This is a genomic window from Leifsonia sp. NPDC058194, assembly GCF_042883605.1.
In the GTDB taxonomy this organism is placed as follows: domain Bacteria; phylum Actinomycetota; class Actinomycetes; order Actinomycetales; family Microbacteriaceae; genus Leifsonia.
In genome coordinates this window covers 329981-384788 of sequence record NZ_JBHVVL010000003.1, presented here as the reverse complement: position 1 = coordinate 384788, position 54808 = coordinate 329981, and the positions used below count along the sequence as shown (strand labels likewise).

The window sequence follows — 54808 nt, the reverse complement described above, 5'->3', positions numbered from 1 at the left end:
AGGGGACGACGCGGGCGTGCGTACGCCTGACGGCGCAGGAGGTGGAAGTACGACGCCGGGGTCGACGGGCGTGCGACGGTCATGTTGTTCTCGGCGCACATCTGCAGGTAGCGCTCGATGCGGGCGCTGGAGTGGTCCGGTCCCTGACCCTCGTAGCCGTGGGGGAGGAGCAGGACGAGCGACGACCGCTGGCCCCACTTCTGCTCGGCCGAGGAGATGAACTCGTCGATGATGATCTGGGCGCCGTTGGCGAAGTCGCCGAACTGCGCCTCCCACAGCACCAGGGCGTCCGGCCGCTCCACCGAGTAGCCGTACTCGAAGCCCATGGCCGCGTACTCGCTCAGGAGCGAGTCGTAGATCCAGAACTTCGCCTGGTTGTCGCTCAGGTTCGCCAGCGGCAGCCATTCCTGGCCGTTCACGCGGTCGTGGAGCACGGCGTGGCGCTGCACGAACGTCCCACGGCGCGCATCCTGGCCCGCGAGGCGAACCGGGGTGCCCTCGAGGAGCACGGTGCCGAGGGCGAGCAGTTCGCCGAAGCCCCAGTCGATGTTGCCGTTGCGGCTCATGTCGCTGCGCTTGTTGAGGAGCTGCTGCAGCTTCGGGTGCACGGTGAAGCCCGCGGGCGGGTTGTTGAACGCGTCGCCGATGAGCTGGATGACCTGCTCGGTGACGGCCGTCGTCTCGGGCTCGCCGACGTTGTCGTCGCTCTGCTGAGCGGCCGGCTGCTCGAGGCCGGCGGCGACGCCGTCGGCGGTCACGATCGGAGTCGAGTTGGTCTGCGCCGCGTGGGTCTCCATGAAGGCGCGCTCCAGGCGCTCCTGGAAGTCGCGGTGAGCCTGCTCGTACTCCTCCTCGGTGATGTCGCCGCGGCCGACGAGGGCCTCGGTGTAGAGGCGCCGCACCGAGCGCTTCGCCTCGATCAGGTTGTACATGAGCGGCTGCGTCATCGACGGGTCGTCGCCCTCGTTGTGACCGCGGCGGCGGTAGCAGATGAGGTCGATGACGACGTCGCGCTTGAACTCCTGGCGGTACTCGAAGGCGACCTGCGCGACGCGCACCACGGCCTCCGGGTCGTCGCCGTTCACGTGGAAGATCGGCGCCTGGATCGTCTTCGCGACATCGGTCGAGTAGACCGACGTGCGGCCCTCGCCGGGGGGCGTGGTGAAGCCGACCTGGTTGTTGATGTTGACGTGGATGGTGCCGCCGGTGCGGTAGGCCCGCAGCTGCGACATCTGCATCTGCTCGACGACGATGCCCTGGCCGGCCATCGCGGCGTCGCCGTGGATGAGGATCGGCAGGGTGAGGAACGTGCCGGCGGGGCGGCGGTCCTGCTTGGCGCGGACGATGCCCTCGAGCACGCCGTCCGCGGCCTCCAGGTGCGACGGGTTCGCCGCGAGGTAGACGGGGATCTCCTCGCCGGCGGCGCCCTTGAACGTGCCCTCGGTGCCGAGGTGGTACTTCACGTCGCCCGAGCCCTGGACCGTGCGCGGGTCCTGGGTGCCCTCGAACTCGCGGAAGATCTGGCCGTAGGTCTTGCCCGCGATGTTGGTCAGCACGTTGAGGCGGCCGCGGTGGGCCATCCCGATGGCGGCCTCGTCGAGCTGGGCCTCGGCCGCGCCCTGGAGGATGGTGTCGAGCAGAGCGATCGTCGACTCGCCGCCCTCGAGACTGAAGCGTTTCTGTCCGACGTACTTGGTCTGCAGGAAGGTCTCGAACGCCTCGGCCTCGTTGAGCTTGCCGAGGATGCGCAGCTGCTCGTCGTGGGTCGGCTTCTCGTACGCGCGCTCCAGCTTGTCCTGGAACCACTTGCGCTGCGCCGGGTCCTGGATGTGCATGTACTCGATGCCGACGGTGCGGCAGTACGAGTCACGAAGCACCCCGAGGATGTCGCGCAGCTTCATCGTGCGCTTGTCGCCGCCGAACTGGCCGGTGACGAACTCGCGGTCGAGGTCCCAGAAGGTGAGGCCGTGGGTCTCGATCTCGAGGTCGGGGTGCGACCGCTGCTTGTACTCGAGCGGGTCGATGTCGGCCATCAGGTGGCCCCGCACGCGGAACGAGTTGATGAGCTCCTGCACGCGGGCGGTCTTGTCGACGGCGCTGGCCAGGTCGACGCTGATGTCCGGGTTCCAGTGGATCGGGTCGTAGGGGATGCGCAGCTCGGAGAAGATGTCCTCGTAGAACGTCCGCTTGCCGATCAGCAGCTCGTGCACGATCTTCAGGAACTCGCCCGAGCCGGCGCCCTGGATGACGCGGTGGTCGTAGGTGCTGGTGAGCGTGATCGTCTTGCCGATCGCGAGGCCGGCGAGGGTCTTCTCGCTCGAGCCCTGGAACTCGGCCGGGTACTCGAGGGCGCCCGCGCCGATGATCGCGCCCTGCCCCTTCATCAGGCGGGGCACCGAGTGCACGGTGCCGATGCCGCCGGGATTCGTGAGGGAGATGGTGGTGCCGGCGAAGTCGCCAGCGGTCAGCTTGTTGGCGCGGGCCTTCTGCACCAGCTCCTCGTACGCGGCGAGGTAGTCGCCGAAGCGCATGGTGTCGGCGCGCTTGATGCTCGGGACGAGGAGGGCGCGGCTGCCGTCCGGCTTGGGGATGTCGATCGCGATGCCGAGGTTGATGTGCGCCGGCGCGACGACGGAGGGCTTGCCGTCGACCTCGTCGTAGAACACGTTCTGGCTCGGGAACTCCTTGAGCGCCTTGATCAGCGCCCAGCCGATGAGGTGCGTGAACGAGACCTTGCCGCCGCGGGCGCGCTTGAGGTGGTTGTTGATGACGATGCGATTGTCGATCATCAGCTTGGCCGGGATGGTGCGCACGCTCGTCGCGGTGGGGACCGTGAGCGAGGCGTCCATGTTCGTGGCCAGGGACTTGGCCATGCCGCGCAGCGGGGTGACCTTGTCCTCGGACTCGTCGCCGTCACCGACGACGGAGTTGGGGGAGGTGACGGGGGCGTCGGCGGGCACGGGGGCCGGCTTCGGCGCGACCGACGTGGTGCGCGCGACGGGCTGGTTGCCGATCACGGGGATCGGCGTGGTCACCGGGTGGGCGTCCGACGGCGTCGTCGGCTCCGCGGGGGCGGGGACCGTCGGCTCCGCCGGGGCGGGGACGGTCGGCTCGGCGGGCGTCGGCACCACGGGCTCGGACGGCGTGGGCGCCGGGCTCTCGTCGGGCGAGGGGAGGGAGGCTCCCGGCTCACCCTCCTTGACCGTGGGACGGTAGCTCTCGAGGATCGGCCACCAGGACTTGTCGACCGAGTTCCTGTCCTTGACGAACTGCTCGTACAGCTCGTCCACGAGCCATTCGTTGGCTCCGAACTCGCCCGACGATCCGTCGTCGGTTCCCACTCCGGTCAATTGGCTCGACACAGCCGATCGCCCACTCTCTCCGTTGATTTCGTCCGATCGGGCGGCTTGTGGCCACCCGCTTCCATCCGATCATCAAGCCTAATCCCATCGGCGCACCCGTGCAGTCGCCCAGTCGGGGGCGATACCGTTATTCCCATGCAGTTCTATGGAACGACGCCACGGCACGACCTCACCTACTCGGACGTCTTCCTCGTCCCCTCGCGATCGGATGTGACGAGCCGTCTCGACGTCTCGCTCGCTCCCGGCGACGGGACGGGCGCGACCATCCCCATCGTGTCGGCGAACATGAACTCGGTGACGGGCAAGCGCCTCGCGGCCACCCTCGCCCGTCGCGGCGGCCTGGGCGTGCTCCCGCAGGACATGCACCTGCAGGACCTCGACGAGGCGATCCGCTGGGTGAAGGCCCAGCCCGTCGCGTTCGACACCCCGTACCCGGCCACCCCGGAGGAGACGGTGGCGGACGTGCTGCGCCGCATCCCCGCCGTCGAGGGCCACGGCATCGTCGTGCACGACGCCTCGGGCGCCTTCCTCGGCTGCCTCGCCGCCGTGCAGCTCGGGTCGGCGCTGCCCGATGCGCGCATCGGCGACCTCCTGCACGGGACGCTGACCTCGCTCGACGCGGAGGACCTCGCCGACGGCCGCTCCGCGTTCGAGGTGATGGACGCGGCCGGGCTGGAGTTCGCCCCCGTGCTCGACCATGGCCGGCTCGTCGGCACCCTGAGCAAGAAGAGCGCGCTGCGGTCCACCATCTACACGCCCGCGGTCGACGCCTCCGGCCGGCTGCGCGTCGCTGCCGCCATCGGCATCAACGGCGATGTGGCGGGCAAGGCGAAGGCGCTCGCCGCGGCCGGCGTCGACGTGCTCGTCATCGACACCGCCCACGGCGACCAGGACGGCATGCGCCGCGCCATCCGGACCGTGAAGGACCTCGGCCTCGGCCTCCCGATCGTCGCGGGGAACGTCGTCACCGAGCAGGCCGTGCGCGATCTGGTCGCCGCGGGCGCCGACATCCTGAAGGTGGGCGTCGGGCCGGGCGCGATGTGCACCACGCGGATGATGACCGCGGTCGGCCGCCCGCAGTTCTCGGCGGTGCTCGAGACCAGCGAGACCGCCCGCGAGCTCGGCGCGCACGTGTGGGCCGACGGCGGTGTGCGCTACCCCCGCGACGTCGCGCTCGCCCTCGCGGCCGGCGGTGCCTCCGTCATGATCGGCTCCTGGTTCGCCGGGACGATCGAGGCTCCCGGCACGCTCGACCGCGACGAGCGCGGCGCGCTGTACAAGGAGAGCTGGGGCATGGCGAGCACCAAGGCCGTCAACGGCCGCTTCGAACGCCTCGACGCCTACGAGCTGGCCCGCAAGACGCTCTTCGCCGAGGGGATCTCCAGCTCGCGCATCTACCTCGACCCTCTGCGCCCCTCCGTCGAGGATCTGCTCGACATGATCACGACCGGCGTCCGCAGCTCCTTCACCTACGCCGGCGCGCGCAGCGTCGCCGAGTTCCACGAGCGCGCCCTCGTCGGCATCCAGTCCGCCGCAGGCTACGAGGAGGGCAAGGCGCTGCCGGTCAGCTGGTAGGTGTCGTCGCCCGCCGTCGACCACTCGACGCGACCATGTGGACCTATCGAAGGGCGTGACCCGGCGTGAAGATCGAGGACAACGATTGGCGTACGACCGATTGGCACGATGAGGGCCACTTCCGGATCATCCTGTTCGACGGCCCGGCGGGAGCGGGCCTTCCGGAATGGGCCGTCTTCCTGCCGACGGCCGACGTGCTGAGCGCCTTCGCTGCCCTCCGAGAAGAGGACCTCGTCCCCAGCGGATACAACACGGAGATCGTCGATGTGCTGGACGCCGACTTCGTCGACGTCCATGAGCTCGCGAGCAGGTTGGCAGGCCAGTCGAAGTACTTCGCGATCACTCTCGTCGTGCCCGAGTCCGCCGGCGGCCCCGGCGAGATCTGGCTCACGGGCACGGACCTCAATCGGGCCGGTCCCGACAACGCGACCCAGGCGCGCCAGCGCGAGATCATGCTCTCCCGTCCACGACGCGCCGACGAGGAGGCTGAACGAGCACTGGAATGGCTTCGAGACCAGCCGTAGCTGGTGAGGGCGCCCCCTGCTTCTACTTCAGCGCCTGCCGGATCGCCTTGGCGTCGGACGCCGCCTTCTTCGCCGCGGTGCGGGCGGCGGCGAGCTCGGACTTCGCCGACGACAGGGCCGAGTGGTTCGAGTCGTATGCGCTGGGCGTGACGTCGAGGGCCGCCTGGGCGACGCCGCCGGCATCGTGCGAGGCCGTCGAGATCTGCTTGCCCATGTCCGACAGATCCGCCTGGAGCGCCGAGGTCGACTTCGCCTTGTCCTTGCCGGAGAGCTCGGCGGACAGTGCCGACTGCTCCTTCGTCAGGGCGGGCAGTCGTGCACCGGTGATGCGGTCGGCGCCGGCAGCGAGCCGGGCCTGGGGGAGGGCGACGGCATCCACCCGGTACTTCTCGAAGACGGTCTTCAGGTCCGCCGCCGCCTGGGTCGTGGTCGTGTCCGCGGCGATCGCGCCCGCCTGGGACTTCATCGCGGCGAGGTCGGCGTCGAGCGTGCCGAGGATGGTGCTGCGGTCGTTCGAGGTGAGGCTCTTGTCTGCCGTGATCTTCGTGATCGCGGCCGTCAGCTTCGTCTCCCGGTCGCTCGTCGCCTTGGCTCCTGCCGCCTGGATCTGGGCGAGCGTCTTCGGAGCGTGTGTCGAGGTGGACGCCGGGGTCGGGCTGGACGTGGCGGGCGGTGTGGTGGCGGCAAAAGCCGGGCCGGCGACGAGTGCGAGGCACGCGGCTCCGGCGGAAGCGGCGGCGATGAGGCCGGCGGATCGTTTCGACATGATTCTCCTTCACGGGTGGCGGCCGGAGGATGCTCCGACCTGGATCCAGCGTGGGCGATCGATGTTCGGGGACCGTAAAGGCCGTGTTCGGGGCTCGCGAGACGACAGCGGCTCCGGCTGAGAAGCGTCTGTGAGCGGGTCGCCGGTGGAAATGCGAAACTCTGGCGAACGGGTTGCCCGTAATGACCCCACCCCTGTCGGAGCGTCGCTCCACGTCGAAATGAGGCCCACCGTGACCCCATCCCCGTCCACTCCGAACCGCAAGCAGCGCCAGGCCGAGGCCCGGGCGGCGAAGCTCGAGCAGTTCAAGAAGGAGCAGGCGCGGCGCAAGCGCAACCGCTGGATCGGGATCGGGGCGGCCATCGCCGGCGTCGTCGCCGTCGTGGCACTGGTGGCCACCATCATCGTGACCGCCCCGAAGGCCGCGACGTACGAGGCGGGCGGCAAGAGCATCTCCATCGAGGGCGTGAAGACGTTCGACAATACCGCCGGCCACGTGACCGGCTCCGTCACCTACAAGCAGACCCCGCCCGCCGGCGGCGAGCACAACCCGATGTGGCTGAACTGCGGCGTGTACGACCAGCCGGTGCCGAACGAGAACGCGGTCCACTCGCTGGAGCACGGTGCAGTCTGGGTGACGTACTCGCCCGACCTGTCCGCCGAGCAGCTCGACCTGCTGAAGACCAAGATCCCGCGCACGTACGCCGTGCTGTCGCCCTACGACGACCTCCCGGCCCCGATCGTGCTCAGCGGCTGGAACGTGCAGCTGCAGGTGCAGAAGGCGGACGACCCGCGCATCGCGAAGTTCTTCGAGGCGTACTGGCAGAGCTCGTCCGTGCCGGAGCCGGGCGCGTCCTGCACGGGCGCGTTCGACGCTCCCGGCAAGGTCTCCTGACCGATGGGCCGCGCGCCGGGACGGGCGTGGCCGCTCGTGCTCGCCGGACTGGTGGTCCTCGTGGTCACCGGAGTCCTCGCCTTCTCGGCGGGCCGGCTGAGCGTGGGCGCGCCCAGCACGCCGGGGACGACGAGCGCCGAGGCCGGGTTCGCCCGGGACATGCAGGAGCACCATCAGCAGGGCGTCGAGCTCGCCCTGATCGTGCGCGATCTCACCGACGATCCGGAGACGCGCCTCCTCGCCTACGACATCGCCACCACCCAGGGCCAGCAGTCCGGCCAGCTCTACGGCTGGCTGACCGGCTGGGGGCTCCCGCAGGCGGCGGCCGAGCCGTCGATGACGTGGATGACGCGGCCGGCCACCGTCGGAACGGCGGCCGGCTCGCACGATCACGGGGCGGGCGGCGACCACCGCCCCGGGGAGCCCATGCCGGGTCTCGCGACGCCGGAGCAGATCGCGCAGCTGCGCGCCACCTCGGGCGTCGAGGCCGAGCGGATGTTCCTCACGCTGATGATCGCCCATCATCGCGGGGCCGTCGAGATGGCCGACGCCGTGCTGGCGCGCAGTGAGAACCGGACGGTGCGCACCTTCGCCGACGGCGTGATCGCGAGTCAGAACTCCGAGATCCAACTGATGGAGTCGATGCTCGCCGCGCGCTCTTAGGAGCCGCCGCCCTGCTGGGTCATGCCACCCGTGCCGCCGCCCTGCTGGGTCGAGCCGCCGCTGCCGCCGGTACCCCCGCCGAACTGGCGCGGGTCGAAGTTCTGGTTGGTGCCGAATCCGCCGCGCTGCCCGCCGTCGGTCGCGTGACCGGTGAAGAAGCCGGCGAAGAAGACGATCGCGAGCACGGCGACCGCCCCGACGACGATGGCGGTGTTCTGCGCCCAGACCGGCCAGCGGCGCAGGATGCTCCCGCCGGCGGCCGGCCTCGGAGCGTTCGGCTGCTGCCAGGGCTGTTGCGGGGCGTAGTGCGGCGCCTGCTGCTGCGGCGGCTGCTGTTGCGGCGGTACGGGCTGCTGCGGCCAGGCGGCGGGGACGTCCTGGTTCGGGTCTGCGGTGGTCATGACGGGTCCTCTCGGTGGATGCTGACGTCACTGTCCGCACCAGCCCTGCGCGCCGACTATGGCGGGTCGATGGGAACGCTGGGAATCCGCCCCGGATCCACTGCGATCCCTCGCAGGCCGCGCCGCTATACTGACCGGGAAATGGACGACCCTCCTTCTTGTAGCCCATTCCAGCTCCCGAGTCCGCCGTGCCGGCGCGAGCGGGGTGACCACCGTGCTCACTGAGTGGCTCCTGCTCGGCGTCGGATTGCTGTTGACCATCGGCACCGGCCTGTTCGTGGCGAGCGAGTTCGCGCTCGTCAACCTCGACCGCGGAGACCTCGAAGCGCGGCGCGCCCGCGGCGAGTCCCGCCTCGGCATGACGATCGCGGCGCTGAAGATCACCTCGACGCACCTCTCCAGTGCGCAGCTGGGCATCACGCTCACCACGCTGCTCACCGGTTACACGATGGAGCCGGCGATCAGCTCCCTCCTGCGTGGACCGCTCCTCTCGATCGGCCTGCCCGACGGAGCCGTGACGCCGATCGCGACGATCGTGGCCATCCTGGTCGCGACGCTGCTGTCGATGATCCTCGGCGAGCTCGTGCCGAAGAACTTCGCACTGGCGCTCCCGCTCGCGACGGCCAAGCTGGTCATCCCCTTCCAGACGGTGTTCACGGCGGTGTTCCGGCCGTTCATCGCCGTCCTGAACGGCACCGCGAACGGGTTCCTGCGACTGCTCGGCATCGAGCCGAAGGAGGAGCTCTCCGGTGCGCGCACGGCCGAAGAGCTCTCCTCCCTCGTCCGTCGCTCCGCGAGTGCCGGCGTGCTGGAGGCGGACACCGCCACGCTGCTCAGCCGCACCCTCGCCTTCTCCACCCGCACCGCCTCCGACGTGATGACGCCGCGCCCGCGGATCGAGACGATCCGCCGCACCGACCCGGCGCAGGCCGTGATCGGCCTGGCCCGTACGTCGGGCTTCTCCCGCTTCCCCGTCGTGGACGAGGATGTGGACGACGTCGTCGGGTTCGTTCACGTCAAGCAGGCGGTCGCCGTGCCGCGCGAGCGCCGGGCCAAGGTGCCGGTCTCCGCACTGCAGACCGACGCGCTGCGCGTGCCCGAGACCATGAACCTCGAGACCCTGCTCGGCGAACTGCGCGGCCGCGGCTACCAGATGGCCGTCGTCGTCGACGAGTACGGCGGCACCTCCGGCATCGCGACCCTCGAGGACCTCGTCGAGGAGATCGTCGGCGAGGTCGCCGACGAGCACGACCGCACCCGTGCGGGCGTGGTCCGCGGCCGCGACTCGATCACCTTCCCCGGCATCCTCCGACCCGACGAGCTCGTGGAGCGCGCCGGCGTGACCGTTCCGGAGGAGGGTCCGTACGAGACCGTCGCCGGGTTCGTCATGAACGAGCTGGGGCGCCTCCCGAAGGTGGGCGACGAAGTCGCGATCGAGGGCGGGACGCTGCGCGTCGAACGCCTGGAGGGGCGGCGCGTCGACCGCATCCGGTACACGCCTGACCCGGTGACGGACCCGACCGCGGAGGGGGTGCGCCATGAGTGACTGGATCGGAATCCTCTGGCTGGTCATCCTCCTGATGATCAACGCCTTCTTCGTCGGCGCCGAGTTCGCCGTCATCTCCGCCCGCCGCTCCCAGATCGAACCGCTGGCGGAGCGCGGCAAGCGCAGCGCCAAGACCGCGCTCTACGCGATGGAGCACGCCACGCTCATGCTGGCGACGACGCAGCTCGGTATCACCGTCTGCTCGCTGCTCATCCTGAACGTCTCCGAGCCGGCCATCCACCACCTGCTCGAAGTGCCCCTCCACGCGACCGGATGGTCGGAAGAGGTCATCGGCACCGTCGCGTTCATCGTGACGCTGGTGCTGGTCTCGTTCCTGCACGTCGTCTTCGGCGAGATGGTCCCGAAGAACATCTCGTTCTCGATGCCCGACCGCGCGGCGTTGCTGCTCGCACCCCCGTTGGTGGCAGTCGGCCGCGCGGTGCGGCCCATCATCGTCGCGCTCAACGCGACGGCGAACGGCGTGCTGCGCCTCTTCGGCGTCGAGCCGAAGGACGAGGCGGCGAGCACCTTCACGCTCGACGAGGTCGCCACGATCGTGAGCCAGTCGACGCGCGAAGGCGTGCTGATGGATCGCAACGGCGCCCTCACCGCGGCGTTCGAGTTCACCGAGAAGAAGGTGCGCGACGTCATGGTGCTGCCCGAGACGCTCGTCTCGCTCCCGTCGTCGCCGACCCCGGCGGACGTCGAGCGGGCCGTCTCGAAGCACGGCTTCTCGCGCTACGTGGTGCCGGACGCCGACGGCGAGCCCACCGGCTACCTGCACCTCAAGGACGTCCTCGACCTCGAGGAGACCGGCTTCGAGCTCCCCGTCCCGGCCAAGCGCGTGCGCCGGCTGGTGACGGTCTTCGTCGACAGCGACCTCGAGGACGCCCTGGCGACCATGCGCCGCTCGGGCAGCCACCTGGCGCGCGTGGTCGACGCGGAAGGCGAGACGGCCGGCGTGCTGTTCCTCGAAGACATCATCGAGGAGCTCGTGGGCGAAGTGCAGGACGCGACCCGGCGCACCTGAGCGCCGGGCCGCGTCAGCGGTCTAGGACCGCGTTCTCACCGCCGCTGCGTTCTCACCGCCACTGGGCCCGCAGGTACTGCGGCGGCCAGTAGTCGACGGTCACGCCGAGTTCGTGCGCGGCGCGGAGGGGGAAGTGCGGGTCGCGCAGGATCTCGCGGGCCAGCATCACCGCGTCCGCGGCTCCGCTCTCCACGATGTCCGCGGCCTGCTGCGGCGTGGTGATGAGTCCGACCGCGCTGACCGGCACCTCCGCCGAGGCGCGCACGTGCTCGGCGAACGGGACCTGGTAGCCCGGTCCGATCGGGATGCGGATCCCGGTCTGGATGCCGCCGCTGGACACGTCGAAGAAGTCGGCACCGGCCTCCTGTGCCCATCCGGCGACGGTCGCGGTCTGCTGCTCGTCCCAGCCTCCCGGAGTCCAGTCGCTGCCGGAGAAGCGGACGAAGAGCGGCACGTCGTCACCCACCTCTTCGCGGATCTCGGCGACGATGCGCAGGAGCAGACGCGCGCGGTTCTCGAGAGACCCGCCGTACTCGTCCTCGCGGTGGTTGGCGAGCGGCGAGAGGAACTGGTGCAGCAGGTACCCGTGCGCTGCGTGCAGCTCCAGGATGCGGAAGCCCGCATCCACGGCGCGGCGCGCTCCGGCGCGGAAATCGGCGACGATCTTCTCGATGCCGGCGGGACCGAGCGCGAGCGGCGCGTCCATGTCGCCGAACGCCTCCGCGGAGGGAGCGACCGTGGTCCAGCCTCCCTCGTCCGCCGGGACGGAACCGGTGCGGTCCTCGTAGCCCCACGCCGGCCAGCTCGACGCCTTGCGGCCGGCGTGGGCGAGCTGGATGCCCGGAATCGCGCCCTGCGACGCGATGAACGCGGCGATCGGACGCCACGCGTCGGCCTGCTCGTCGGTCCAGATGCCCGTGTCCTGCGGCGAGATGCGACCTTCGGGGCTGACCGAGGTCGCCTCGGTGAACACGATGCCGCTGCCGCCGGCGGCGATCGAGCCGAGGTGCACCAGCTGCCACGCCTGCGGCACTCCCGAACGGTCGAGGACCGAGTACTGGCACATCGGGGAGGTCCAGAGGCGGTTGCGCGCCGTCACGCCGCGCACGGTGAAGGAATCGAAGAGAGTAGTCATCGTCAGTACTAAGCCGCGAGGCCCTCGAGATATGCCCGGAGGTCCACGGCCGTCGTGAAGACGTGCCCGGAGATCCCCAGCGATTCGGCGCCGCGCACGTTCTCCTCCTTGTTGTCGATGAAGACCGTCTGGGCGGGGGTGACGTCGAGCGCGTCCAGCACGTGCTCGAAGATCGCCGCGTCCGGCTTGATCGTGCCGAGCTCACCGCTCACGAAGACCTGCTCGAACAGATCGCCGAGCGTGCCGTGCCGGAAGTACGAGCCGAAGTCGCGCCCGGCGTTCGAGAGCAGGGCGAGGCGGGTGCCGCCGGCGCGGAGGTCGAGCAGCACGTCGAGGGTGCCGGGGTCGATCGTGAGCCAGCTGCGGAAGTCGGCGAGCCACAGCCGGTGGATCCTCGCGTCGTCCCACTGCTCGCCGAGCTCGCGCTCGATCCCGCGCCAGTACTGCTGGATGCCGAGGGTGCCCTGGTCCAGATCGTGGCGGTGCCGCCAGTAGGCGGGCCAGAACACGTCGTGATCGCCTCCCGCCAACTCCACCAGAGCCGCGCGGTCCGCCTCGGACGGGGTGACGGAGATGACCTCGCCGTAGTCGAAGACGATGACCCGGCCGGGGATGTCGATTCCCATGCCCTCAACCTATCGCGGGCGGTGAGCGTGTCGCGGGCGGACGACCTATCGTGGGGGAAGGAGGCACGATGAACGACGCGCAGGGGACCCGGGTCCGCGAATGGGGAGAGGCCGACGCCGCAGACCGGATCGCGGTGCCGACCGAGTCCAGCGACAAGTACTCGCGGGGAGTGCTCGGCGTGGTGACCGGATCGGACCGCTACCCCGGGGCCGCCGTGCTCGGTGTGGAGGCCGCTGCACGCACGGGAGTCGGCATGATCCGCTACCTCGGCGCACCGCGCCCGGCGGAGGAGGTGCTCCGCCGCCGTCCCGAGGCCGTCTCCGCGGGCGGCCGCGTGCAGGCGTGGCTCATCGGCTCCGGGATGGACGCGAGCGCCCGGCCGTCCGACGACCTGCTCCGGCTCCGCGCCGCGCTCGCCGACGGGACGCCGCTGGTGGTCGATGCCGGAGCGCTCGACCTCGTCCGCTCGGCCGCCGGACCGGTCGTGGTGACCCCGCATTACCGGGAGCTCGCCGGCATGCTGGCCGCCCGGGCGGACGACGACTCCGACGCCGTCACGGCTGCCGAGATCGCGGCGGATCCCGCAGCCTGGGCCGCTCGCGCCGCACGCAGCCTCGGCGTCACCGTGCTGCTGAAGGGGCACACCACGCACATCGCAGTGCCCGCCGGTGCCCGGTTCACCGTCACCGCCGGCCCGGCCTGGCTCGCCACCGCAGGCAGCGGCGACGTGCTCGGCGGCATCCTGGGGGCGCTCCTCGCCACCCACGCCGACGAGATCGCCGCGCACGGGCACGAGGCGCTCGCCGCGCTCGCCGCGACGGCCGCCTGGGTGCACGGCCGGGCGGGGGAGCGGGCCTCCGACGGCGGCCCGATCGTCGCCCTCGACATCGCCGAGGCGGTGCCCGGCGTGATCCGCGATCTTCTCAGACAGCGGGGCGGCGCTCCCAGGGGAGAGGCCTGAGCCATCCCCTAGGATGAGGCGCATGGGGATGGACGCAGCGCCGATATCGGCGTCGGCCACTCCGGCGGCGGGTCCGGGGGCGCTGCGCCGGGTGCTCGCACATCCCCTTTCGCTGTGGATCGGCTTCCTCCTCGTCCACCTGGTCATCGGTGCGCTCGCGCTGCACGAGGGCAAGGGTCTCGGCGACGTCTACTTCGTCTACAAGCCGTGGGCGCAGATGGCGGCGCAGGGCACCGAGATCGTCGGTGTGAACGCGGACTGGGTGTACCCGTTCGGCGCGCTGGTGCCGGTCATGCTGCCGTTGCTGTTCGGGGTCGACAACTACGTCGGCGGCTGGCTCACCCTGGTGCTCCTGCTGGACGCGGCGGCATTCGCGACCCTCGTCGTCGGGCGCGACCCGCGGCGCCTCACGGCCGCCTGGTGGTGGCTCGGATTCCTCCTGCTGCTCGGGCCGATCGCGGTCGGCCGGCTCGACTCGGTCGCCGCGGCCCTGGCGATCGTGGGGCTGCTCTGGCTCGCCGTCCACGAGCGGGCGGCCGTCGTCGTGCTCACCGTCGCGACCTGGATCAAGGTCTGGCCGGCCGCGATCCTGGTCGCCGCCGTGGTCGCACTGCGCTCGCGCCGGCACGTCGTGGTCGTCGCCGCCGTCACGACGGCCGTGATCGTGGCCGTGCCGCTGATCTTCGGCGCCGGGATGCACCTGCTCAGCTTCATCACCATGCAGACCGGTCGCGGCGTCCAGATCGAAGCCCCGGTGAGCACGTTCTGGATGTGGCAGGCCGCCTTCCACGTGCCGGGAGCGGCCGTCTACTACGACTCCCAGCTGATCACCTTCCAGGTGAGCGGCGCGGGCACCGAGCTCGCCGGCTCCCTGATGAACCCGCTCCTCGCGATCACCTGCCTGATCGTCGCGCTGCTCGGGATCCGCGCGCTGCATCGCGGGACCCCGTACACGCGCATCCTCCCGGAGCTCTCGCTCGCGATCGTGACGGCGCTCATCGCATTCAACAAGGTCGGCTCTCCGCAGTACGTCACGTGGCTCGCAGCGCCGGTGGTGATCGGGCTGGTCTACCAGGGGCGCGGATTCCGCACCCCGGCGATCCTCGTCCTTGTCACCGCGGGCCTCACCCAGGTCTTCTATCCGTTCCTGTACGACTACCTGCTGGTGCCCGACCCGGGAATGGTCGCCGTGCTGACCGTCCGCAACCTGATGTACTTCGTCATCCTCGGCTGGGCCATCGGTGCGCTCTGGCGTCACCGGCACGCCGATGACGCCGTCTTCGATACCGTGCCCAGCAGGGTCTGGCCGTTCCGGGCGCCCGTCGCCGCACCGGCCGCGGCCCCGAACGGTTTCGCAACACGAGAGGAAACACCATGATCGTCGCCTTCTCCGTCGCCCCGAGCGGCGGCACCGACGGCTCCGACTCTGTCCACGACGCGGTCGCCGCAGCGGTCCGCATCGTCCGCGAGTCGGGTCTGCCGAACCGCACCTCGTCGATGTTCACCGAGATCGAGGGGGAGTGGGACGAGGTCTTCGACGTCGTCCGCCGCGCCACCGAGGCCGTCGCCGCGTACGGCACCCGCGTCTCGCTCGTGCTCAAGGCGGACATCCGCCCCGGGCACACCGGCGAGATCGACGGCAAGCTGGAGCGCCTGGAGGCCGCGCTCGACGCTCAGCAGTAGGACGGCCTGCGGCGCGAATTCATGTGATCGTTACACGGGAGGTCGCCTCCGGGCGTCGGGTCGAAACGATTCGATATAGGCTGTGCGAGTGAATCCCGTCATCGACGGGCCGACGCAGCTGTCGTCGGCCCGTACTCGTCTTGCCCTGCTCGCCCTCGCCCTCGGCGGGTTCGGCATCGGCTCCACCGAGTTCGTCGCGATGGGGCTGCTGCCCAACATCGCCCACGACCTCCTGCCTCAGGTCTACGCCGCGTCGTCGACCGATGCGATCGCGCAGGCCGGGTGGATCATCTCGGCCTACGCCCTCGGCGTCGTCGTGGGCGCGCCCACGATCGCCGCCGTCGCGGCACGTCTGCCGCGCAAGAAGCTGCTGCTCTGGCTGCTGGTCGCCTTCACCGTCGGAACGATCGCCTCGGCGCTCGCCCCCACCTTCGGCCTGGTGCTCGTCGCGCGATTCATCTCGGCTCTTCCGCACGGCGCCTACTTCGGGATCGCGTCGCTGGTCGCGGCCTCCCTGATGGGCCCGGGCAAGCGCGGGCAGGGCGTGGCCTTCGTGCTCTCCGGCCTCACCATCGCCAACGTCATCGGCGTGCCGTTCATCACCTGGGTGGGCCAGACGACGAACTGGCGCATCGCGTACCTCGTCGTCGCCGCGATCTTCGCGCTCACGTTCGTCGCGATCGCCTTCCTCGTGCCGTGGCAGGCGGGCGACCCGAAGGCGACGCTCCGCAACGAGCTGCGGGCGTTCGGCCGCCTCCAGGTGTGGCTGGCGCTGCTGATCGGAGCCATCGGCTTCGGCGGCTTCTTCGCGGTCTACACCTACATCTCCCCGATGGTGACGACCGTCACCGGGCTCCCGGAGTCGGCGGTCCCGCTGGTGCTCATCCTGATCGGCATCGGCATGACCGTGGGCAACATCCTGGGCGGCTGGATGGCGGACCGCAGCGTCGAACGCAGCATGATGCTCTTCTTCGCGGTGCTGCTGGTGGGCCTGGCCGTGCTGTTCTTCACGGCGGCGACCCTGGCCGGCCTGCTCATCTCGGTGTTCGTCATCGCCGGTGCGGCCTCGGCGCTCTCGCCCACGATCCAGACCCGGTTGATGGATGTGGCGCACGACAGCCAGTCCATCGCGGCCGCCCTCAACCACTCCGCCCTCAACATCGCGAACGCGTCCGGAGCCTTCCTGGGCGGCCTGACGATCGCGGCCGGGTTCGGCTACGTCTCGCCGGTCGCAGTGGGCGCGGTGCTCTGCGTCGCCGGCATCGTGCTTGCGCTGGTCTCGTTCGGGATCGACCGCTCGCGCATCCACCGCGGCGTCGACACCGGCGTCGTGCACGCTCAGCGCCCGAAGGTGCCGATCGACTGACGGACGCGCGGGGCGTCAGTCGTTCTGGAGCAGGATGCCGTCCTGAATGGCGCGCTTGCGCAGAGCGACCTTGGTGCCGACGTCGTAGCCGGCGACCCGGTACTTCTCGCGGATGCGCTTGAGGTAGCTCTTGGCGGTCTCGTCGGAGATGCCGAGCTGGAAGGCGACGGCCTTCACCGGCTCTCCCGCGCCGTAGAGCGCCATCACGCGGCGTTCCTGCGCGCTGAGCTTCGGGGCGCCGCCGACCTCGCCGGCGTTGAGAGCGAGGTCGAGCTCGGCCGAGATGAACGACTCGCCCTTGCTCGCCGCACGGATCGCCTCGACGATCATCTCGGCGTCCTCGCTCTTCACGAGGTAGCCGAGCGCGCCGGCGGCCAGGGCCTCGCGCACGACGGCCGGCTCGGAGTACGTGCTCATCAGGACGGTGCGCACACCGGTCGTCTTGAGCGTCGACAGCTTGAGCGAGACGGGGATGTTGTCTTTGAGATCGAGGTCGAGCAGCACCACGTTGACCGGGAACTCCGGGTGGGTGAGCAGTTCGGGCCAGCTGGCGACGGCGGCGACCATGTTGATGTCGTCCGCAGCGTTGCGGATCCATTCGGTCAGTGCACCGAGCAGCATCTTGTGATCGTCCACGATGGCGATTCTGATGGGGGGAGCCTCGCTCACGAGCAGCCTCTCTTCGGTTCTGGTGCGGTCGGCCGTCAGGTCGGGTCGGCCGTGGTGTCGCTGACAGTGGTGATGTCGATCCGGAGCGTCGAGCCCGAGAACGACTCGACGAATCGACCCACTTTACGGATAGCTTGCCACGCCGCAGGGTCTACCCCGTTTCGCGGCACACCGGTAGTCACGATAGCGATGCCCATGGTGGTGCCGGAGACGGGGGAGCCCGCCGGCTCCGCGACGGGACGCGCGATGTCGAGGGTGAGGCTGCGCGGCTGCCCGGCACCGGCACGGACGGGGTCGCTGATCAGCAGCCAGACCGCCGTGAGCAGTCCGTCCCGCTGATCCCGCTTCAGCCCCGCGGCGAGGCCCTCGGGGTCGGCCAGGGTGACGGTCGGCCCGAGCAGGGCGCTCTCGGTGACGGCGTGGTACAGCCAGGTCTCCTTGCGGCCCTGGATGAGGTGGAGGCGCAGCTCGGTGGCGATGCTCGCCGCGGCGTCCGCCGTGGCCTCATCGAGGGGGAGCGGGGTGCGTCCCGTGGCGACACCGTCGAGCAGGCGCTCCGCCGCGAGGTCGAGGCGGGCGAGCTCCTCCGACGCCATCATGCCGACGGCGTAGCCGGGCGAGGACACCGTGCTCTGCACCTGGACGAGGTCGAGCTCCAGCTGGACGAGTGTGCGCAGCGAGCGGATGATCTGCATGCTGATGAGGGGAGGCCCGACCGCGATCGCGATCGTCACCACTCCCGGCCCGAGCATCCGGATGTCGCCCTCCGATCGCAGCACGAGCACGATCGCGAGCACCACGCCGAGGACGGCGGAGACGATCGCGATGTCGCGCGGCGGGCGGACGGGCACGCAGAGCAGGAGGGCGGGCCCCACGGCGGCCGCGGCGGTGAGCGGAACCCAATCGGGAGAGGACGTCCCGGCGATGTCGAGGCCGACCGCGGCGGCCCACAGCACCAGCGCACTGACGAACAGCCAGAGCGGAAGCTCGTCCGGAAGGCGGAACCGCAGGACGAGGGCGGCCACCAGCGTCGCGGCGAGGAGCGCCCAGGCGGAGATGCCGAGCGGCAGCACCGGGTAGGAGCCGACGTTGAGCAGGAACAGCACGAGGAGGAAGGCGATCAGCGCCAGGGACGCGATGTTGAAGCCGAGGTCGAGGCGCGCGCGGCCGAGGGCGTCGCGTTCCTCCCCGACGGGACGGGCGAGGGGCGAGTGCGGGATGGTCGCTTCGTCCGCGCGTCTCATTTCGGCACCTCCAGCACCACGGTCGTCCCGCTGCCGGGAGAGGAGAAGAGCCGCGCGTTGCCCCCGACGTCGCGCAATCGGGCGACGATCGACTCGGTGTAGCCCAGTCGGCCCTCCTCGATGGTCGCGACATCGAAGCCCTTGCCCGCGTCGGTGACCATCGCGCGCACGGTGGTCTCGTCGTCGGTGATGGTGACATGGGCCTCGTTCACGCCCGAGTGCCGCCGGACGTTCTCCAGGCACTCGCCCAGGGCGAGCAGGAAGGAGTCGAGCACGTCGCTCGGGAGCAGGACTTGGCCCGAGCCGTGCCAGTTGACCTCCAGGCCCATGCGCCGGAAGCGCTGCTTGACCGACTCGAGGGTGTTGCCGAGCGTGGACTCCTCCACCGGCTTCAACCGGTAGTCGCCGGACCGGGTGGGGTCGGGGGTGAACCCGAGACGCAGCTGGCGCAGGAGCGCCGCATCCTCGGCCGCCTGTTCCCGCAGGGCGCCGACGCCGACGCCGACGCCCGAGTGCGCCAGCAGGGTGAGGGTGGCAAGCACGGTGTCGTGCAGCAGACGGGCGCCCTGCCGGCGGCGCGCCTCCGTCTCGCTCGCCTGGCGTTCGACGCGGTAGGCGCGGCTCATCGTCGAGATGCGCTTCAACGTGCGCGGCACGGTGCGCGCGAGCCAGACGCCCGTCGCCGTCAGCGCGACCCAGCCCGCGACGATGAGCAGCAGCGGCTCGGCGAGCCGGGACTGCGTCAGGGTCAGCGTCGCGACGGTCGCCGCCAGGGTGACGACGGCCTCCACGATCAGCAGCACCAGGCGGCTGCGAGAGGTCACCGAGAGCACCGACACGCACGCGATGCCGACGGCGCCGACGACGCCGACCGCACTGAGCGCCGAGGGGCCCAGGGGCTCCATCGGCAGCAGGTTGAGCAGGATGATCGACGCGCCCGCGACGACGATCACGCCCATCCAGAGCGTCGGCCGCGACAGCGACGTCAGCTGGAACTGGGCGAACGCCAAGCAGGCGAGGAGCACGAGGGACGCGAGATAGAGGGGAAGCGGCAGCGTTCCGGGGATGCTCAGGCAGACGAGGGCGGTCGCGCTCGCGGTGAGCCCGACGGTCCGGGCGGTCGCTGCGAGGAGCCGATCACGCTCCTTCTGGATGCGCGACATCCTCCTCCGTTCCGCTCAGGCCGCGAACAGGCGCCTCAGGTGCTCGCTGACGGCGTCGTCTTCGATCAGGAACCCGTCGTGACCGAAGTCCGACCGGATCACCACAGGAACTCTACCGTCGATCGTGTCGGGCAGGTGGGAGGCGATGACCTCCTGTCCCTCGACCGGGAACAGGCGGTCGCTGTCGATCCCGAGCACCAGCGTGCGGGCGGTGACGCGGGCGAGCGCCGCAGCGACGCCTCCGCGGTCGCGCCCGACGTCGTGGGAGTTCATCGCCTGCACGAGGGTGATGTAGCTGTTCGCGTCGAAGCGCCGGGTGAACTTGTTGCCGTGGAAGTCGAGGTACGACTCGACGGCGAAGCGGCCGCCGCCGCCGAGCGGGCTGATGCCGCTCTGCCAGGTGCGTTCGAAGCGGGCGTTGAGCTCCGAGGGGCTGCGGTAGTTGAGAAGTGCCATGCGCCGGGCGAGGGCGAGTCCGCGGTGCGGTCCGTCGCCGTCGCCGGCGTCGTAGTAGACGCCTCCGCGGTGCAGCGGGTCGGTGCGCACGGCCTCGATCTGCACCGAGTTGAGGGCGACCTGGTCGGCGGTCGAGAACGGAGGGGCCGCGAGCACGGCGAGCCGCTCGACCCGCTCGGGGAACGACACGGCCCACTCGAGTGCCTGCATCCCGCCCATGGACCCGCCGACGACGGCGGCCCAGCGCTCGATGCCGAGCGCGTCCGTGAAGGCGGCCTGGGCGTTCACCTGGTCGCGGATGGTCGTGAACGGGAACCGGGGGCCCCACTCCGCCCCGTCCGGAGCGATCGAGGCGGGACCTGTCGTCCCCTGGCACCCGCCGAGCATGTTCGGGGCGACGACGAACCAGCGGTCGGTGTCGATCGCCTTGCCCGGCCCGATGATCCCCGACCACCAACCGGCGGTGGGCTGGCCCGGACCGGACGGGCCGACGGCGTGTGCGTCGCCGGTGAGCGCGTGGAGGACGAGGACCGCGTTGTCGCCACTGGGGGAGAGCTCGCCCCAGGTCTCGTAGGCGATGCGGACGTACGGGAGGGACTCGCCGCTCTCGAACGAGAACGCCCCGATGCCGGCGAACCGGCGGCCGGCCTCCGGGTCGGTCTCCTTCCAGGCGCCGCTCGCCGGGGGCTTGCCGAGCAGCGAGCGGGCCTGGGCCTCCGTGATGAAACTCGACGGGGCCGTATCGGCGGATGTCTGCCACTCCATGGCCCCATTCTCTCGGAGTCGGAGGCGCGCCCGCGCTCTGTTACGGCCGCGCCCGTGCTGTAGGCTTCCTGGGATTCGGCTTTCAGTGCGATGAAAGTCTCTACATGTGGTGCGGGGTGGGCAGATCATGATCGTCTTCCTGATCATCGGCGGCGTCGGCCTGGCGCTTCTCCTGATCTCGATGCTGTTCGGCGAGCTCGTCGACCTGCTCGACGGGGCCCTCTCGGGCACCGGTCTCGGGGCGGGTCTCACGATCTTCGGCGCGTCCGGGCTCCTCGTGCTCGCGAACGACTGGCCCATCGGCTTCGCCTACGTGATCGCCGCGGCCGCGGGACTCGTGACGCTCGTCGGCGTGCAACTGCTCGTGCGCCGCTTCCAGAGCAGCGAAGACGGCGTGCCGTCGAACCCCGCCGACCTCACCGGCGTCGCGCGCACGCGGATCACGCCCAACGGCGGCGAGGTCAGCCTCGACGGTCCGCACGAGCTGGAGTCCCGGTTGGCCTACTCCGACGACGAGATCCCCGCCGGGACGGTCATCCGCGTCGTCGAGACGCACGGCTCGCGCGTCAAGGTCTCGCGCCTCGCCGCCGCCTCCATCCCCGGACCCACCGACCCTGAGAAGGACTGAGAAATGGACACTCCCTCCTCCATCGCCGGCATCATCGCCGTCGTCGGCATCATCGTCGCCGTACTCGCGGTGTTCCTCTTCATCGCCAGCCGCATCCGTCGCGTCGCACCCAACGAGGCGCTCGTCATCGTCGGCCGCGGCGCCGGCCGCCCGTCCGCGGCCGCCACCGCCTCCGGCGAGCACGACGGCGGCCAGCGGGTCGTGATCGGAGGCCGTGTCTTCATCTGGCCGATCCTGCAGCAGGGCTTCGCCATCTCGCTCGAGCAGCGCCAGATCGGCATCGTCGTCGAAGGCGTCGACAGCAACTTCATCAAGCTGGCGATCCAGGCGAGCGTGAACTTCAAGGTCTCCGGGACCCCCGAGGGCGTGCGGCGCGCGGCCCAGCGCTTCCTGTCGCAGCAGAACTCCCTGACGGAGATCATCCAGCAGTCCCTCGAGGGCTCGCTCCGGTCGATCATCGGCAACATGCCGGTGAAGGACATCATCTCGAACCGCAACGCGCTGTCGGAGGCCGTGGTCGAGGCGACCAAGGTCGACCTCGCCGAGCAGGGACTCCAGGTCGACCTGCTCAACATCTCCGACATCTCGACGCCCGGCACGAACTACCTCGCCGACCTCGGTCGCGCGGAGGCCGCCCTCGCCAAGCAGAACGCCGAGATCCGCGAGGTCGAGACCGCCCGTGCCAGTGAGTTCGCCCGCATCGACGCGGCCGAGCAGATCGCCGAACGCCAGAAGGCGCTGAGCCTCAAGCAGGCGAGCATCAAGGCCGAGACCGATCGCGCCAACGCCGAGGCGGAGGCCGCCGGCCAGCTCGCCCAGGCCGAGCAGGAGAAGCTCGTCGCCACGCAGGAGCGCGACGCCCTCGCCGAGAAGGCGAAGGTGGAGCAGGAGCGCCTCGACATCGAGGTCCGCAAGCCGGCAGAGGCCGACGCGTACGCCACCGTCCAGCGGGCGCAGGCCGAGCGCGACGCGGCGAACGCGGCGACCGAGGCCGACGCGTACAAGCGCCGCACGATCGCCGAGGCCAACAAGGTCGCCGCCGTGCAGGACGCCCAGGCCGCGGCTGAGTCCGTCCGGCTGGCCGGTGACGCGGAGCGCGACCGGCAGATCGCCCTCGCAGACGGTGTGCGGGCCGACGGTGCGGCGCGAGCCGCCGCGATCGAGGCCGAGGGACTCGCCGAGGCGCGGGCGACCGACGCCAAGGCGGATGCGCTGCGCAAGTTCGGCGAGGCCGGGCTGGCCTCCGAGATCATCGGCCGCCTGCCCGAGATCACCCGCGCCGTCGCCGAGCCCCTCTCGAACATCGACAACCTCACGGTCATCAGCACCGACGGCGCGTCCGCGGTCACGAAGACGGTCGGTCAGGTCGTGAGCGAGGTGCCCAAGGTCGTGAAGGACCTCACCGGGCTCGACCTGGGTGCGATCCTCGGTTCGCTCGCGGGCGGAGCGCTGGGCACGAGCGCACTGAGCGCCGCCGCACCGGGCACCGCGACCCGCGTCGACCGCGGCACGACGAAGGCCGCGGCGGCCGGCGAGTAGCTACTCCTCGCGCTTCGGCGGAATGGGGTCGTCGTCCCGCGGCAGGCGCAGCTCGCGACCGGAATCGGCCGGGGGCCGGTTGCGCAGGTGCTGCGTGCGCTCGTTCAGGTACGAGACGATCGTCGCGCTGGCGGTTCCGACGATGGCGATGCCGCCCATCATCAGCACGACCGCGAGCACCCGGCCGGTGACCGTCACGGGATAGTAGTCGCCGTAGCCGACCGTGGCCATCGTCACACAGGCCCACCAGACGGCGTCGCCGAAGCTGTGGATGTTGCCGCCGGGGGCATAGCGCTCCTGCCGGTACACGGCGAGAGCGATCGTGTAGATGAACATCACGACGAACGCCGCCGCGATGATGATCACCCGCCGGCGCAGATGCGCGGCGGTGTCCCCGCGGAACGCGCGGATCCGGCTGATCCCCGTCAGCAGGCGGAAGGGGCGCGCCATCGGGAGGAAGACGGAGAGCAGGTCCACCTTGTTGCGCCGCACGAAGCGCGCCTTGTCCTGCGCGAGCACCAGCCGGACGACGTAGTCGACCAGGAAGAACAGCCACACCGCCAGCAGCACGACGACGAGCAGTACGTGGAGCCAGGGGGCGGGATGCTCCTCCAGGATGTCCCAGGTGTAGGCCACCAGGAAGGCGACGCTCGCCACGACGGCGGGCCAAGCCGTCGCCCGTTCCCACCGCTCGCGCGCGGCGTCGTCCGCCATCGTCGCTAGTCCTTCACCCGCAGGGCGCCCTTGTGGAACCGGTACGGAGCCGCCTGGGCGACCGGTTTCACCACGATGAGGTCGAGGTCGACATGCGCAGGGAGCTCGAGCGCGTGGACGATCGTCTCGGCGACGTCCTCCGCGGTCAGCGGGTCGGGGACGTCCTCGTAGACGGCGTCGCGCTTCTGCTGGTCGCCGCCGAAGCGCACGAGCGAGAACTCCTCGGTCGCGACCATGCCGGGAGCGACCTCCACGACGCGGATGGGCTCGCCGTTGAGCTCGAGCCGGAGGACCTCGGTGAGCGCGTGCTGCGCGAACTTCGCCGCGTTGTAGCCGCCGCCCCCCACGTAGGCCTGATGGCCGGCGATCGAGGTGAGGTTCAGGATGTCGGCGTGGCCGGTCTGCGCCGCGCCCTCGCGCAGAAGCGGAAGCAGGGCGCTGATGACCCGCTTGGTGCCGAGGACGTTGATCTCGTACATCCACGCCCAGTCGTCGACACTCGAGCCCTCGACCGAGTCGAGCCCCTTGGCACCGCCCGCGTTGTTGACGAGAGCGTGGATGCCGCCGGTGGCGACGAGGTGATCGCGCAGGGCGTCCACGTCGGCCTGCTGCGTCAGATCGGCCGCGAAGACCTCCGCACCGGTCTCGTCGGCCAGCTCGCGCAGCCGGTCCTCGCGCCGGGCGACCCCCACGACCTCCCAGCCCCGCTCGCGGAAGAGGCGGACCGTCGCCGCCCCGATGCCCGAACTCGCTCCCGTCACGACCGCACGTCTGCTCATGGACCCTATTCTCACGGGTTACGGCGTGTTTCGGGTGCGTTGCCCGTGCGCGAGGCGCGCCTCTACCCTGGTCAAGAGGCGGTGGCAGGGCCGCTCGACGATTTCCACCCGAAGGAGCTACGCCATGACCGACGCCGCCGACTGGCAGTTCGAGACCAAGCAGATCCACACCGGTGCTGCGCCCGACCCCGTGACCAACGCCCGGGCCACACCGATCTACCAGACCACCTCCTACGTCTTCAACAACGCGGAGCACGCCAAGAACCTCTTCGCCCTGGCGGAATTCGGCAACATCTACACCCGCATCCAGAACCCGACGCAGGCCGTCGTCGAAGAGCGCGTCGCCGCGCTCGAAGGGGGCACCGGCGCCCTCCTCGTCGCCTCGGGCCAGGCCGCCGAGACCTTCGCCGTGCTGAACATCGCGCAGGCGGGCGACCACATCGTCTCGTCGAGCTCGATCTACGGCGGTACCTACAACCTCTTCAAGTACACGCTCGCGAAGCTCGGCATCGAGACCACCTTCGTCGAGGACCAGGACGACGCCGACGAGTGGCGCCGCGCGGTCCGCCCGAACACGAAGCTCTTCTTCGCCGAGACCATCGGCAACCCGAAGATCAACATCCTCGACATCGCGCTCGTCGCCGACGTCGCGCACGAGGCCGGAGTGCCACTGATCGTCGACAACACGATCGCGACGCCGTACCTCATCCGTCCGTTCGAGCACGGCGCCGACATCGTCGTGCACTCGGCCACCAAGTTCCTCGGCGGTCACGGCACCGTCATCGGCGGCGTGGTGGTCGACGGCGGCCGTTTCGAGTGGTCGAAGAACGTCGAGAAGTTCCCGGGCCTCACCGAGCCCGACCCGTCGTACCACGGCGCCAGCTACACCGCGGCGGTCGGCGACGCTCTGGCCTACATCATCAAGGCGCGCGTACAGCTGCTCCGCGACCTCGGCTCGGCCATCGCTCCGGCCAGCGCCTGGCAGCTCATCCAGGGCATCGAGACCCTGTCCCTGCGCGTCGAGCGCCACGTGCAGAACGCGCAGGAGATCGCGGAGTTCCTCGAGAGCCACCCGGACGTCGCCACGGTGAACTACTCCGGTCTGCCCACGAGCCCGTGGTACGCCGCCGCCAACAAGTACGCCCCCAAGGGCGTCGGCGCGGTGCTGTCGTTCGAGCTCAAGGGCGGCGTGGACGCCGGCCGTGCGCTCGTCGACAACCTCGCGCTGTTCAGCCACCTCGCCAACATCGGCGACGTGCGCAGCCTGGTCATCCACCCGGCGTCGACCACGCACTCCCAGCTCACCCCGGAGCAGCAGCTCACTGCGGGCGTCACCCCGGGCCTGGTGCGCCTCTCGGTCGGCCTGGAGAACATCGACGACCTGAAGGCGGACCTGTCGGCCGGCCTCGCCGCCGCCCGTTCGGTCGCCGAGGCCGCGCGCGCGTAGCCTCCCCGCACCACCTCGCGAGACGTGAGTCGTCGCGGGTCCCGGAGCCTCCGGACCCGCAACGGCTCACGTCTCGTTTCAGTTGGCGGGAGGTTCCGCGTCGGCGAACGCCAGCTTCGGCACGAAGAACAGCAGGACGGCCGCGACCAGCGCTCCCAGACCGCAGATCGTCCAGACGAGCATGTAGCCGAAGAGGCTCGCCGCCGTCGCGGTGACGGTCGCCGCGCCCGTGAGCAGCACGACGCCGAACACGGCGGAGGCGAAGGAGCCCCCGATGGTCTTCGTCGTGTTCGTCATGGCGGTGGCGATGCCGGTCTGTCCGCGCGGCGCGGCGGCGGCCGCAGCGGCGGGCAGCGCGCCGACCAGGGCGCCCGAGCCGATGCCGGCGATCGCCATGTTCGTGAACACCTGCCACGTCTCCATGTGGAAGGGGAGGAACAGCAGATAGCCGATCGCGACCAGGAACGACGCGATGATCAACGTGATCCGCGGGCTCAGCCACGACGAGACGAGCGGGAACAGCACGGCGCCGACGATCATCGAGATGAGATAGGCGCCGATCAGGATGCTGCGCTGGCCGGCCGAGAGGCCCAGCCCGTAGCCGTTGACCGGGTCGGTTCCGGCGAACGTGCTGAGCGGGGCCTGGGCGCCGAGCAGGCTGATGCCGACCAGGCCGGCGGTGAGCTGGATCGGCCACATGTTCGGTCGGCGCAGCACGCGCAGGTCGATCGCCGGGTCGTCCTGCTTGAGCTCCCACTTGCCGAAGGGGATGAAGGCGAGCAGGCCGGCGACGATGAGCACCCACACCCACCAGGTGCCCACGCCGTTGATGCGCAGGAAGGTGAGGCCGGAGGTGATGAGCAGCAGGCCGAGGGTGAGCAGGATGAATCCCACGCCGTCGAGCTTGCGATCGGGCGTCGGCTCCGATTCGGGCACGCCGAAGAGGATCGCGAAGAACACGAGCGTCACGGCGACGGCGGGCACCATCAGGGTGACGGAGAGGTTCTGGCCGACGGCCTCGAAGAGCAGCCCGGCTCCGACCGCGCCGAGGATCGCGCCGAGCTCGAGGGCGACGACCAGCAGTCCGGCCGCGCGGCGGGTCTGGGAGGCGCCGGTGCCGGTGCGTCGGCCGCGGTCGAAGATCAGCGCCACCTCCAGCGGCAGCCAGACGACGTAGAAGCCCTGCAGCGCGAAGGCGATGAGGAAGGTCGTGAAGTTGCCGGAGAACGCCAGCGCCCACGTGGCGAGGGCGGTGATGACCGTCGCGATCAACAGGATGCGCTTGTGCCCGAACATGTCGCCGAGCTTCGCCAGCGGCGGCACGACCAGGGCGGAGAGCAGCAGCTGCGCGGCCTCGAACCAGTTGTAGTCGGCGTCGTGGATGCCCAGATGCTTGACCGTGTCGGAGATCAGGGGCACGTAGTAGCCCTGCAGGATCCCGCTCGTGAGTTCGACGAGCGCGAGCCACCCGATCAGGCCGGCGGTGACGCCGATCGCGACGGTGGCCCGGCGAGGAGAGACGGTCTTCTCTGAGGTCATGCTGGATGCTAGCACCGGTCGTGGGCGGGTAACGTAGGGGGGTGGCCAGCGAACTCGACGACTCAGGTACAGGTGTTCTCGCAGAGACGGAACGGGAAGTTCTGGGCTGGTTGGAGTTCGGCGACGCCGCCCGTCATCTCGCGGGCGAGGTGCTGGAGTCCGGGTTCGAGCCGGACATGGTCATCGCCATCGCGCGCGGCGGACTGCTGCTGGCCGGAGCGGTCTCGTACGCGCTCGGCATCAAAGCCTGCGGTGCGCTGAACGTCGAGTTCTACACGGGCGTGGACGAGCGCCTCCCCGAGCCCGTCGTGCTGCCTCCGCTGCTCGACTCCGCCGCCCTCGACGCCAAGCGCGTCCTGCTCGTCGACGACGTGTCCGACTCGGGCCGCACCCTCGCGATGGTCGTCGACCTGATCGCGGCCTCCGGCGCCGAGGTGCGCACCGTGTGCCTCTACTCCAAGCCCCGCACGGTGCTCGAGCCCGACTTCGTCTGGCGCCGCACCGACCGCTGGATCACCTTCCCCTGGTCGGCCCTGCCGCCGGTCACCGCGGCCCACTGAGCGCAGCCGTGGCGAAGACCCTCGCCGAGCTGGCAGCCGACGGCTCGATGGACCCGGGCTGGGCCGACGCTCTCGGGCCCGTCGCCGATCGCATCGCGGCCATGGGCGAGTTCTTGCGCGCCGAGACGGCGGCGGGACGGCCGTACCTCCCCGCCGGCCCCGATGTGCTGCGCGCATTCCGGGCTCCGCTCGACGGGGTGCGGGTGCTCATCGTCGGCCAGGACCCGTATCCGACACCCGGCCACCCGATCGGGCTGTCGTTCGCGGTCGAGCGGCACGTGCGCCCCGTGCCGCGCAGCCTCCAGAACATCTATCGGGAGCTGCACGACGACCTGGGCGCGACGCCTCCCGCGCACGGCGATCTGAGCGCGTGGTCCGACAACGGCGTGATGCTCCTCAACAGGGTGCTCACCGTGCGTCCCGGTGCTCCCGCCTCGCATCGCGGCGCGGGATGGGAGGCCGTGACCGAGCACGCCATCCGCAGTCTCGTGGCGCGTGATCGTCCGTTCGTCTCCATCCTGTGGGGGAGGGACGCGGCCACGTTGAAGCCCCTGCTCGGCGACAACCCGGTGATCGAGTCCCCGCACCCGAGCCCGCTCTCGGCCTCCCGCGGCTTCTTCGGCTCACGGCCGTTCTCGCGGGCGAACGCCCTGCTCCAGGAGCGCGGGCTGGCTCCCGTCGACTGGTCGCTCGAACCGTAACGCGCGCGCAATCTGGGCGACGTAGGCTTGTCGTCGTGCTGGAAGAGGAATACGAGACGCGCCGCGAGCTGCCGCGTCATCTGCGCAAGCCGGCGGCCGCCGAGCCCGTGTTCGAGTACGCCCTCCGCGAGGCGCGCCCGGAGGACCTGCCGCACATCCGCGAGATCTACAACCACTACGTGGCGAACAGCACGGTGACCTTCGACGAGGACGCCATGACCCTCCGCGAGTGGCGGAGCAAGTACGCCTACCTCCACAAGCTCGGAATGCCGTTCATCGTCGCCGAGTCGCCGAGCGGGCAGATTCTCGGCTACGCGCTCGTCTCGCCGTGGAAGCAGAAGCGCGCCTACCGTTTCACGGTCGAGAACTCGATCTATCTCGGCGCGGCCTCCACCGGCAAGGGCCTCGGGCCGGTGCTGATGCAGGAGCTCATCGACCGCTCGAAGGCCGCCGGCCTCAAAGAGATGATCGCCGTGATCGCCGACAAGGGCGCCGAGGCGTCGATCAAGATGCACGAGAACTTCGGCTTCGAGGAGATCGGCCGCATGGGCCGCGTCGGCTTCAAGTTCGACCGCTGGCTCGGCACGGTGCTGCTGCAGAAGTCGCTGAAGTAACGGTTTCGCATCCTCGCGGAATCGCGGCTCCGGCCTGCGATATCCTCCGATGACCAGCGCGGTTCGTGCTGCATGCCTCAGGGGGAATACATGTCTGCTCGTCGTGTCCGCATCGTGGTCGTGACTGTCGCCGCGCTCGGTGCCCTGGGCTTTCTGAGCGGCTGCTCGGCGCCGGCGCCGGCGAGCACACCGACACGAAGCCCGGTCGCGACATCGACGACGGCGACGCCGGTCGCGGAAGCCGCGCCCACCGTTCGCGTTCCCGCCACGTGCGATCAGTTGGTGCCGGCCGACGCCGTCACGGGTGCCTTCCGGATCGCGGTCCAGCCTGTCGAATTCGAGGCGTCACGTGTTCCCGCTGCGTATGCAGATGCCAGGGCCGGCGTGCTCACCTGCGCATGGTCGAGTGTTCCGGCCGACAGGATCGCATCCGACAGGGCCTTGTACGGCTGGGTGACCGTCGTTCCCGGCGCGACGCGCGCCGATGTCGACGTCGAGCTCGGCGGGAGCATGTTCGGTGGCAGTGTTCCCGTGGCGGGTCTTTCCGAGACCGTCGAGTCCTGCAGCGAGTCCGGATACCAGTGGTGTGGTTTCGTCTCCTATCCCGGGAACTACGCCGTGATCGGGGGTGTGTGGGATTACGGAGATCCGACCTACGAATCCCAATCGAAGACGATCGCCGCGCTGGCGACGTCGTCCGTCCCGGTCGTGCGTGCACTCGCCGCACCCGCACCGCTGTGGCAGCCCCAGGGGGTCACACTGAAGGGCGCCGCCGACTGCGATGCGATGCTGACCGGGGACCAGATCCAGAACGCTACGGGGCTGACCGGCGTCCACGTCGTCAAATCGGATGATGGCGAGAACGCGCTGTCGACCCTGCGCACGAACGCGCGAGTCGGCTCCTACTCCTGCACCTGGACCGCCGACCAGCAGGCCGGGATCGGCGCGTCCGTCCTTCCGGGCGGGGCCGGTTATGCGATGTCGAGCCGGCCGGCCGATGCCGTCGACGTCAGCGGCCTCGGCGACTCCGCCTTCCGGTCCGGCAACACGCTCGACGTGATCGCCGCCGGAGGCTGGGTGCAGGTCACGTTCACCGGAGCCTCGGCGGACCCGGACGTCCTCGTCCAGCTCGCGAAGCACGAACTCGCCAACGTCGGATACCCGGGCTGAACCGAACGGCGGGGCTAGGCTCGCGCTGTGAGCACAGTGACTTCCGGCACCGGCCAGGTCGCACCCGCCGCTCCTGCGACGCCCGCGAACCTCCCTCTGCGCAAGCGCCCGATCGACATCTTCTTCCTGGTGATGTTCTCGCTGTTCGTCGTGACGTGCATCATCAGCGATGCCATCCCGACGCTCGGGATCCCGCAGACCGCCACGACGACGAACATCCTGGCCCAGTGGAACTACACGTACTCGTCGCAGTACGACCCGCTCTATCAAGCCGAGCCGCTCTGGCTGCGGTTCATCACCGGCACGAGCGCGTTCGTCTATCTGCCGTTCTACGTGCTGCTGATTGTCTGCCTGGCCAAGGGCTTCAACTGGATCCAGATCTTCGCGGTGATCTACGCGACGATGATCATCAGCCTGACCGCCATCCCGATCTTCGGGGTCGAGTTCTTCGGGCCGGTGGGGGAGCGCACCCCGCACCCGATCATCTTCCTGCTGTACAACGGGCCGTACGTGCTCGTGCCGCTCCTGCTGCTCATCCGGATGCGGAAACCGCTGCCGTTCACGAGGAGGTTCTGAGATGCCCCTGCTGGAAGACCTGACCGTCTATGAGGACGGCGATGTCTACAACGTCTACGACCACACACTCCTGGACGGCGACACGATCGGCCGCGGACGTCTCCTCGGCACGATCACGGTCGCGGAGGACGGCACCTACCAGCCCTCCGGCGTCGGGGCGGTCTTCGACCACGTGGTGCCGGCGTCCACGATCGACGACGCCCTGGCGGCCTTCGTCGGCTCGGCATGACGCCGGCCGCGGCGGAGTCTAGGAACAGGCTATGAACTGACTACGCATCCGGTGCGCGGCCCGTTCGGGGCGCCCGGATCGCCGTAGTCTCCAAGAGACGACATCGTCGGACGGCGCTCGACACAGCGCCGGCCGAGTGAGGCCGATGAACAATCGTGGCCCGGTCATCCCGCTGTGCGAGGAGGGATGACCGGGCCACGTCCATGTCCGGCGGGCGGATGTCGTGGGTCAGCTCTTGGGTGTCGCCCGGCTGAGCACGAGGTGGCCGGCCAGGGCGGCCAGGACGGTGGGCACGAGCAGCCACGCGGCCAGGCCGAGGGCGCCGGTGGTGGCGAACCAGTCGCCGACGGCCTGCCAGCTGTCCGTCAGCGTCACCAGGGCGATCCCGCCGACGAGGAGCAGCACGAGCACCGCCCCCGCGCCGAGGATGCCGTTCATCCGCCAGCGCATGAAGAGCGTGGCCGAGAAGGCGCCGACGGCGAAGAAGAACAGCATGCCGCACAGGACCATGAAGAAGCGCCCGGGGAAGCTCTGGCCGGCGAAGTACACCGAGGTGTAGAGGTGGCCGCCGAGACCCCACCCGTTGGTCCACTCCTCGATCGCGGACAGCGTGGCGAACCCGAGCGCGTACCCGATCGAGAGGAGCAGGAAGGTGAGCCCCGATCCGAGGGAGAAGTGCCGGCGCGTGGTTCCGTAGCCGAGGGCGAAGGGGAACGTCGCCGAGATCACCTGGATGCCGATCACCAGCATGTAGACGAAGACGTAGAAGGCGCCTCCGCTCCACTGCGTGCCCTGCAGCGCCGTCGCGCGGTCGGGGCCCGCGCTCGCCGCCCAGATGATCCACCAGATCAGCCAGTTCACCAGCCAGATGAAGCCCATGATCATGATGGGCAGCCAGATCACCGTCCACTTGTTGACGAGGTTCAGGCGGACGATGCGCCACACCCGATGCTGGCGAGGGCGCGAGGAGGGGAGCGCGATCGCTCCGGGATCGATGGCGGTCATGCGCTCTGCTCGAATTCTGTCTCTCGGACGTTGGTCTTGCGGACGATGAGCTGCTGGAGGGAGACCGGGGCGAGCTCGAGGCCGGCGGAGGCCGCGGCGGCCCGGTCGGAGGCGCTCAAGCCGGCGACCGTAACCGAGGCGAGGCCGCCGATCCCGTCGCGATGCAGCACCTCGTGGGCGGCGACGAAGGCGTCGACCGCGGTGCGCGGGCCCACCACCGTGGTGGCGGAGCTGCGGAGCACCTCGGCGTCCTCGTCCATCAGGATGCGACCCTGGTCGATCACGATGACGTGCTCGAGCAGGTTCGCGACCTCGTCGATGAGGTGGGTCGAGAGGACGACGGTGCGGGGGTGCTCGGCGAAGTCTTCGAGCAGGCGGTCGTAGAAGATCTGCCGTGCGACCGCGTCGAGGCCGAGGTAGGGCTCGTCGAAGAAGGTCAGGGGCGCCCGCGAGGCGAGCCCGACGATCACCCCGACGGCGGACAGCTGCCCCCGGGAGAGCTTCTTGATCCGGCGGTTCAGCGGCAAGCGGAAGTCGTCGATGAGGCGTTCCGCGAGCTCGGCGTCCCAGTTCTCGAAGAACCACGGGGCGCTTCGGAACACGTGCTTCGGCTGGAAGTCCTCCGGATAGCGCTGGCTCTCCTTGATGAAGCAGACGTGGGAGAGCACCTCGGCGTTCTCGGCGGGGTTCTCGCCGAACACCCGGACGTCGCCCGAGCTCGGGAAGTCCTGACCGGTGATCAGCTGCATCAGGGTGGTCTTGCCGGCGCCGTTGCGGCCGAGGAGGCCGTGGATGCGGCCGGGCTTGATGGTGACGGAGACGTCGTCGATCGCGGTGAACGACCCGAATCTCTTGGTCAGTCCCGAGACCTGCACGGCCGGAGCGATGGAGGTCGGGACGGGGGCGGCGCTCATGCGCGCACTCCTTCCGTTTGGATCATCTGGGCGAGCTGGGAGGGGTCGATGCCGAGCTTGGCGGCCTCGGCCAGGAGAGGGCGGAGGTATTCGTCGCGGAACGCCTCGCGCCGTTTGGCGACGAGCCGCTCCCGAGCCCCCGTGGAGACGAACATTCCGATGCCTCGTTTCTTGTAGAGGATCCCCTCGTCGACGAGGAGGTTGACGCCTTTGCCGGCCGTGGCCGGGTTGATGCGGTAGAAGGCGGCGAACTCGTTCGTGGACGGCACCTGTCCTTCGGCGGGGTAGACCCCGTCGATGATGTCGTCCTCGATCTGCTCGGCGATCTGCACGAAGATCGGCTTGCCCTCTTCGATCATTCGAACCTCTTTGGTTCATTACTCATGTAACTAACCAACCAGGCTGGTCGGGATTTGTCAAGAGCGGATGCGCGCGCCCGGGGGATAGCCTGGCGGCATGGCCGACCTCCACGAGCTCACCGCACTCGCCCTGTGGCAGGAGCTGCAGAGCGGGCGCGTCTCGCCCCGCGAACTGACCGCCCACTACCTCGACCGCATCGAACGGCTCAACCCCGAGCTCGGCGCGTTCGTCACGGTCACCAGGGAGCAGGCGCTCGCCCGCGCCGACGAGGTCGCGGAGCGGGTTCCGAAGTCCGCGCCGCTCTGGGGCCTGCCGTCGGGGGACAAGGACCTCTGGCGTCGTGCGGGGGTCCCCGCCGGGTTCGGGTCGCGGGCCTTCGTCGGGTATGTGCCCGACACCACGGACGAGATCGTCGAGACCCTGGACGCCGCGGGTGCCATCAGTCTCGGCAAGACCAACGCGCCGGAGTTCGGCCTCCCCGCGTACACCGAGTCGCTCGCGGCGCCTCCCGCACGCAACCCGTGGAACCCGGAGCTCGGCGCGGGAGGCTCCAGCGGAGGGGCGGCCGTCGCGGTCGCGAGCGGGATGCTGCCCTTCGCTCCCGGTTCCGACGGCGGCGGCTCCATCCGTATTCCCGCGGCGGCATGCGGGCTCGTCGGCCTCAAGCCCACGCGCGGTCTGGTGCCCGCGGGGAGTGGGATCGCCTCCCTCGGCGGCCTCGTCGTCGACGGACCGCTCGCGCGCACCACAGCCGATGCCGCGCTCCTCCTCGACGGGATGATCGCCCGGGTCGGCGACCGGATCGACCACCACTACACGCTGCGCGCACCGTACGACGACGACGGCCCGTTCCTCGGCACCGCTGTCCGCGGCGAAGGGCGCTTCCAGCTCGGCGTCATGACGACCTCGGCCTGGGACGACGCGTACGAGATCAGCATCGCCCCCGAAGCGCGTTCCGCCCTTGACGCCGCGGTCGAGGCGTTCGTCGCGATGGGGCACGGGATGGAGGAGACCGCGCTCCGCCCCGACCCGACCTACGCGCCCGCGTTCCGGACGATCTGGCAGGCGGGAGCCGCGGGCGTCCCGCTCGAGGGCGAGGCGCTCGACCTCCTCGAGCCCCTCACCTCGTGGCTGGTCCGCCGTGGTCGCGCGCTCGGGGCCCGGGAGCTCGGCGAGGCGCTGTCGGCGCTCACGGCGTACGAGCGCTCGTTCATCGCCCAGCTCTCGTCGTTCGACGCCGTGCTCACGCCGGCGCTGGCGATGACGCTGCGTCCCGTCGGCTGGTACGACGCCGAGGACGGCGAGCACAACTTCGCCCAGCAGGTGCAGTACACGCCGTTCACCTCGATGGTGAACGTCACCGGCCTCCCGGCGATCGTGCTGCCGATCGCGCAGACGGAGGACGGCCTCCCGATGGGCGTCCAGCTGATCGGCCGACCCGGGGGAGAACGCACCCTGCTCTCCCTCGCGGCCCAGCTCGAGCGCCGGGTGGGCTGGGAGAGGCGGCGGCCGGGGACCTCGAAGGGATAGGGTCGGGCCATGACCGTCCGGCACGACGCACAGCGCCGCTCCCGCATCCGATCGCAGACGGTTCGAACGTCGCTGGCCGCGCTCGCCGTCATGCTTTCAGCGGCGCTGTCCGCGTGCACCGCGACCGACGCCACCCCCACGCCCTCCGCGACGACCAGAGCGGATGCCAGGGTGACCCGGATCGTGCGGGACGCGATGGCGCAGCACAACCTCCGATCGGTGATCGTCGAGGTGACGAAGGACGGCAAGACCCTCGCCCGCGAGGCGTTCGAGGACTCGATGACGGGGGAGCCTGCCACGACGGACATGCACTTCCGCAACGGCGCCGTCGCATTCGCGTACATCGGGACGCTCCTGATGCTCTACGTCGAAGAAGGGAAGGTCCGCCTCGACGACACCATCGACCGCTGGGAGCCGACGCTCCCCGAGGCCGGCACGGTCACGCTGAAGATGCTCGCCGACCAGACATCCGGGTACCCGGACTACGAGACGGACCCGGCATGGACAGCCGCGTTCAACGCCGATCCGTTCCACATGTTCACGTACCAGGAGCGGATCGACGCCGCGTTCGCGCGTGCCCCGCAATTCGCGCCCGGCGCGAACTGGAGCTATGCGCACACCAACTTCATGATCCTCGGCGACATCCTCGCCAAGGTCGGCGGCGCACCGCTCCAGACACTCCTCGCGCAGAAGGTGCTGGCCCCGATGGGGCTGCACGACACCGTCGCAGACGAGGGGTCGGCGATCCCGGCGCCCGCACTGCACACGTACAGCTCGGAACGGCGCGGCGCCCTCGGCATCCCCGCCGCCACTCCCTTCACCGAGGAGGCGACCTTCTGGAACACCCAGTGGGGGACGCCCATGGGCGCCAACCAGACCACGACCATCGACGACCTCACGACCACCGCGATCGCGGTCGGCACGGGTGCGCTGCTGTCGAAGGCGAGCTTTCACGCGATGACCGACCCTGCTCTCATCGGGTTCGGACAGCGACAGCCCTCGTGCGCGCCGAGCTGCTTCCCGCAGACCGAGCGGTACAACTACGGACTCGGCGTCGTGCGCTCCGGCGACTGGATCCTGCAGAACCCCTCGCTGAGCGGTCTCAGCGCGACGGAGGCCTACCTGCCGTCGGAGAAGGTGTCGATCGCTGTCGTGGTGACCTTCGAACCCGACGCCTTCGACGCGGACGGGAACTATCAGGCGTACCAGAGCACACAGCTCTTCCAGGAACTCGGCGCCGCCCTCGCACCCGACCACGCCCCGCCCACCTAGCCGGCGGTCCGTCCTCCGCAGCGGTCGCGGGTCCTGGCCGCCTCAGTCCAGGCTGCGGCGCAGGGCCGCGGGCGCCCGGTTGCGCCACGCGTCCGTGACGAGCTCGCGCAGCAGCGCCGGCTCGATGGTCGCGAACTCCACCCGAGCCGCGGCGAGGCGGCCGGCGAACCAGCGCTCCGAGCAGTGCTCCGGCCACGCCGCGGCGGCCTCGCGGATCCCCGCCTCGCCGAGCATCAGGTTGATCGTCGACGACTCGGCGTCGAGCATCGTGGCGAACCGGGAACCGCGCACGCGGAACGCCGGGAAGCCGCCGTGCTCATACTCCTCCGTCTCGGGGAGGCCGAGGGCGAGTGCGCGCACGGCGGCGGCGTCCATGAGGTCGGTTCAGCGGTTCAGTTGACGGGGCCGGTGTACTTCTCGCCCGGGCCCTTGCCGATCTCGTCGGGGATGGGGGAGGCCTCGCGGAAGGCGAGCTGCAGCGACCGCAACCCGTCGCGCAGGCTGCGCGCGTGCTGGTCGCCCAGGTGGGCGGCGCTCGCGGTCACCAGGCCGGCGAGGGCGTCGATGAGCTTGCGCGCCTCGTCGAGATCGGTCTGCGCCTCCGGGTCGTCGGCGAGCCCGCACTTGACCGCCGCTGCGCTCATCAGGTGCACCGCCGTGGTGGTGATGACCTCGACGGCGGGCACGTCCGCGATGTCGCGCGTGGCCTCCGCGATCGCCTCGTCGTGGTGCTGGGGGTCCGCCTCCTGATAGGCGAAGGCCGGGGATGTGTCGCTCACTGCATTCCTCTGTTAGAATCGTTCGGGCTCCGGGACAACAGTCCCGGTACGAAAGTGGAGATTCCTCCCACCCGCGCTTGACCGCTTACAGGTTACCGGGTTGTTGCACTCCGCCGATGCGCTCCGGCGCGGAGGTAGTCAAGGGTGCTGTACCAAGCACTGCGATTCATCGCAGGGCTGTGCTGGTGCGTGGAACCTCCTCTTTCGCCGGATCGTCTCCCGATGATCCGCGGCTGTGAAGCATCGCTCGATCAGAGGAGACAAACATCAGCGATCCCCGTACGAATGACCGTATCCGCGTCCCCGAAGTTCGACTCGTCGGCCCCAGCGGAGAGCAGGTCGGTGTCGTCAAGATCGAGGTCGCCATCCGGCTCGCTCAGGAGGCGGATCTCGACCTCGTCGAGGTTGCGCCGAACTCGAAGCCGCCGGTCGCGAAGATCATGGACTACGGCAAGTTCAAGTACGAGGCTGCGCAGAAGGCCAAGGAGGCCCGGCGCAACCAGGCGAACACCATCCTCAAAGAGGTGCGTTTCCGCCTCAAGATCGACAAGCACGACTACGAGACCAAGCGCAAGCGCGCCGAAGGCTTCCTGAAGGCCGGCGACAAGGTCAAGGCCATGATCCTCTTCCGAGGCCGCGAGCAGTCGCGCCCGGAGCAGGGTGTCCGCCTCCTGCAGCGCTTCGCAGAGGATGTCGCCGAGCTGGGCCAGGTCGAGTCGAACCCGACCATCGACGGCCGCAACATGGTGATGATCATCAGCCCGCTGAAGAACAAGTCCGAGGCCAAGGCCGAGGCCAACGCACAACGTGCCGCATCGAAGGCGCGCGCCCAGGGGCGCGACACCGATGAGGTCGCTGACGCAGACGACGCTGCTCAGCCCGACGAGAGTTCGCCCGCCCAGGCGACCAACGAGGAGAAGTAATGCCCAAGCAGAAGACCCACTCCGGCGCCAAGAAGCGCTTCAAGATCACCGGCACCGGCAAGGTCATGAAGCAGCAGGCCGGCATGCGCCACAACCTTGAGGTCAAGTCCAGCGACCGCAAGCGTCGCCTGAACGCCGACCAGGTCGTGCCCGAGGTGGACGCCAAGGTCGTCCGCCGGATGCTCGGCAAGTAACCCCACCCGCACGTTTTAAGGAAGTTTGACTAATGGCAAGAGTGAAGAGGGCTGTCAACGCCCACAAGAAGCGTCGGGTCATCCTCGAGCGCGCCGAGGGCTACCGCGGGCAGCGGTCGCGCCTCTACCGCAAGGCGAAGGAGCAGGTCACCCACTCGCTCGTCTACTCGTACCGTGACCGCCGCCAGCGCAAGGGCGACTTCCGCCGCCTCTGGATCCAGCGCATCAACGCCGCGAGCCGTGCCAACGGCCTCACCTACAACCGTCTGATCCAGGGCCTCGGCCTGGCGGGCGTCGAGGTGGACCGTCGCATCCTCGCCGAGCTGGCCGTCACCGAGCCCGCGACCTTCGCGGCCCTCGTCGAGACCGCCAAGAAGGCCCTCCCGGCCGACACCTCGGCTCCGAAGGCCGCCGCGTAAGCAGCTGCATCACCACGAACGGCCCGGTCGACTCACGTCGACCGGGCCGTTCTGCGTGTGCGTGGAGCGATCCCCGCGATGGGACGTTGCCGGATCAGTCGTCGCCGCCGTGACCGCCGTGACCGGGCTCCGCGCCGTGGTCGCCGTGATCGTCGCCGACGTCGTGTGTGGCGGGGTCGTCTGCGCCGTGGTCGTCTCCGACGTCGTGGGTGGTGGGGTCGTCTGCGCCGTGGTCGTCGACCACGGGTGCGGGCGCAGGCGCAGGCACCGCGTCGGGGGTCGGTCGTGGCGCGGGCGTGGTCGGCGCGGGTGCGGGTGTGCCGACGTGATCCTCCACGACGCTCGGCGGATCGTCCGACCCTCCGCGTCCTGTCGCGGCCAGTGCTCCGGCCGTCCCCGCGCTCAATGCGAGTGCGACCGCACCCACGATCATGGTGACTCTGACTCCGGTTCTCATCGTCCTGCCTCCTTCGGCGCTTCCCGTACAGCTCTCCCATACACACGAGACGCGACGCGAAAGGGTTCGATCCGCTGCGTGCTCGGCGACGGGCTGCCCCTAAGCTGGTCGCATGCTTGACAATCCGCGCTCTCCGCGCGTCCGATCCGTTGCGAAGCTGGCGAAGCGGAACGCACGGTCAGAGACCGGTCTCTTCCTTCTGGAGGGACCCCAGGCCGTCGCCGAGGCGCTCGGCTTCCGGCCCGAACTCGTGGTGGAGCTCTACGCGACCCCCACGGCGCTCGAACGGTACACGGACATCGCCCAGACCGCCGTCGAGGCGGGCGTCGACGTCGAGTTCGTCACCGAGCAGGTGCTCGCGACGATGGCGGACACCGTCACCCCGCAGGGCTTCGTCGCGGTCTGCCGGCAGTTCCCGACCTCGGTGAAGGACATCTTCGCCGACGGACCGAAGCTCGTCGCCGTGCTGGAGGAGGTGCGCGACCCGGGCAACGCCGGCACCATCATCCGCGCCGCCGACTCGGCAGGCGCCGACGCCGTCGTGCTCACCGGCCGCACCGTCGATCTCTACAACCCGAAGGTCGTCCGCTCGACCACCGGCTCGCTCTTCCATGTGCCCGTCGCCGTCGGCGCCGACCTGGCCGACGTGATCGGCCGGGCCCGCTCGGCCGGGCTCACGGTGCTCGCCGCCGACATCAAGGGGGAGGACCTCCTCGCCGCCCGCAACGACGGCCTCCTCGCCCGTCCGACCGCCTGGGTCTTCGGCAACGAGGCCCACGGCCTCGACGACGAGCAGCTCGAGCTCGTCGACCGCGCCGTCACCGTGCCGATCTACGGCAAGGCGGAGTCGATGAACCTCGCCACGGCGGCCTCCGTCTGCCTCTACGAATCGGCGTTCGCGCACCGCTCCTAGCTCCGATCGGCGGGCCGATCCCGCGGCCCTCGGCGGCTAGACTTGGGAACCGTGTCTGAAACCACCGAAATCACCGAAGGCTCGGTCGAAGCGGCGGTCGAGGCGGCCCTCGCCGCGATCGACGCCGCGGCCGACTCGGCCGCGCTCAAGGCCGTGCGGCACGAGCACACCGCGGAAGGGTCGCCGCTCGCGCTCCTGAACGCGAGCATCCGCTCCCTCCCCGGCGATCAGAAGGCCGCCGCGGGCAAGCTCGTCGGCGGTGCCCGAGCCCGGGTCGGCCAGGCGTTCGCCGCCAAGGAGCAGGCGATCGCCGCTCAGGAGGAGGCCGCCGCGCTCGCCGCGGAGACGCTCGACGTCACCGCCGTCGCCTCCCGCTGGACCCCCGGCGCACGCCACCCGCTGTCGCTCCTGCAGGAGCGCATCGCCGACAGCTTCATCGGCATGGGCTGGGAGGTCGCGGAAGGCCCCGAGCTCGAGAGCGAGTGGTACAACTTCGACGCCCTGAACTTCGACGCCGATCACCCGGCGCGCGCGATGCAGGACACCTTCTTCGCCGAGCCGACGGACTCGCACCTCGTGCTGCGCACCCACACGTCCCCGGTGCAGCTGCGCGCGCTCCTCGGAAACGACCTCCCCGTGTACCGGATCGCCCCCGGGCGCGTGTTCCGCACCGACGAGTTCGACGCCACGCACCTCCCGGTCTTCACGCAGACGGAGGGCATCGCGGTCGACAAGGGCCTGACGATGGCGCACCTGCGGGGCACGCTCGACCACTTCGTGAAGACGCTGTTCGGCGAGGAGGCGAAGGTGCGCCTGCGCCCGAACTACTTCCCGTTCACCGAGCCGAGCGCCGAGCTCGACCTGTGGCACCCGACCTTCAAGGGCGGTGCGCGCTGGATCGAGTGGGGCGGCTGCGGCATGGTCAACCCGAACGTGCTCCGCTCCGCGGGCATCGACCCCGACGTCTACTCGGGGTTCGCGTTCGGCGTCGGCGTCGAGCGGGCCCTGATGTTCCGCAACGACGTGAAAGACATGCGCGACATGGCCGAAGGCGATGTCCGCTTCTCCCAGCAGTTCGGAATGGTGGTCTGATGCGCGTCCCCCTGAGTTGGCTCGGCGAGTACGTCGACCTCGAGCCCGGCACGACCGCGGAGGAGGTGCACGCCGCCCTCGTCGCCGTCGGCCTGGAGGAGGAGGACATCCACACCTTCGAGATCTCGGGACCGGTCGTCGTCGGCGAGGTGCTCGACTTCGACGAGGAGCCGCAGAGCAACGGCAAGACCATCCGCTGGTGCCGGGTGCGCGTCGCGCCCGAGGGCCAGACGGCTGCCGACGGCGGCGAGGACGTGCGCGGCATCGTCTGCGGCGCGAGCAACTTCCTCCGCGGCGACAAGGTCGTCGTGACGCTGCCCGGTTCGGTGCTGCCCGGCCCCTTCCCGATCGCGGCCCGCAAGACCTACGGCCACGTATCGGACGGCATGATCGCATCCACGCGCGAGCTCGGCCTCGGCGACGACCACGCCGGCATCCTGCGCCTCGTCACCCTCGGTCTCGACCCCGAGGTCGGGACCGACGCGATCTCGCTGCTCGGCCTCGACGACACGGCGGTGGAGGTCAACGTCACGCCCGACCGCGGGTACGCCTTCTCGATCCGCGGCATCGCGCGCGAGTACTCGCACGCCACCGGCGCGGCCTTCCGCGACCCGGCGGACGCGGTGGCGGTCGCACCGGCGGGCTCGCACGCCCGCGGCTTCTCCGTCTCCATCGACGACCGCGACCCGATCCGCGGCCGCATCGGCTCGAGCGTGTTCGTCACGCGCGTCGTGCGCGACGTCGACGGCAGCCGTCCGACGCCGCCGTGGATGGTGTCCCGGCTCAAACTGGCCGGCATCCGCTCCATCTCGCTCATCGTCGACATCACGAACTACGTGATGCTGGAGCTCGGCCAGCCGATCCACGGCTACGACCTCGACAAGGTCACCGGCGGCATCGTCGTGCGCCGGGCGCACCCGGGCGAGACCCTGGTCACTCTGGACGAGCAGGCCCGCGCGCTGCACGTCGAAGACCTCCTGATCACCGACGACTCCGGCGCGATCGGCCTCGCGGGCGTCATGGGCGGCGCCTCGACCGAGATCGGCGAGGGCACGACCAACGTGCTGATCGAGGCGGCGAACTTCGACCCGGTGTCGATCGCGCGCACTGCACGGCGGCACAAGCTGCCGAGCGAGGCCTCCAAGCGCTTCGAGCGCGGCGTCGACCCGCGCGTCGCCGTCGCGGCGGCGGCACGGGTGGTGCAGCTGCTGGAGCAGCTCGCCGGCGGCCGCGCGGACGAGCTCGGCTCGCTGCACGACGAGGCGGACGAGGCGGCGGCGATCCGTCTTCCCGACGGGTACATCGCGGGCCTCATCGGCGTCGAGTTCACCGCGGACGAGGTGCGCGGCGCCCTCGCCGAGATCGGCGGATCCGTCTCAGAGACGGCCGGCGCGCTCCTCGTCGTGCCGCCGAGCTGGCGTCCCGACCTGCTCGACAAGTCGGACCTCGCGGAGGAGGTCGCCCGCATCGTCGGGTACGACCGCATCCCGTCGGTGCTCCCGATCGCCCCTCCCGGTCGCGGCCTCACCCGCGAGCAGAAACTCCGGCGCGCGGTCGCCCAGATCCTGGCCGACAACGGGGCGACCGAGGTGCTCGCGTTCCCGTTCGTCAGCGAGAAGCAGAACGACCTCTTCGGCTCGCCGGAGGCCGGGGGAGTCCTGGCCGTGAAGCTGGCGAACGCGCTCGACGCGACGGCGCCGTACCTGCGCACCTCGCTCCTCCCGGGGCTGGTGGACGTCGCCAAGCGCAACCTCGCCCGCGGACTCGTCGACCTGTCGGTCTACGAGATCGGCACGGTGTTCATCCCGGGAGCCGGCCGGCTGGGCAGCGAGACGCTCCCGCCCGGAGCGGTGCTCCCGGCGGACGAGACCCTCGATGCGCTGAACGCGGGCATCCCGGCGCAGCCGCGGCACCTCGCCGGACTGGTCGTCGGCCACACGGTCGAGAAGCAGCCCGGGGTGGAGGCCGTCTCGGCCGGCATTGCCGACGCGCTCGCGATGGCGGCGCAGACCGCAGCGGCGGTCGGCGTGCAGGTCCGTCCCGAGCAGGGCAGTCACCAGGCCCTGCACCCGGGGCGCACCGCCCGACTGATCGCCCGCGGCCGCGACGGCGTCGACACCCTCGTCGGATACGCAGGCGAACTGCTGCCGGCCCTGGCCGCGGAACTCGATCTGCCGCGCGTGGTCGCGGTGTTCGAACTCGATCTGGATGCGCTCGTCGCCGTCTCGTCGGACGACATCGTCGCCCGTGTGATCGCCGGCTTCCCGGCCGCGACCCAGGACCTCTCCCTCGTGGTGCCCGTGGAGGTGCCGGCGGGCGAGGTGCTCGCCGCCGTGCAGGAGGGGGCCGGTGCGCTGCTCGAGGACATCCGCCTCGTCGACGACTACCGCGGGAGCGGCCTGCCGGAGGGACGCAAGAGCCTGACCTTCGCGCTGCGGTTCCGTGCGGAGGACCGCACGCTCACGGCCGCCGAGGCCAGCGAGGCGAAGCTCTCCGGTGCGGCGATCGCCGCCGAGCGGTTCGGTGCGGCCATCCGCGAATGACGCTGTGCGACGCCCGCCGAGTGGCGGCGGGCGTCGCACGGCCGCTAGGGTGGACGCATGCTTTCCGTCCGGTGCACCGCGAGCTCGCGTGCGGCCCTCGCCGCCCGTGCCCTGCGCCGACGCCTGCGCGACCGCCGAATCTAGGCGGCGTTCGGGCGACCCTTCGTGGGTCGACGTGGGCGTCGCCGTCGCCGAGGCCCCTGTCGTCCATTCACTAAGGAAGTAGCATGACCTTCTCGGTCGCCGTCGCCGGCGCATCCGGATACGCGGGTGGAGAGCTCCTCCGCATCCTGGCCGATCACCCCGATTTCGAGATCCGCACCGTGACCGCGCATCAGAACGCCGGGCACCCGCTGATCGCACACCAGCCGCACCTGCGTTCCCTCGCGCACCTGACGCTCGTCGAGTCGACGGCGGAGAACCTCGCGGGCCACGACATCGTCTTCCTCGCTCTGCCGCACGGCAAGTCGGGCGAGATCGCCGCGCAGCTGCCGGACGAGACGCTCGTCGTGGACTGCGGCGCCGATCACCGCCTCGAAGACCCGGCCGACTGGGCCGCGTTCTACGGCGGGGAGCACTTCGGCTCGTGGGCCTACGGCGTCCCCGAGCTGCCCGCCGGCGACGGCCGCCAGCGCTCCCGCATCGTCGGGACCACGCGCATCGCCGCTCCAGGCTGCAACGCGAGCGCCGTCTCCCTCGCGCTCGCCCCGGGCATCCACTCCGGACTGATCGAGGAGCAGGACATCGTCGCGGTGCTCGCGGTCGGCCCCTCCGGTGCGGGCAAGAGCCTCAAGACGATGTACCTCGCGAGCGAGATCCTCGGCTCCGCGAACCCGTACGCGGTGGGCGGCACGCACCGGCACATCCCGGAGATCCAGCAGAACCTCCGCACGGCGGGCGCCTCGGACCCGACCGTGTCGTTCACCCCGGTGCTCGTCCCGATGTCGCGCGGGATCCTGGCGACCTCCACCGCTCGGGTGAAGCCCGGCGTCACGGCCGAGCAGGTCCAGGCGACGTGGGAGGCGGCGTACGCGGACGAGCCGTTCGTCCACGTGCTCCCCGCCGGGACCGTGCCGCGGACCGCCGACGTGCTCGGCTCCAACACCGTGCTGATCGGGGTCGCGATCGACGAGGCGGCTGGCCGCGTGGTGACCGTGCTCGCGCTCGACAACCTCTACAAGGGGACCGCGGGCGCCGCCATCCAGTCCGCCAACATCGCCCTCGGTCTCGACGAGACCGCGGGCCTCGCAGTGAATGGGGTCGCGCCGTGATGAGCACCTGCGCACCCACCGGATTCGTCAAGATCGGAGCCACCTCGTGAGCGTCACGTCAGCATCCGGATTCGCCGCCGCCGGCGTCGTCGCCGGTCTCAAGTCCAACGGCAAGCGCGATCTCGCGCTCGTGCGCAACCTCGGCCCGCTCACCGCGGCAGCGGCCGTCTTCACCACCAACCGCTGCAAGGCCAACCCGGTCCTGTGGAGCGAGCGGGTCATGGCCGACGGCGTCGTGTCCGCGATCGTCCTCAACTCCGGCGGCGCCAACTGCTACACCGGTGCACAGGGCTTCCAGACCACGCACGCGACGGCCGAGGCCGTCGCCGACCGGCTCGGCGTCTCCGCCGGGGACGTGCTCGTCTGCTCGACCGGGCTGATCGGCGATCAGCTCGATCTCGGCAAGCTGGTCGCGGGTGTCGAGGCGGCCTCCACCGCCCTGGCGACCGACGCCGGCCTGGGCGCGGCCGAGGCGATCATGACGACCGACACCCGCCCGAAGGAGGCCGAGCACCGCGCACCCGAGGGCTGGACCGTCGGGGGCATGGCGAAGGGCGCCGGGATGCTGGCGCCGGGCCTCGCCACGATGCTCGTCGTGCTGACCACCGACGCCGTACTCGACTCGGACCAGCTGGACCGGGCGCTCCGGGCCGCCACGCGCGTCACCTTCGACCGCCTCGACTCCGACGGCTGCATGTCCACCAACGACACCGTCGCCCTGCTCGGCTCGGGTGCGAGCGGCGTGGTCCCCGACGAGGCGGCCTTCGCACTCGCCCTGACCGACGTCTGCCGGAGCCTCGCGGAGCAGCTGCAGGCCGATGCCGAGGGCGCCTCGCATGACATCGCCATCCAGGTCGTCAACGCCCGGTCGGAGGACGACGCGGTGACGGTCGGCCGCGCGGTCTCGCGCAGCAACCTCTTCAAGGCCGCGATCTTCGGCAACGACCCCAACTGGGGCCGGGTGCTCGCCGCCGTCGGAACGACCGACGCCGAGTTCGACCCGTACGGGATCGACGTCGCCATCAACGGCGTCCAGGTCTGCACCGCCGGGGAGCCGGACCAGCCGCGCGATCTGGTCGACCTCACCCCGCGCGCGGTGCACATCCTGATCGACCTGCACGCCGGCGACGAGACCGCCACCATCCTCACCAACGACCTCACCCACGACTACGTGCACGAGAACAGCGCGTACGCCAGCTGATGACGACACCTGCGAATTCGGAGAACGACGCCATCGACGAGGCACTCGACGAGACGCGCGACGAGGCGGAGGACCAGTCCGCCGCCGCGGCCAAGGCCGCCACCCTGATCGAGTCGCTGCCGTGGCTGAAGCGCTTCCACGACCAGATCATCGTGATCAAGTTCGGCGGCAACGCCATGGTGAACGAAGACCTGCAGCGGACCTTCGCCGAGGACATGGTCTACCTGCGCTACGCCGGCATCCGCCCGGTGGTCGTGCACGGAGGCGGCCCGCAGATCTCGGCGATGCTCGACCGGCTGGGCATCCACTCGGAGTTCCGCGGCGGCTACCGCGTGACCACCCCCGAGGCGATGGACGTCGTCCGCATGGTCCTCACCGGACAGATCAGCCGCGACATCGTCAGCAACATCAACAAGCACGGCCCGCTCGCCGCCGGACTCTCGGGGGAGGACGCCGGACTGTTCCAGGGGCGCCGGCGCGGAGCCGTCATCGACGGCGACGAGGTCGACCTCGGACTGGTGGGCGACGTCGTGGGCGTCAACCCGGAGGCGGTGCACGCGCAGATCGCGGCCGGCCGCATCCCGGTCGTCTCCTCGATCGCGCCGGACATCGACGACCCCGGGCAGGCGCTCAACGTGAACGCCGACGCCGCGGCCGCCGCGCTTGCCGTGGCGCTGGGGGCCGCGAAACTGGTCATCCTCACCGACGTCGCCGGTCTCTACAGCGACTGGCCGGACCGCGACTCGCTGCTGTCGAAGATCGACTCCGACGACCTGCGCAAGCTGCTGCCCTCCCTCGAGTCGGGCATGATCCCGAAGATGGCGGCGTGCCTCGACGCGGTCGACGGCGGGGTGTCCAAGGCGGCGATCATCGACGGACGCGTGCCGCACTCGATCCTGCTCGAGGTCTTCACGCAGTCCGGAATCGGAACGGAGGTGGTGCCCGCGTGAGCGAGCAGACACAGGGATACGAGCAGACACAGGGACACGAACTGACCCAGGGTCAGTGGAAGGGCCGCTTCGGCGACGCCATGATGCGCACGCTGGCGACGCCGAAGCTCATGCTGACCCGCGGCGAGGGCTGCCGCGTCTGGGATGCGGACGGGGTCGAGTACCTCGACTTCCTCGCCGGGATCGCGGTGAACTCGCTCGGCCACGCCCACCCTGCGCTGGTGGAGGCCGTGAGCAGCCAGATCGGCACACTCGCCCACGTCTCCAACTACTTCTCAACGCCGCCCCAGCTGGAGCTCGCCGAGCGTCTGCGCGCCATCACCGGTGCGGGGGAGCAGGGCCGCGTGCTGTTCGGCAACTCGGGTGCCGAGGCCAACGAGGCCGCGTTCAAGCTCGCCCGCCTGAACCGCGGGCCGCACGGCAAGCGCACCCGTGTGCTCGCGCTCAACAACGCCTTCCACGGCCGGACCATGGGCTCGCTCGCCCTCACCGGCAAGCCCCCGATGCGCGAGGCGTTCGAACCGCTGCCGGGCGGGGTCGAGCACATCGACTCCACGATCGCGGCACTGGAGGCCGCCATCGACGACCGCGTGGCCGCCCTCTTCATCGAGCCGATCAAGGGCGAGGCGGGTGTGCTCGAGCTGCCCGACGGCTTCCTGGCCCGCGCCCGCGAGCTCACCGAGCAGCACGGCGCCCTGCTGATCCTCGACGAGATCCAGACCGGCGTCGGTCGCACCGGCCGCTGGTTCGCCTACCAGCACGAGGACATCCTGCCGGACGCCGTGACCGTCGCGAAGGGCATCGCGGGCGGCGTCCCGATCGGCGCCCTCGTCACCTTCGGGTGGGCGTCGGAGCTCTTCACCCAGGGCCAGCACGGCTCGACGTTCGGCGGAAACCCGCTTGCGACCGCAGCGGGCAACGCCGTGCTCGGCGAGATCGAGCGGTCCGGCCTGGTCGAGAACGCCGCCCGCCGCGGCGAGGAGCTGCGCGCCATCATCCGCTCGTACGGGTCGCCGCTGATCGGCGACGTGCGGGGAGCCGGCTTGCTGGTCGGCATCGGGCTGACCGAGGGGGAGGCGCACCGCCTGTCGGACGCCGCCCTCGCCGAAGGCCTCATCATCAACGCACCGAACGAGTCCAGCATCCGGCTGGCGCCGCCGTTGATCGTGGGAGACGCCGAACTGGCCGACTTCCGCGAACGCTTCGGCCGCGCCCTCGCCGCACTCTGACCTCGCGAGACGACCACCCCTTCTGGGACGAAAGGCACCGATGACCAGGCACTTCCTCCGCGACGACGACCTCTCACCCGCAGAACAGGCCGAGGTCCTGACCCTGGCCGCCGAGCTCAAGCGCGACCGCTTCTCGCGCAAGCCGCTCGACGGGCCGCAGACCGTCGCCGTCGTCTTCGACAAGACCTCGACCCGCACGCGCGTCTCGTTCGCGGTGGGCATCGCCGACCTGGGCGGCAGCCCGCTCATCATCTCGAGCGCCGACAGCCAGCTCGGCGGCAAGGAGTCCATCGCCGACACCGCGCGCGTGCTCGAGCGGATGGTCGCCGCGATCGTGTGGCGCACCTTCGCGCAGTCGGGACTGGAGGAGATGGCGGAGGGCACCCGGGTGCCGGTCGTCAACGCCCTCTCGGACGAGTTCCACCCCTGCCAGATCCTGGCCGACCTGCAGACGGTGCAGGAGCACAAGGGCTCCCTCGCCGGTCTGACGATGAGCTACTTCGGCGACGGCGCCAACAACATGTCGCACTCGTACCTGCTCGGCGGCGCGACCGCCGGCATGCACGTGCGCATCGCGGCCCCGGCGGCGTACGCGCCCGACCCGGCGATCCTCGCCGACGCCCGCCGCATCGCCGAGAGCACCGGCGGCTCCGTCGCCATCTTCACCGAGGCGGCGGCCGCCGCCGCCGGTGCGGACGTCGTGGTCACCGACACCTGGGTGTCGATGGGGCAGGAGTCCGAGAAGGCCCAGCGCCTGGCCACGTTCGGCGACTATCAGGTCGACCAGGCGATCATGGCGCAGGCCGCACCCGACGCGATCTTCCTCCATTGCCTCCCCGCGTACCGCGGCTACGAGGTGGCGGCGGAGGTCATCGACGGACCGCAGTCCGTGATCTGGGACGAGGCCGAGAACCGCCTCCACGCCCAGAAGGCGCTGCTGGCATGGCTGCTCGCGAAGAACCAGGAGGAGGCCGCATGAGCGGAACGACGGACGGCACAGGAGTCGGCAAGACCGGGGAGGGCTCCCTCTGGGGCGCCCGCTTCGCCGGAGGACCCTCGCCGGAGCTCGCGGTGCTGAGCAAGTCCACCCACTTCGACTGGGCGCTCGCCGCGTACGACATCGCCGGGTCGCGCGCCCACGCCGCCGCGCTCGCCGCAGCGGGCTACCTGGACGACGCCGAGCTCGCCGGGATGCTGGATGCCCTCGACCGGCTCGACGCAGACGTGGTCTCGGGGGCGCTCGTCGCCGCGGAGTCCGACGAGGACGTGCACGGCGCCCTCGAACGCGGACTGATCGAGCGAGCGGGTTCCGAGCTCGGCGGCAAGCTGCGCGCCGGCCGCAGCCGCAACGACCAGATCGCGACGCTCGTGCGCCTCTACCTGCGCGACCACGCCGGTGTCATCGCCGAGCGGCTGATCGGCCTCATCGACGCGATCGCGTCGCAGGCGGACGCGCATCCCACCGCGATCCTCCCGGGCCGTACGCACCTCCAGCATGCCCAGCCGGTGCTGCTGGCGCACCACCTGCTGGCGCACACGTGGCCGCTCGTTCGCGACCTGGAGCGCCTCGCCGACTGGGACAAGCGCGCCGACGTCTCGCCCTACGGGGCGGGAGCCCTCGCCGGCTCGACGCTGGGCCTGGACCCGCTGCTGGTGGCGCGCGAGCTCGGCTTCTCAGCCAGCTCGGAGAACTCCATCGACGGCACGGCCGCGCGCGACGTGGTGGCCGAGTTCGCCTTCGTCGCCGCGCAGATCGGCGTCGACCTCTCCCGGTTCGCGGAGGAGATCATCCTCTGGAACACGCGCGAGTTCGGGTTCGTCACCCTCGACGACGCGTACTCGACGGGCTCGTCGATCATGCCGCAGAAGAAGAACCCCGACATCGCGGAGCTCGCCCGCGGCAAGGCGGGCCGGCTGATCGGCAACCTCACCGGTCTGCTCACGACCCTCAAGGGCCTCCCGCTCGCGTACAACCGCGACCTGCAGGAGGACAAGGAGCCGGTGTTCGACTCGGTGCAGACCCTCGAGATCGTGCTCCCCGCCTTCGCGGGCATGGTCGCGACCCTGCGCTTCCACACCGACCGGATGGCCGAGCTCGCGCCGCAGGGCTTCTCGCTCGCGACGGACGTCGCGGAGTGGCTGGTCAAGCAGCACGTGCCGTTCCGCACCGCGCACGAGATCACCGGCAGCCTGGTGAAGTTCGCCGAGGAGAACGGCCTCGAGCTGCACGAGGTGGGCGACGACCAGCTCGCCGCCGTCTCGCCGCTGCTCACTCCGGAGGTACGCACGGTGCTGACGGTCGAGGGCTCGGTCGCCAGCCGCACGGGCGCGGGAGGCACCGCTCCCGAGCGCGTCGCCGAACAGCTCGCCGCCCTGACCGAGCGCGTGCGCGCCCTCACCGGCGCGATCGCCTCCGCACGACGGGACCTCGTCTGATGGCCCGCCCGGACCAGACGCCGTCCAAGCGTCCCTGGCTGATCCCGCTCATCGTCGTGGTCGCCGCCGCGGTGATCGTCGTCGGACTGGTCGTCGCGGTCGCCGCCGGCGGTCGCATCTTCTGACCACGGACCGCCTCGAGATGCCGCTGCATCACCCCCGACGCGAGGCCTTCGAGGCGTCGTCCCTGGAGGTCGCGCCGCGGCTCCTCGGGGCGGTACTGCGGCACACGACCGCGCAGGGCACGGTCGGGCTGCGCATCACCGAGGTGGAGGCGTACATCGGCGACGGCCTCGACCCGGGGTCCCACGCGTTCCGCGGTCGCACGAAGCGCAACGCGGTGATGTACGGGCCGCCCGGGCACCTGTACGCGTACTTCACCTACGGAATGCACGTGTGCGCCAACATCGTCTGCTCGCCCGAGGGCGAGGCGACGGCCGTGCTCCTGCGCGCGGCCGAAGTGGTCGAGGGCGAGGCGCTCGCAGAGGTGCGCCGGATCGGGGCGACCGGCCGCAGCATCCCGCACCGCGATCTGGCACGCGGCCCGGCCCGCATGGCGGTCGCCGCGGGCATCGCGCTCGCCGACGACGGTGCCGACCTGTTCGGCGGACGCTTCGAGCTGCTGCTGCCGGACGATCAGGCGGAGTACGTCACCGGCCCGCGCACCGGGGTCTCGGGAGCGGGCGGGGGAGCGGCCTTCCCGTGGCGCTTCTGGCTCCCGGGGGATTCGACGGTGTCGCCGTACAAGCGGCACCCGAAGTCGGACGACTGAGCCTCGGACGACTGATTCAGGCCGCCACGAAGCGGAACAGGCCCGCGCACACGCACGCCCAGGTGATGCTGACGAGTGTGCCGATGATGAACCGCTCGCGCGCCTCCGCGGTGTCGAGCTCGGTGAAACGGCCGACGCCCTTGATCGCGATGAGCACGCCGAGCGCCTCCGGGAAGCCGGCCATGATCGCGCCGCTGGTCGCGAAGCGTTCCAGGAAGCCGATGGTCGTGCCCCCGCGCAGCACCTCGTGGGTCGCATCGAGGGCTGAGCCCGTGGAGCGGTCGTGCACGACGATGCCGCCGTGGTCGCCCGCCACCGTCGTGCTGCGCGTGGCGAGGGTGAGGACGAGCTGGGCGGCGGGACCGCCTCCCGCGACGCTGAGCGCGAGCGCGGCTATGCCGATGAAGACGCGGAACTCCAGGGGCGCCTGCTCCTGCGGCAGGACCGCGAGGAGGAACGCGAGGGCGAGGAGGCCTGCCGCCGTGTAGACGAGCGGGCGGCGGGGAGTTCGCAGGGTGGCGACCATGCAGCCGAGCGCACCGATCGTCAGCAGCAGGACGAGCACCCAGAGGAGGTGCGGGAAGAGGAAGGCGAGGATGGCCGCCGGGGGCAGTGTTGTCATTCGTCCTCCGTGTCGGGTGCGGTGGTGGCAGGAACGACGCGCTGGGCGGCGTCGGCGCTCGCCAACAGCCTAGTCAGCGCGGGCACCGCCGCCAGCTCGACACGGAGACCCGCGACGCGTGCACGATCGCTCACGGACTGGGGCGTGATGCCGAGTCGGGCGCCGGCCTCCGCCTGGGTGAGGCCGGCGGCGATCAGGTCGTAGAGTTCCCAGCCGGCCGGGGTGCGACCGCCCCGCAGAGTGAGCAGGAGGTCGGCCAGCGCCTCCGCGTCGTGCGCGGCCTGCTGCGCGGCGATCGCCTCGACCGCGAGTCGTGTCGGGGACTTCTTGGCGCGGCCGACGGCGGTGCGGGCCGCGATGAACGCATCGCCGGCGGCGGCACGGGTCTGGTCGGGGAGCGGGAGGCGGACGGCCCCGATGCCGACGCCGACGCTCCAGAACCCGTCGCGGGTGAGCTCGAGCACGAGGGAGAGGGCGGTGGCGGCGTCGCCGGTGAGGGCCTGGAGCTCGTCGCCGGCATTGCGGTCGACGGGGAGGGCGAGCCGGTCGCCGTGCCGCTCCTGCACGGCGCGGAGCGTCCCGGTGGCGAGATCGGGGCCGGTGCGGCTGCCGACCTGGTCTGCGGTGATGACGAACATCGCGCCTCCTCGATCAGGGTTGATGACCTGATCTGCACTATAACAGGCTTACGGACCTAATTGTTGGCGAATCAGGATCTGTGGCCTGATCGCAGTGGGGCGAGGCGCGCCTCCTCCCGCTGATAATCTGGGCAGATGTCCGAATCCGCCACCCTCGAAACGCAGGCCATCGACCCGTCCTTCGACGACATCTGGGATGAACTCGTCTGGCGCGGTCTCGTCCACGTCTCCACCGACGAGGCCGCCCTCAAAGAACTCCTGGCGGGCGGACCGGTCACGTATTACTGCGGCTTCGACCCGACGGCGGCGAGCCTCCACCTCGGCCACCTCGTGCAGCTGCTCACCATGCGCCGCCTGCAGCTCGCCGGGCACAAGCCCCTCGGTCTCGTCGGCGGCTCCACCGGCCTGATCGGGGATCCCCGCCCGACCGCCGAGCGCACGCTCAACACGCGCGAGACGGTCGCCGAGTGGGTGAGCTCGCTGCAGGGCCAGGTGTCGAAGTACCTGAGCTTCGAGGGCGAGAACGCCGCCCGGCTCGTCAACAACCTCGACTGGACGGCGCCGCTGTCCGCCATCGACTTCCTGCGCGAGATCGGCAAGCACTTCCGCGTCGGCACCATGCTCAAGAAGGACGCCGTCTCCGCGCGCCTGAACTCCGACGAGGGCATCTCGTACACCGAGTTCAGCTACCAGATCCTCCAGGGCCTCGACTTCCTCGAGCTGCACCGGCAGTACGGCTGCGTGCTGCAGACCGGTGGCAGCGACCAGTGGGGCAACCTGACGAGCGGCACGGAGCTCATCCGCAAGGTCGAGGGCGTGCACGTGCACGCCATCGGCACGCCGCTCATCACGAACAGCGACGGCACCAAGTTCGGCAAGAGCGAAGGCAACGCGATCTGGATCGACGCGGAGCTGACCAGCCCGTACGCGTTCTACCAGTTCTGGGTCAACACCGACGACGCCGACGTGATCGGCCGGCTCAAGGTGTTCACCTTCCTCACCCGCGACGAGATCGCCGACTACGAGCGCGCGGTCGCCGACGAGCCGTTCCGCCGTGCGGCGCAGCTGCGGCTCGCCCGCGACGTGACCACCCTCGTCCACGGCGTCGAGCAGACCGAGGCGGCCATCGCGGCGGCCGAGGCCCTGTTCGGCCAGGGCGACCTCGCCGCTCTCGACCGCGGAACCCTGGAGTCGGCGCTGCGGGAGCTGCCGAACACGACGACGGCGCCGAGTGCGACGATCGCCCAGGTGCTCGTCGACACGGGGCTCACCAAGAGCCTCGGCGAGGCGCGTCGCGCCGTCGCACAGGGCGGGGTCTACACGAACAACGCGAAGGCGGAGGACGCCGAGGCGGCCATCGGCGACGCGGTGCTCCCGGGCGGGATGGTCGTGCTGCGGCGCGGCAAGAAGACGCTCGCGGGCGTGTTCGTCGAATAGGCGCGAGTAGTCTGAACGCATGCCCGATCAGGACCGTGACGACAGCGATGCGCTGGTGGCCCGCCTCGAGGTGATCGAGGAGCAGCCGCTCGCCGCACGCGCCGACGCGTACGCCCAGGTGCACGCCGAGCTCTCCCAGCGGCTCGAAGGAGCCGACGCGCCACGGCATGACTGAGCGGCTCGACGTGGCCCTCGCCGCGCGGGGGCTGGCCCGTTCGCGCACGCACGCGGCGACGCTGATCGCGCAGGGTCTGGTGACGGTGGACGGCGCACCCGCCGTGCGCGCCTCGACCAAGGTCGGCGAGACCCAGACCGTCGAGGTCGCGGGCGCGGACCACTACGTGAGCCGCGGAGCCCACAAGCTGATCGCGGCGCTCGACGCCTTCGAGGTCCCGGTGCCGGGGCGTCTCGCGCTCGACGCGGGCGCCTCCACCGGGGGCTTCAGCCAGGTGCTCCTCGAACGCGGCGCGACGCGGGTGATCGCGGTCGACGTCGGCCACGGGCAGCTCGCGCCCGAGCTCGCG

Annotated in this window: 58 protein-coding genes (2 of these 58 cut by a window edge); 38 read left to right on the top strand and 20 right to left on the bottom strand. The window is 70.5% G+C overall.

Annotated features, from left to right (window positions below):
• Positions 1-3362, bottom strand: the 5' portion of a protein-coding gene (locus tag ACFVU2_RS14050; protein WP_387875349.1) for a multifunctional oxoglutarate decarboxylase/oxoglutarate dehydrogenase thiamine pyrophosphate-binding subunit/dihydrolipoyllysine-residue succinyltransferase subunit. The gene continues 472 nt to the left of window position 1, outside the view; only the first 3362 of its 3834 coding nucleotides appear in the window; it begins with the start codon at positions 3360-3362; the stop codon falls past the left edge of the window.
• Positions 3363-3497: 135 nt separating this feature from the next.
• Here ACFVU2_RS14050 and ACFVU2_RS14045 point away from each other — a divergent pair, with 135 nt between their 5' ends.
• Positions 3498-4937: a GuaB1 family IMP dehydrogenase-related protein gene (locus ACFVU2_RS14045; protein WP_387875346.1), complete on the top strand. Its 1440-nt coding sequence runs from the start codon at positions 3498-3500 to the stop codon at positions 4935-4937.
• Between the two features lie 65 nt (positions 4938-5002).
• On the top strand, positions 5003-5461 hold the full coding sequence (locus ACFVU2_RS14040; RefSeq protein ID WP_387875343.1) for a hypothetical protein: 459 nt from the start codon (positions 5003-5005) through the stop codon (positions 5459-5461).
• Between the two features lie 22 nt (positions 5462-5483).
• Here ACFVU2_RS14040 and ACFVU2_RS14035 read toward each other — a convergent pair whose 3' ends face one another.
• A complete protein-coding gene (locus ACFVU2_RS14035) occupies positions 5484-6227 on the bottom strand; it encodes a hypothetical protein (protein WP_387875340.1) in 744 nt (247 codons plus the stop codon).
• Between the two features lie 232 nt (positions 6228-6459).
• On the opposite strand from ACFVU2_RS14035, the gene ACFVU2_RS14030 reads away from it, so the two are divergent.
• Both ACFVU2_RS14030 and ACFVU2_RS14025 read left to right on the top strand, forming a co-directional pair.
• Positions 6460-7122 (top strand): DUF3105 domain-containing protein, encoded by a 663-nt coding sequence (locus ACFVU2_RS14030; protein WP_387875338.1) that lies wholly within the window; start codon positions 6460-6462, stop codon positions 7120-7122.
• A gap of 3 nt (positions 7123-7125) precedes the next feature.
• Entirely contained in the window at positions 7126-7785 is a 660-nt protein-coding gene (locus tag ACFVU2_RS14025; RefSeq protein WP_387875335.1) for a DUF305 domain-containing protein, read from the top strand.
• On the opposite strand, the gene ACFVU2_RS14020 is transcribed toward ACFVU2_RS14025, so the two are convergent.
• On the bottom strand, positions 7782-8186 hold the full coding sequence (locus ACFVU2_RS14020; protein WP_387875332.1) for a hypothetical protein: 405 nt from the start codon (positions 8184-8186) through the stop codon (positions 7782-7784). The two genes, ACFVU2_RS14025 and ACFVU2_RS14020, sit on opposite strands and share 4 nt — an antisense overlap.
• A gap of 205 nt (positions 8187-8391) precedes the next feature.
• Between ACFVU2_RS14020 and ACFVU2_RS14015 the strand changes: the two genes are divergently transcribed.
• Together ACFVU2_RS14015 and ACFVU2_RS14010 are read left to right on the top strand one after the other, a co-directional pair.
• Complete coding sequence (locus tag ACFVU2_RS14015) at positions 8392-9732, top strand: hemolysin family protein (protein ID WP_387875330.1); 1341 nt, start codon at positions 8392-8394, stop codon at positions 9730-9732.
• Positions 9725-10762, top strand: coding sequence for a hemolysin family protein (locus ACFVU2_RS14010; RefSeq protein WP_387875327.1), 1038 nt, complete (start codon positions 9725-9727; stop codon positions 10760-10762). Before ACFVU2_RS14015 ends, ACFVU2_RS14010 begins: the two co-directional genes overlap by 8 nt.
• A gap of 52 nt (positions 10763-10814) precedes the next feature.
• On the opposite strand, the gene ACFVU2_RS14005 is transcribed toward ACFVU2_RS14010, so the two are convergent.
• Positions 10815-11897 carry an NADH:flavin oxidoreductase/NADH oxidase gene (locus ACFVU2_RS14005; protein ID WP_387875324.1) on the bottom strand — a complete coding sequence of 361 codons (1083 nt, stop codon included), beginning with the start codon at positions 11895-11897 and terminating at the stop codon, positions 10815-10817.
• 8 nt (positions 11898-11905) lie between these two features.
• A complete protein-coding gene (locus ACFVU2_RS14000; RefSeq protein WP_387875321.1) occupies positions 11906-12523 on the bottom strand; it encodes an HAD family hydrolase in 618 nt (205 codons plus the stop codon).
• Between the two features lie 68 nt (positions 12524-12591).
• Here ACFVU2_RS14000 and ACFVU2_RS13995 point away from each other — a divergent pair, with 68 nt between their 5' ends.
• The 4 genes from ACFVU2_RS13995 (at position 12592) to ACFVU2_RS13980 (ending at position 16534) form a co-directional block, all read left to right on the top strand.
• Positions 12592-13485 carry an NAD(P)H-hydrate dehydratase gene (locus ACFVU2_RS13995; RefSeq protein WP_387875318.1) on the top strand — a complete coding sequence of 298 codons (894 nt, stop codon included), beginning with the start codon at positions 12592-12594 and terminating at the stop codon, positions 13483-13485.
• 22 nt (positions 13486-13507) lie between these two features.
• Positions 13508-14863 (top strand): hypothetical protein, encoded by a 1356-nt coding sequence (locus tag ACFVU2_RS13990; RefSeq protein ID WP_387875315.1) that lies wholly within the window; start codon positions 13508-13510, stop codon positions 14861-14863.
• On the top strand, positions 14860-15168 hold the full coding sequence (locus ACFVU2_RS13985; RefSeq protein WP_387875313.1) for an MTH1187 family thiamine-binding protein: 309 nt from the start codon (positions 14860-14862) through the stop codon (positions 15166-15168). The genes ACFVU2_RS13990 and ACFVU2_RS13985 overlap by 4 nt, the downstream gene beginning before the upstream one ends.
• 88 nt (positions 15169-15256) lie before the next feature.
• Entirely contained in the window at positions 15257-16534 is a 1278-nt protein-coding gene (locus ACFVU2_RS13980; RefSeq protein WP_387875311.1) for an MFS transporter, read from the top strand.
• 15 nt (positions 16535-16549) lie between these two features.
• On the opposite strand, the gene ACFVU2_RS13975 is transcribed toward ACFVU2_RS13980, so the two are convergent.
• Genes ACFVU2_RS13975 through ACFVU2_RS13960 form a run of 4 tightly spaced genes read right to left on the bottom strand, consistent with a single transcriptional unit; the run spans position 16550 to position 20831 of the window.
• The gene (locus ACFVU2_RS13975) at positions 16550-17203 is read right to left on the bottom strand and encodes a response regulator (RefSeq protein ID WP_387875309.1); all 654 of its coding nucleotides are present in this window, start codon (positions 17201-17203) and stop codon (positions 16550-16552) included.
• A 35-nt stretch (positions 17204-17238) separates the two neighbouring features.
• A complete protein-coding gene (locus tag ACFVU2_RS13970) occupies positions 17239-18447 on the bottom strand; it encodes a hypothetical protein (protein ID WP_387875306.1) in 1209 nt (402 codons plus the stop codon).
• Positions 18444-19610: a sensor histidine kinase gene (locus ACFVU2_RS13965; protein WP_387875305.1), complete on the bottom strand. Its 1167-nt coding sequence runs from the start codon at positions 19608-19610 to the stop codon at positions 18444-18446. Before ACFVU2_RS13965 ends, ACFVU2_RS13970 begins: the two co-directional genes overlap by 4 nt.
• 15 nt (positions 19611-19625) lie before the next feature.
• The gene (locus tag ACFVU2_RS13960) at positions 19626-20831 is read right to left on the bottom strand and encodes a homoserine O-acetyltransferase (protein ID WP_387875303.1); all 1206 of its coding nucleotides are present in this window, start codon (positions 20829-20831) and stop codon (positions 19626-19628) included.
• A gap of 127 nt (positions 20832-20958) precedes the next feature.
• Here ACFVU2_RS13960 and ACFVU2_RS13955 point away from each other — a divergent pair, with 127 nt between their 5' ends.
• Positions 20959-21459, top strand: a complete 501-nt coding sequence (locus tag ACFVU2_RS13955; protein WP_387875301.1) for an NfeD family protein — start codon at positions 20959-20961, stop codon at positions 21457-21459.
• Between the two features lie 3 nt (positions 21460-21462).
• Entirely contained in the window at positions 21463-22998 is a 1536-nt protein-coding gene (locus ACFVU2_RS13950) for a flotillin family protein (protein ID WP_387875299.1), read from the top strand.
• Here the strand turns inward: ACFVU2_RS13950 and ACFVU2_RS13945 are convergent, their stop codons facing one another.
• Together ACFVU2_RS13945 and ACFVU2_RS13940 are read right to left on the bottom strand one after the other, a co-directional pair.
• On the bottom strand, positions 22999-23712 hold the full coding sequence (locus ACFVU2_RS13945) for a potassium channel family protein (protein WP_387875296.1): 714 nt from the start codon (positions 23710-23712) through the stop codon (positions 22999-23001). It abuts the gene before it with no gap.
• A gap of 5 nt (positions 23713-23717) precedes the next feature.
• The gene (locus tag ACFVU2_RS13940) at positions 23718-24491 is read right to left on the bottom strand and encodes an SDR family oxidoreductase (protein WP_387875294.1); all 774 of its coding nucleotides are present in this window, start codon (positions 24489-24491) and stop codon (positions 23718-23720) included.
• Positions 24492-24615: 124 nt separating this feature from the next.
• Between ACFVU2_RS13940 and ACFVU2_RS13935 the strand changes: the two genes are divergently transcribed.
• Entirely contained in the window at positions 24616-25938 is a 1323-nt protein-coding gene (locus ACFVU2_RS13935; RefSeq protein WP_387875291.1) for a bifunctional o-acetylhomoserine/o-acetylserine sulfhydrylase, read from the top strand.
• 78 nt (positions 25939-26016) lie between these two features.
• On the opposite strand, the gene ACFVU2_RS13930 is transcribed toward ACFVU2_RS13935, so the two are convergent.
• Positions 26017-27477 (bottom strand): MFS transporter, encoded by a 1461-nt coding sequence (locus ACFVU2_RS13930; protein WP_387875288.1) that lies wholly within the window; start codon positions 27475-27477, stop codon positions 26017-26019.
• Positions 27478-27518: 41 nt separating this feature from the next.
• On the opposite strand from ACFVU2_RS13930, the gene ACFVU2_RS13925 reads away from it, so the two are divergent.
• The 6 genes from ACFVU2_RS13925 (at position 27519) to ACFVU2_RS13900 (ending at position 31327) form a co-directional block, all read left to right on the top strand.
• Positions 27519-28037 carry a phosphoribosyltransferase gene (locus tag ACFVU2_RS13925; protein WP_387875285.1) on the top strand — a complete coding sequence of 173 codons (519 nt, stop codon included), beginning with the start codon at positions 27519-27521 and terminating at the stop codon, positions 28035-28037.
• Positions 28038-28045: 8 nt separating this feature from the next.
• Positions 28046-28738 carry a uracil-DNA glycosylase gene (locus tag ACFVU2_RS13920; protein WP_387875283.1) on the top strand — a complete coding sequence of 231 codons (693 nt, stop codon included), beginning with the start codon at positions 28046-28048 and terminating at the stop codon, positions 28736-28738.
• A 35-nt stretch (positions 28739-28773) separates the two neighbouring features.
• Complete coding sequence (locus ACFVU2_RS13915; RefSeq protein WP_387875280.1) at positions 28774-29352, top strand: GNAT family N-acetyltransferase; 579 nt, start codon at positions 28774-28776, stop codon at positions 29350-29352.
• A 90-nt stretch (positions 29353-29442) separates the two neighbouring features.
• Positions 29443-30522 carry a hypothetical protein gene (locus ACFVU2_RS13910; protein ID WP_387875277.1) on the top strand — a complete coding sequence of 360 codons (1080 nt, stop codon included), beginning with the start codon at positions 29443-29445 and terminating at the stop codon, positions 30520-30522.
• A gap of 27 nt (positions 30523-30549) precedes the next feature.
• Complete coding sequence (locus ACFVU2_RS13905; protein ID WP_387875275.1) at positions 30550-31098, top strand: DUF2781 domain-containing protein; 549 nt, start codon at positions 30550-30552, stop codon at positions 31096-31098.
• Position 31099: 1 nt separating this feature from the next.
• Positions 31100-31327 (top strand): hypothetical protein, encoded by a 228-nt coding sequence (locus ACFVU2_RS13900; protein WP_387875272.1) that lies wholly within the window; start codon positions 31100-31102, stop codon positions 31325-31327.
• 228 nt (positions 31328-31555) lie between these two features.
• Here ACFVU2_RS13900 and ACFVU2_RS13895 read toward each other — a convergent pair whose 3' ends face one another.
• The 3 genes from ACFVU2_RS13895 to ACFVU2_RS13885 are packed head-to-tail and all read right to left on the bottom strand — an operon-like array spanning position 31556 to position 33605.
• On the bottom strand, positions 31556-32332 hold the full coding sequence (locus ACFVU2_RS13895) for a hypothetical protein (protein ID WP_387875269.1): 777 nt from the start codon (positions 32330-32332) through the stop codon (positions 31556-31558).
• The gene (locus tag ACFVU2_RS13890) at positions 32329-33246 is read right to left on the bottom strand and encodes an ABC transporter ATP-binding protein (RefSeq protein WP_387875266.1); all 918 of its coding nucleotides are present in this window, start codon (positions 33244-33246) and stop codon (positions 32329-32331) included. The genes ACFVU2_RS13895 and ACFVU2_RS13890 overlap by 4 nt, the downstream gene beginning before the upstream one ends.
• The gene (locus ACFVU2_RS13885) at positions 33243-33605 is read right to left on the bottom strand and encodes a GntR family transcriptional regulator (protein ID WP_387875264.1); all 363 of its coding nucleotides are present in this window, start codon (positions 33603-33605) and stop codon (positions 33243-33245) included. Before ACFVU2_RS13885 ends, ACFVU2_RS13890 begins: the two co-directional genes overlap by 4 nt.
• A 97-nt stretch (positions 33606-33702) precedes the next feature.
• On the opposite strand from ACFVU2_RS13885, the gene ACFVU2_RS13880 reads away from it, so the two are divergent.
• Positions 33703-35136, top strand: a complete 1434-nt coding sequence (locus tag ACFVU2_RS13880) for an amidase (RefSeq protein ID WP_387875262.1) — start codon at positions 33703-33705, stop codon at positions 35134-35136.
• A gap of 9 nt (positions 35137-35145) precedes the next feature.
• Complete coding sequence (locus tag ACFVU2_RS13875) at positions 35146-36408, top strand: serine hydrolase domain-containing protein (RefSeq protein ID WP_387875259.1); 1263 nt, start codon at positions 35146-35148, stop codon at positions 36406-36408.
• A 42-nt stretch (positions 36409-36450) separates the two neighbouring features.
• Here ACFVU2_RS13875 and ACFVU2_RS13870 read toward each other — a convergent pair whose 3' ends face one another.
• Together ACFVU2_RS13870 and ACFVU2_RS13865 are read right to left on the bottom strand one after the other, a co-directional pair.
• Entirely contained in the window at positions 36451-36783 is a 333-nt protein-coding gene (locus ACFVU2_RS13870; RefSeq protein ID WP_387875257.1) for a hypothetical protein, read from the bottom strand.
• A gap of 17 nt (positions 36784-36800) precedes the next feature.
• Positions 36801-37187, bottom strand: a complete 387-nt coding sequence (locus ACFVU2_RS13865) for a DUF1844 domain-containing protein (protein ID WP_387875254.1) — start codon at positions 37185-37187, stop codon at positions 36801-36803.
• 266 nt (positions 37188-37453) lie between these two features.
• Between ACFVU2_RS13865 and infC the strand changes: the two genes are divergently transcribed.
• From infC to rplT, 3 genes are read left to right on the top strand one after another with little or no spacing between them, the layout of a single operon-like run.
• A complete protein-coding gene (gene infC / locus ACFVU2_RS13860) occupies positions 37454-38110 on the top strand; it encodes a translation initiation factor IF-3 (RefSeq protein ID WP_387875775.1) in 657 nt (218 codons plus the stop codon).
• Positions 38110-38304 carry a 50S ribosomal protein L35 gene (rpmI, locus tag ACFVU2_RS13855; RefSeq protein ID WP_021765188.1) on the top strand — a complete coding sequence of 65 codons (195 nt, stop codon included), beginning with the start codon at positions 38110-38112 and terminating at the stop codon, positions 38302-38304. The genes infC and rpmI overlap by 1 nt, the downstream gene beginning before the upstream one ends.
• Before the next feature lie 32 nt (positions 38305-38336).
• Positions 38337-38723, top strand: coding sequence for a 50S ribosomal protein L20 (rplT, locus tag ACFVU2_RS13850; RefSeq protein WP_021765189.1), 387 nt, complete (start codon positions 38337-38339; stop codon positions 38721-38723).
• A gap of 94 nt (positions 38724-38817) precedes the next feature.
• On the opposite strand, the gene ACFVU2_RS13845 is transcribed toward rplT, so the two are convergent.
• Positions 38818-39180, bottom strand: a complete 363-nt coding sequence (locus tag ACFVU2_RS13845; protein ID WP_387875253.1) for a hypothetical protein — start codon at positions 39178-39180, stop codon at positions 38818-38820.
• Between the two features lie 112 nt (positions 39181-39292).
• On the opposite strand from ACFVU2_RS13845, the gene ACFVU2_RS13840 reads away from it, so the two are divergent.
• The 11 genes from ACFVU2_RS13840 (at position 39293) to ACFVU2_RS13790 (ending at position 51587) form a co-directional block, all read left to right on the top strand.
• On the top strand, positions 39293-40093 hold the full coding sequence (locus tag ACFVU2_RS13840) for a TrmH family RNA methyltransferase (protein ID WP_387875250.1): 801 nt from the start codon (positions 39293-39295) through the stop codon (positions 40091-40093).
• 51 nt (positions 40094-40144) lie between these two features.
• Positions 40145-41185: a phenylalanine--tRNA ligase subunit alpha gene (gene pheS / locus ACFVU2_RS13835; RefSeq protein WP_387875247.1), complete on the top strand. Its 1041-nt coding sequence runs from the start codon at positions 40145-40147 to the stop codon at positions 41183-41185.
• A complete protein-coding gene (gene pheT / locus ACFVU2_RS13830; protein WP_387875245.1) occupies positions 41185-43728 on the top strand; it encodes a phenylalanine--tRNA ligase subunit beta in 2544 nt (847 codons plus the stop codon). Before pheS ends, pheT begins: the two co-directional genes overlap by 1 nt.
• Positions 43729-43955: 227 nt before the next feature.
• Positions 43956-44999 carry an N-acetyl-gamma-glutamyl-phosphate reductase gene (gene argC, locus ACFVU2_RS13825; protein WP_387875243.1) on the top strand — a complete coding sequence of 348 codons (1044 nt, stop codon included), beginning with the start codon at positions 43956-43958 and terminating at the stop codon, positions 44997-44999.
• 46 nt (positions 45000-45045) lie between these two features.
• Entirely contained in the window at positions 45046-46200 is a 1155-nt protein-coding gene (gene argJ / locus ACFVU2_RS13820; RefSeq protein ID WP_387875242.1) for a bifunctional glutamate N-acetyltransferase/amino-acid acetyltransferase ArgJ, read from the top strand.
• The gene (gene argB / locus ACFVU2_RS13815; protein ID WP_387875239.1) at positions 46200-47150 is read left to right on the top strand and encodes an acetylglutamate kinase; all 951 of its coding nucleotides are present in this window, start codon (positions 46200-46202) and stop codon (positions 47148-47150) included. The genes argJ and argB overlap by 1 nt, the downstream gene beginning before the upstream one ends.
• A 41-nt stretch (positions 47151-47191) precedes the next feature.
• Positions 47192-48379, top strand: a complete 1188-nt coding sequence (locus ACFVU2_RS13810) for an acetylornithine transaminase (RefSeq protein ID WP_387875773.1) — start codon at positions 47192-47194, stop codon at positions 48377-48379.
• 40 nt (positions 48380-48419) lie between these two features.
• A complete protein-coding gene (argF, locus tag ACFVU2_RS13805; protein WP_387875236.1) occupies positions 48420-49358 on the top strand; it encodes an ornithine carbamoyltransferase in 939 nt (312 codons plus the stop codon).
• Positions 49355-50815, top strand: a complete 1461-nt coding sequence (argH, locus tag ACFVU2_RS13800) for an argininosuccinate lyase (RefSeq protein WP_387875234.1) — start codon at positions 49355-49357, stop codon at positions 50813-50815. Before argF ends, argH begins: the two co-directional genes overlap by 4 nt.
• Positions 50815-50940: a hypothetical protein gene (locus tag ACFVU2_RS13795; protein WP_387875233.1), complete on the top strand. Its 126-nt coding sequence runs from the start codon at positions 50815-50817 to the stop codon at positions 50938-50940. Before argH ends, ACFVU2_RS13795 begins: the two co-directional genes overlap by 1 nt.
• A gap of 17 nt (positions 50941-50957) precedes the next feature.
• The gene (locus tag ACFVU2_RS13790) at positions 50958-51587 is read left to right on the top strand and encodes a DNA-3-methyladenine glycosylase (protein ID WP_387875232.1); all 630 of its coding nucleotides are present in this window, start codon (positions 50958-50960) and stop codon (positions 51585-51587) included.
• Between the two features lie 16 nt (positions 51588-51603).
• Here the strand turns inward: ACFVU2_RS13790 and ACFVU2_RS13785 are convergent, their stop codons facing one another.
• Positions 51604-52209, bottom strand: a complete 606-nt coding sequence (locus tag ACFVU2_RS13785) for a hypothetical protein (protein ID WP_387875229.1) — start codon at positions 52207-52209, stop codon at positions 51604-51606.
• On the bottom strand, positions 52206-52847 hold the full coding sequence (locus tag ACFVU2_RS13780; RefSeq protein ID WP_387875226.1) for a DNA-binding protein: 642 nt from the start codon (positions 52845-52847) through the stop codon (positions 52206-52208). The genes ACFVU2_RS13785 and ACFVU2_RS13780 overlap by 4 nt, the downstream gene beginning before the upstream one ends.
• Before the next feature lie 135 nt (positions 52848-52982).
• Between ACFVU2_RS13780 and tyrS the strand changes: the two genes are divergently transcribed.
• The 3 genes in view from tyrS to ACFVU2_RS13765 are tightly spaced (at most 19 nt apart) and all read left to right on the top strand, a layout consistent with a single transcriptional unit that may run on beyond the window.
• On the top strand, positions 52983-54284 hold the full coding sequence (tyrS, locus tag ACFVU2_RS13775) for a tyrosine--tRNA ligase (RefSeq protein ID WP_387875223.1): 1302 nt from the start codon (positions 52983-52985) through the stop codon (positions 54282-54284).
• Positions 54285-54303: 19 nt separating this feature from the next.
• A complete protein-coding gene (locus ACFVU2_RS13770; RefSeq protein WP_387875221.1) occupies positions 54304-54459 on the top strand; it encodes a hypothetical protein in 156 nt (51 codons plus the stop codon).
• Positions 54452-54808, top strand: the 5' end (the start) of a protein-coding gene (locus ACFVU2_RS13765; protein ID WP_387875218.1) for a TlyA family RNA methyltransferase. It continues 435 nt past the right edge of the window; only the first 357 of its 792 coding nucleotides appear in the window; its start codon is at positions 54452-54454; its stop codon lies off the right edge, out of view. Before ACFVU2_RS13770 ends, ACFVU2_RS13765 begins: the two co-directional genes overlap by 8 nt.

Bases quoted from the DNA above. Each gene is read 5' to 3' on its own strand.
- ACFVU2_RS14045 (WP_387875346.1), top strand. From the start codon at position 3,498: ATGCAGTTCTATGGAACGACGCCACGGCACGACCTCACCTACTCGGAC.
- ACFVU2_RS14035 (WP_387875340.1), bottom strand. From the start codon at position 6,227: ATGTCGAAACGATCCGCCGGCCTCATCGCCGCCGCTTCCGCCGGAGCC.
- ACFVU2_RS14025 (WP_387875335.1), top strand. From the start codon at position 7,126: ATGGGCCGCGCGCCGGGACGGGCGTGGCCGCTCGTGCTCGCCGGACTG.
- ACFVU2_RS14020 (WP_387875332.1), bottom strand. From the start codon at position 8,186: ATGACCACCGCAGACCCGAACCAGGACGTCCCCGCCGCCTGGCCGCAG.
- ACFVU2_RS14010 (WP_387875327.1), top strand. From the start codon at position 9,725: ATGAGTGACTGGATCGGAATCCTCTGGCTGGTCATCCTCCTGATGATC.
- ACFVU2_RS14005 (WP_387875324.1), bottom strand. From the start codon at position 11,897: ATGACTACTCTCTTCGATTCCTTCACCGTGCGCGGCGTGACGGCGCGC.
- ACFVU2_RS14000 (WP_387875321.1), bottom strand. From the start codon at position 12,523: ATGGGAATCGACATCCCCGGCCGGGTCATCGTCTTCGACTACGGCGAG.
- ACFVU2_RS13995 (WP_387875318.1), top strand. From the start codon at position 12,592: ATGAACGACGCGCAGGGGACCCGGGTCCGCGAATGGGGAGAGGCCGAC.
- ACFVU2_RS13990 (WP_387875315.1), top strand. From the start codon at position 13,508: ATGGGGATGGACGCAGCGCCGATATCGGCGTCGGCCACTCCGGCGGCG.
- ACFVU2_RS13985 (WP_387875313.1), top strand. From the start codon at position 14,860: ATGATCGTCGCCTTCTCCGTCGCCCCGAGCGGCGGCACCGACGGCTCC.
- ACFVU2_RS13970 (WP_387875306.1), bottom strand. From the start codon at position 18,447: ATGAGACGCGCGGACGAAGCGACCATCCCGCACTCGCCCCTCGCCCGT.
- ACFVU2_RS13965 (WP_387875305.1), bottom strand. From the start codon at position 19,610: ATGTCGCGCATCCAGAAGGAGCGTGATCGGCTCCTCGCAGCGACCGCC.
- ACFVU2_RS13960 (WP_387875303.1), bottom strand. From the start codon at position 20,831: ATGGAGTGGCAGACATCCGCCGATACGGCCCCGTCGAGTTTCATCACG.
- ACFVU2_RS13955 (WP_387875301.1), top strand. From the start codon at position 20,959: ATGATCGTCTTCCTGATCATCGGCGGCGTCGGCCTGGCGCTTCTCCTG.
- ACFVU2_RS13950 (WP_387875299.1), top strand. From the start codon at position 21,463: ATGGACACTCCCTCCTCCATCGCCGGCATCATCGCCGTCGTCGGCATC.
- ACFVU2_RS13945 (WP_387875296.1), bottom strand. From the start codon at position 23,712: ATGGCGGACGACGCCGCGCGCGAGCGGTGGGAACGGGCGACGGCTTGG.
- ACFVU2_RS13940 (WP_387875294.1), bottom strand. From the start codon at position 24,491: ATGAGCAGACGTGCGGTCGTGACGGGAGCGAGTTCGGGCATCGGGGCG.
- ACFVU2_RS13935 (WP_387875291.1), top strand. From the start codon at position 24,616: ATGACCGACGCCGCCGACTGGCAGTTCGAGACCAAGCAGATCCACACC.
- ACFVU2_RS13930 (WP_387875288.1), bottom strand. From the start codon at position 27,477: ATGACCTCAGAGAAGACCGTCTCTCCTCGCCGGGCCACCGTCGCGATC.
- ACFVU2_RS13910 (WP_387875277.1), top strand. From the start codon at position 29,443: ATGTCTGCTCGTCGTGTCCGCATCGTGGTCGTGACTGTCGCCGCGCTC.
- ACFVU2_RS13900 (WP_387875272.1), top strand. From the start codon at position 31,100: ATGCCCCTGCTGGAAGACCTGACCGTCTATGAGGACGGCGATGTCTAC.
- ACFVU2_RS13895 (WP_387875269.1), bottom strand. From the start codon at position 32,332: ATGACCGCCATCGATCCCGGAGCGATCGCGCTCCCCTCCTCGCGCCCT.
- ACFVU2_RS13890 (WP_387875266.1), bottom strand. From the start codon at position 33,246: ATGAGCGCCGCCCCCGTCCCGACCTCCATCGCTCCGGCCGTGCAGGTC.
- ACFVU2_RS13885 (WP_387875264.1), bottom strand. From the start codon at position 33,605: ATGATCGAAGAGGGCAAGCCGATCTTCGTGCAGATCGCCGAGCAGATC.
- ACFVU2_RS13880 (WP_387875262.1), top strand. From the start codon at position 33,703: ATGGCCGACCTCCACGAGCTCACCGCACTCGCCCTGTGGCAGGAGCTG.
- ACFVU2_RS13875 (WP_387875259.1), top strand. From the start codon at position 35,146: ATGACCGTCCGGCACGACGCACAGCGCCGCTCCCGCATCCGATCGCAG.
- ACFVU2_RS13870 (WP_387875257.1), bottom strand. From the start codon at position 36,783: ATGGACGCCGCCGCCGTGCGCGCACTCGCCCTCGGCCTCCCCGAGACG.
- rpmI (WP_021765188.1), top strand. From the start codon at position 38,110: ATGCCCAAGCAGAAGACCCACTCCGGCGCCAAGAAGCGCTTCAAGATC.
- rplT (WP_021765189.1), top strand. From the start codon at position 38,337: ATGGCAAGAGTGAAGAGGGCTGTCAACGCCCACAAGAAGCGTCGGGTC.
- ACFVU2_RS13845 (WP_387875253.1), bottom strand. From the start codon at position 39,180: ATGAGAACCGGAGTCAGAGTCACCATGATCGTGGGTGCGGTCGCACTC.
- ACFVU2_RS13840 (WP_387875250.1), top strand. From the start codon at position 39,293: ATGCTTGACAATCCGCGCTCTCCGCGCGTCCGATCCGTTGCGAAGCTG.
- pheT (WP_387875245.1), top strand. From the start codon at position 41,185: ATGCGCGTCCCCCTGAGTTGGCTCGGCGAGTACGTCGACCTCGAGCCC.
- argC (WP_387875243.1), top strand. From the start codon at position 43,956: ATGACCTTCTCGGTCGCCGTCGCCGGCGCATCCGGATACGCGGGTGGA.
- argB (WP_387875239.1), top strand. From the start codon at position 46,200: ATGACGACACCTGCGAATTCGGAGAACGACGCCATCGACGAGGCACTC.
- argF (WP_387875236.1), top strand. From the start codon at position 48,420: ATGACCAGGCACTTCCTCCGCGACGACGACCTCTCACCCGCAGAACAG.
- argH (WP_387875234.1), top strand. From the start codon at position 49,355: ATGAGCGGAACGACGGACGGCACAGGAGTCGGCAAGACCGGGGAGGGC.
- ACFVU2_RS13795 (WP_387875233.1), top strand. From the start codon at position 50,815: ATGGCCCGCCCGGACCAGACGCCGTCCAAGCGTCCCTGGCTGATCCCG.
- ACFVU2_RS13790 (WP_387875232.1), top strand. From the start codon at position 50,958: ATGCCGCTGCATCACCCCCGACGCGAGGCCTTCGAGGCGTCGTCCCTG.
- ACFVU2_RS13785 (WP_387875229.1), bottom strand. From the start codon at position 52,209: ATGACAACACTGCCCCCGGCGGCCATCCTCGCCTTCCTCTTCCCGCAC.
- ACFVU2_RS13780 (WP_387875226.1), bottom strand. From the start codon at position 52,847: ATGTTCGTCATCACCGCAGACCAGGTCGGCAGCCGCACCGGCCCCGAT.
- tyrS (WP_387875223.1), top strand. From the start codon at position 52,983: ATGTCCGAATCCGCCACCCTCGAAACGCAGGCCATCGACCCGTCCTTC.
- ACFVU2_RS13770 (WP_387875221.1), top strand. From the start codon at position 54,304: ATGCCCGATCAGGACCGTGACGACAGCGATGCGCTGGTGGCCCGCCTC.